This window comes from Streptomyces sp. NPDC024698 (assembly GCF_055559015.1).
Map to the genome: position 1 here is coordinate 1 of NZ_JBVHLK010000034.1, position 45,470 is coordinate 45,470.

The 45,470-nt window shown below is 70.5% G+C and carries 42 protein-coding genes, 1 rRNA gene and 1 pseudogene; 24 read left to right on the forward strand and 20 right to left on the reverse strand.

Going from position 1 to position 45,470, the window contains the following annotated elements; genetic code table 11:
• The 10 genes from rrf to ACZ4AA_RS36375 all read left to right on the forward strand — a co-directional run.
• Positions 1–82, forward strand: a 5S ribosomal RNA gene (rrf, locus tag ACZ4AA_RS36330); the annotation flags it as partial.
• 67 nt (positions 83–149) lie between these two features.
• The gene (locus ACZ4AA_RS36335; RefSeq protein WP_467612312.1) at positions 150–794 is read left to right on the forward strand and encodes an HAD family hydrolase; all 645 of its coding nucleotides are present in this window, start codon (positions 150–152) and stop codon (positions 792–794) included.
• A gap of 134 nt (positions 795–928) precedes the next feature.
• Positions 929–1,660, forward strand: a complete 732-nt coding sequence (locus ACZ4AA_RS36340) for a VC0807 family protein (protein ID WP_467612315.1) — start codon at positions 929–931, stop codon at positions 1,658–1,660.
• 140 nt (positions 1,661–1,800) lie between these two features.
• On the forward strand, positions 1,801–3,030 hold the full coding sequence (locus ACZ4AA_RS36345) for an MFS transporter (RefSeq protein WP_467612318.1): 1,230 nt from the start codon (positions 1,801–1,803) through the stop codon (positions 3,028–3,030).
• The gene (locus ACZ4AA_RS36350) at positions 2,981–4,153 is read left to right on the forward strand and encodes an acetoin utilization protein AcuC (protein WP_467612321.1); all 1,173 of its coding nucleotides are present in this window, start codon (positions 2,981–2,983) and stop codon (positions 4,151–4,153) included. Before ACZ4AA_RS36345 ends, ACZ4AA_RS36350 begins: the two co-directional genes overlap by 50 nt.
• Before the next feature lie 187 nt (positions 4,154–4,340).
• Positions 4,341–5,156: a phosphatase gene (locus ACZ4AA_RS36355; protein ID WP_467612324.1), complete on the forward strand. Its 816-nt coding sequence runs from the start codon at positions 4,341–4,343 to the stop codon at positions 5,154–5,156.
• Between the two features lie 129 nt (positions 5,157–5,285).
• Complete coding sequence (locus ACZ4AA_RS36360) at positions 5,286–5,495, forward strand: helix-turn-helix domain-containing protein (RefSeq protein WP_093781815.1); 210 nt, start codon at positions 5,286–5,288, stop codon at positions 5,493–5,495.
• A 142-nt stretch (positions 5,496–5,637) separates the two neighbouring features.
• Positions 5,638–5,736, forward strand: a complete 99-nt coding sequence (locus tag ACZ4AA_RS36365) for a 30S ribosomal protein bS22 (RefSeq protein WP_003948845.1) — start codon at positions 5,638–5,640, stop codon at positions 5,734–5,736.
• Between the two features lie 367 nt (positions 5,737–6,103).
• A complete protein-coding gene (locus ACZ4AA_RS36370; RefSeq protein WP_467612327.1) occupies positions 6,104–7,165 on the forward strand; it encodes an NAD-dependent epimerase/dehydratase family protein in 1,062 nt (353 codons plus the stop codon).
• A 14-nt stretch (positions 7,166–7,179) separates the two neighbouring features.
• Positions 7,180–8,223 carry a lysophospholipid acyltransferase family protein gene (locus tag ACZ4AA_RS36375; protein WP_467612330.1) on the forward strand — a complete coding sequence of 348 codons (1,044 nt, stop codon included), beginning with the start codon at positions 7,180–7,182 and terminating at the stop codon, positions 8,221–8,223.
• A gap of 105 nt (positions 8,224–8,328) precedes the next feature.
• Here the strand turns inward: ACZ4AA_RS36375 and ACZ4AA_RS36380 are convergent, their stop codons facing one another.
• From ACZ4AA_RS36380 to ACZ4AA_RS36390, 3 genes are all read right to left on the reverse strand, one after another.
• Positions 8,329–9,561: a DUF5667 domain-containing protein gene (locus ACZ4AA_RS36380; protein WP_467612332.1), complete on the reverse strand. Its 1,233-nt coding sequence runs from the start codon at positions 9,559–9,561 to the stop codon at positions 8,329–8,331.
• A 256-nt stretch (positions 9,562–9,817) separates the two neighbouring features.
• Positions 9,818–10,588, reverse strand: coding sequence for an ECF subfamily RNA polymerase sigma factor, BldN family (locus ACZ4AA_RS36385; protein WP_467612335.1), 771 nt, complete (start codon positions 10,586–10,588; stop codon positions 9,818–9,820).
• Between the two features lie 697 nt (positions 10,589–11,285).
• Positions 11,286–12,227 carry an HAD family hydrolase gene (locus ACZ4AA_RS36390; RefSeq protein WP_467612338.1) on the reverse strand — a complete coding sequence of 314 codons (942 nt, stop codon included), beginning with the start codon at positions 12,225–12,227 and terminating at the stop codon, positions 11,286–11,288.
• Between the two features lie 219 nt (positions 12,228–12,446).
• Between ACZ4AA_RS36390 and ACZ4AA_RS36395 the strand changes: the two genes are divergently transcribed.
• From ACZ4AA_RS36395 to ACZ4AA_RS36415, 5 genes are all read left to right on the forward strand, one after another.
• The gene (locus ACZ4AA_RS36395; RefSeq protein WP_467612341.1) at positions 12,447–12,746 is read left to right on the forward strand and encodes a glutaredoxin family protein; all 300 of its coding nucleotides are present in this window, start codon (positions 12,447–12,449) and stop codon (positions 12,744–12,746) included.
• 341 nt (positions 12,747–13,087) lie between these two features.
• A complete protein-coding gene (locus ACZ4AA_RS36400; protein ID WP_467612344.1) occupies positions 13,088–13,846 on the forward strand; it encodes a redox-sensing transcriptional repressor Rex in 759 nt (252 codons plus the stop codon).
• Positions 13,843–15,546, forward strand: coding sequence for a glutamyl-tRNA reductase (locus ACZ4AA_RS36405; protein WP_467612346.1), 1,704 nt, complete (start codon positions 13,843–13,845; stop codon positions 15,544–15,546). Before ACZ4AA_RS36400 ends, ACZ4AA_RS36405 begins: the two co-directional genes overlap by 4 nt.
• Entirely contained in the window at positions 15,543–16,502 is a 960-nt protein-coding gene (gene hemC, locus ACZ4AA_RS36410; protein ID WP_467612349.1) for a hydroxymethylbilane synthase, read from the forward strand. Before ACZ4AA_RS36405 ends, hemC begins: the two co-directional genes overlap by 4 nt.
• Positions 16,499–18,202, forward strand: coding sequence for a bifunctional uroporphyrinogen-III C-methyltransferase/uroporphyrinogen-III synthase (locus ACZ4AA_RS36415; protein WP_467612352.1), 1,704 nt, complete (start codon positions 16,499–16,501; stop codon positions 18,200–18,202). The genes hemC and ACZ4AA_RS36415 overlap by 4 nt, the downstream gene beginning before the upstream one ends.
• Before the next feature lie 67 nt (positions 18,203–18,269).
• On the opposite strand, the gene ACZ4AA_RS36420 is transcribed toward ACZ4AA_RS36415, so the two are convergent.
• Both ACZ4AA_RS36420 and ACZ4AA_RS36425 read right to left on the reverse strand, forming a co-directional pair.
• Positions 18,270–18,467: a DUF397 domain-containing protein gene (locus ACZ4AA_RS36420; RefSeq protein ID WP_467612355.1), complete on the reverse strand. Its 198-nt coding sequence runs from the start codon at positions 18,465–18,467 to the stop codon at positions 18,270–18,272.
• Positions 18,458–19,300: a helix-turn-helix domain-containing protein gene (locus tag ACZ4AA_RS36425; RefSeq protein ID WP_467612358.1), complete on the reverse strand. Its 843-nt coding sequence runs from the start codon at positions 19,298–19,300 to the stop codon at positions 18,458–18,460. The genes ACZ4AA_RS36420 and ACZ4AA_RS36425 overlap by 10 nt, the downstream gene beginning before the upstream one ends.
• Positions 19,301–19,418: 118 nt before the next feature.
• Here ACZ4AA_RS36425 and ACZ4AA_RS36430 point away from each other — a divergent pair, with 118 nt between their 5' ends.
• From ACZ4AA_RS36430 to hemB, 3 genes are all read left to right on the forward strand, one after another.
• Positions 19,419–19,853 (forward strand): ATP-binding protein, encoded by a 435-nt coding sequence (locus tag ACZ4AA_RS36430; protein WP_467612420.1) that lies wholly within the window; start codon positions 19,419–19,421, stop codon positions 19,851–19,853.
• Positions 19,854–20,140: 287 nt separating this feature from the next.
• Entirely contained in the window at positions 20,141–21,187 is a 1,047-nt protein-coding gene (locus tag ACZ4AA_RS36435; protein ID WP_467612361.1) for a helix-turn-helix domain-containing protein, read from the forward strand.
• A gap of 93 nt (positions 21,188–21,280) precedes the next feature.
• Complete coding sequence (gene hemB / locus ACZ4AA_RS36440) at positions 21,281–22,273, forward strand: porphobilinogen synthase (RefSeq protein WP_467612364.1); 993 nt, start codon at positions 21,281–21,283, stop codon at positions 22,271–22,273.
• 167 nt (positions 22,274–22,440) lie between these two features.
• On the opposite strand, the gene ACZ4AA_RS36445 is transcribed toward hemB, so the two are convergent.
• Positions 22,441–23,190 (reverse strand): DUF4232 domain-containing protein, encoded by a 750-nt coding sequence (locus tag ACZ4AA_RS36445; RefSeq protein WP_467612367.1) that lies wholly within the window; start codon positions 23,188–23,190, stop codon positions 22,441–22,443.
• Between the two features lie 210 nt (positions 23,191–23,400).
• On the opposite strand from ACZ4AA_RS36445, the gene ACZ4AA_RS36450 reads away from it, so the two are divergent.
• Both ACZ4AA_RS36450 and ACZ4AA_RS36455 read left to right on the forward strand, forming a co-directional pair.
• On the forward strand, positions 23,401–24,810 hold the full coding sequence (locus ACZ4AA_RS36450) for a helix-turn-helix domain-containing protein (protein WP_467612370.1): 1,410 nt from the start codon (positions 23,401–23,403) through the stop codon (positions 24,808–24,810).
• Between the two features lie 177 nt (positions 24,811–24,987).
• Positions 24,988–26,196, forward strand: coding sequence for an aminotransferase-like domain-containing protein (locus tag ACZ4AA_RS36455; RefSeq protein WP_467612373.1), 1,209 nt, complete (start codon positions 24,988–24,990; stop codon positions 26,194–26,196).
• A gap of 12 nt (positions 26,197–26,208) precedes the next feature.
• On the opposite strand, the gene ACZ4AA_RS36460 is transcribed toward ACZ4AA_RS36455, so the two are convergent.
• Both ACZ4AA_RS36460 and argS read right to left on the reverse strand, forming a co-directional pair.
• A complete protein-coding gene (locus ACZ4AA_RS36460) occupies positions 26,209–27,084 on the reverse strand; it encodes a DUF4253 domain-containing protein (RefSeq protein ID WP_467612376.1) in 876 nt (291 codons plus the stop codon).
• Positions 27,085–27,174: 90 nt separating this feature from the next.
• A complete protein-coding gene (gene argS, locus ACZ4AA_RS36465) occupies positions 27,175–28,944 on the reverse strand; it encodes an arginine--tRNA ligase (RefSeq protein ID WP_467612379.1) in 1,770 nt (589 codons plus the stop codon).
• Between the two features lie 192 nt (positions 28,945–29,136).
• Between argS and lysS the strand changes: the two genes are divergently transcribed.
• Positions 29,137–30,879, forward strand: a complete 1,743-nt coding sequence (gene lysS, locus ACZ4AA_RS36470; RefSeq protein ID WP_467612382.1) for a lysine--tRNA ligase — start codon at positions 29,137–29,139, stop codon at positions 30,877–30,879.
• 110 nt (positions 30,880–30,989) lie between these two features.
• On the opposite strand, the gene ACZ4AA_RS36475 is transcribed toward lysS, so the two are convergent.
• From ACZ4AA_RS36475 to ACZ4AA_RS36485, 3 genes are all read right to left on the reverse strand, one after another.
• Positions 30,990–32,480: a DUF2637 domain-containing protein gene (locus ACZ4AA_RS36475; protein ID WP_467612385.1), complete on the reverse strand. Its 1,491-nt coding sequence runs from the start codon at positions 32,478–32,480 to the stop codon at positions 30,990–30,992.
• Between the two features lie 162 nt (positions 32,481–32,642).
• Entirely contained in the window at positions 32,643–33,548 is a 906-nt protein-coding gene (locus ACZ4AA_RS36480) for a DUF3558 domain-containing protein (protein ID WP_467612389.1), read from the reverse strand.
• 145 nt (positions 33,549–33,693) lie between these two features.
• Positions 33,694–34,536: a DUF3558 domain-containing protein gene (locus ACZ4AA_RS36485; protein ID WP_467612392.1), complete on the reverse strand. Its 843-nt coding sequence runs from the start codon at positions 34,534–34,536 to the stop codon at positions 33,694–33,696.
• 202 nt (positions 34,537–34,738) lie between these two features.
• On the opposite strand from ACZ4AA_RS36485, the gene ACZ4AA_RS36490 reads away from it, so the two are divergent.
• Complete coding sequence (locus ACZ4AA_RS36490) at positions 34,739–35,932, forward strand: RtcB family protein (RefSeq protein ID WP_467612394.1); 1,194 nt, start codon at positions 34,739–34,741, stop codon at positions 35,930–35,932.
• Positions 35,933–35,973: 41 nt separating this feature from the next.
• Here the strand turns inward: ACZ4AA_RS36490 and ACZ4AA_RS36495 are convergent, their stop codons facing one another.
• From ACZ4AA_RS36495 to ACZ4AA_RS36515, 5 genes are all read right to left on the reverse strand, one after another.
• On the reverse strand, positions 35,974–36,144 hold the full coding sequence (locus ACZ4AA_RS36495) for a hypothetical protein (RefSeq protein ID WP_467612426.1): 171 nt from the start codon (positions 36,142–36,144) through the stop codon (positions 35,974–35,976).
• Between the two features lie 68 nt (positions 36,145–36,212).
• Positions 36,213–36,395, reverse strand: a complete 183-nt coding sequence (locus ACZ4AA_RS36500; RefSeq protein ID WP_467612397.1) for a hypothetical protein — start codon at positions 36,393–36,395, stop codon at positions 36,213–36,215.
• Complete coding sequence (locus ACZ4AA_RS36505; RefSeq protein ID WP_467612400.1) at positions 36,392–37,159, reverse strand: SDR family NAD(P)-dependent oxidoreductase; 768 nt, start codon at positions 37,157–37,159, stop codon at positions 36,392–36,394. The genes ACZ4AA_RS36500 and ACZ4AA_RS36505 overlap by 4 nt, the downstream gene beginning before the upstream one ends.
• A gap of 69 nt (positions 37,160–37,228) precedes the next feature.
• On the reverse strand, positions 37,229–37,567 hold the full coding sequence (locus ACZ4AA_RS36510; RefSeq protein WP_467612423.1) for a YnfA family protein: 339 nt from the start codon (positions 37,565–37,567) through the stop codon (positions 37,229–37,231).
• 266 nt (positions 37,568–37,833) lie between these two features.
• Positions 37,834–38,649, reverse strand: a complete 816-nt coding sequence (locus ACZ4AA_RS36515; protein WP_467612403.1) for a DUF6597 domain-containing transcriptional factor — start codon at positions 38,647–38,649, stop codon at positions 37,834–37,836.
• A gap of 103 nt (positions 38,650–38,752) precedes the next feature.
• On the opposite strand from ACZ4AA_RS36515, the gene ACZ4AA_RS36520 reads away from it, so the two are divergent.
• Together ACZ4AA_RS36520 and ACZ4AA_RS36525 are read left to right on the forward strand one after the other, a co-directional pair.
• Positions 38,753–39,844 (forward strand): LLM class flavin-dependent oxidoreductase, encoded by a 1,092-nt coding sequence (locus ACZ4AA_RS36520; RefSeq protein ID WP_467612406.1) that lies wholly within the window; start codon positions 38,753–38,755, stop codon positions 39,842–39,844.
• On the forward strand, positions 39,841–40,509 hold the full coding sequence (locus ACZ4AA_RS36525) for an FMN reductase (RefSeq protein WP_467612409.1): 669 nt from the start codon (positions 39,841–39,843) through the stop codon (positions 40,507–40,509). The genes ACZ4AA_RS36520 and ACZ4AA_RS36525 overlap by 4 nt, the downstream gene beginning before the upstream one ends.
• A gap of 255 nt (positions 40,510–40,764) precedes the next feature.
• On the opposite strand, the gene ACZ4AA_RS36530 is transcribed toward ACZ4AA_RS36525, so the two are convergent.
• From ACZ4AA_RS36530 to ACZ4AA_RS36545, 4 genes and pseudogenes are all read right to left on the reverse strand, one after another.
• Positions 40,765–42,270 (reverse strand): HAMP domain-containing sensor histidine kinase, encoded by a 1,506-nt coding sequence (locus tag ACZ4AA_RS36530; RefSeq protein WP_467612412.1) that lies wholly within the window; start codon positions 42,268–42,270, stop codon positions 40,765–40,767.
• Positions 42,271–42,996 (reverse strand): response regulator transcription factor, encoded by a 726-nt coding sequence (locus ACZ4AA_RS36535; RefSeq protein WP_467612414.1) that lies wholly within the window; start codon positions 42,994–42,996, stop codon positions 42,271–42,273. It lies immediately after the preceding gene.
• Positions 42,997–43,130: 134 nt separating this feature from the next.
• Positions 43,131–45,089 (reverse strand): APC family permease, encoded by a 1,959-nt coding sequence (locus ACZ4AA_RS36540; RefSeq protein WP_467612417.1) that lies wholly within the window; start codon positions 45,087–45,089, stop codon positions 43,131–43,133.
• Positions 45,090–45,370: 281 nt separating this feature from the next.
• Positions 45,371–45,470 (reverse strand): annotated as a pseudogene (locus tag ACZ4AA_RS36545) (IS481 family transposase); the annotation flags it as partial.

Below are 45,470 nucleotides of genomic sequence, written 5' to 3' on the forward strand. Positions count from 1 at the left end.
CATTCCGAACCCGGAAGCTAAGCCTCACAGCGCCGATGGTACTGCAGGGGGGACCCTGTGGGAGAGTAGGACGCCGCCGAACAATTTTTGAGAAAGCCCCCGTGCCGGGGATACCGGTACGGGGGTTTTCTGCGTTTAGGGTCTTTGGTATGCGCTACGACCTGATTATTTTCGACAACGACGGCGTCCTCGTGGACAGTGAGCCGATCTCCAACACCCTGCTGGCCGCCTATCTCACCGAACTGGGACACCCCACCTCGTACGAGGACTCCCTGCGCGACTACATGGGCTCCGCGATGCACCGCATCCATGATCTGGTCCTGGAGCGCACCGGCCGGCGACTGCCGGACGACTTCGACGACGTGTTCCACGCGCGGGTCTTCGCCGCCTTCGAACGGGAGCTGAAGCCGGTTCCCGGTGCCGGCCAGGTGCTGGAGAAGCTGGCCGCGGACGGCGTGCCGTACTGCGTGGCCTCCTCCGGCAGCCATGAGCGGATCCGGGTCGGTCACCGCACGACAGGGCTCGACCGGTGGTTCGACGAGGGGCGGGTCTTCAGCTCGCAGGACGTCGGGCGGGGCAAGCCGGCACCCGATCTGTTCCTCCACGCCGCCGAGCGCATGGGCGTACGACCGGAGCGGTGCGCCGTCGTCGAGGACAGCCCGCTGGGCGTCCAGGCGGCCAACGCGGCCGGGATGGACGTGTACGGGTTCACCGCCATGACACCGGCCGACCGGTTGAGCGGCGCCACCCAACTGTTCGCGGACATGGGGGAGTTGGCTGACCTGCTGGTATGACGGCACCCATCGGCGTGCGCTGACATTTGTCATGCCGAGCACCGGACGATCGTTTCTGTCGGAGTGCGGGGTCCGACCGCCAAGCTGAGTACATCGAAACGGGACGTACACAGCGACGACGGAGGGACCCGATCATGACCATCACCGCCACCGAAATCAGCACCGGAGAAAGCACCCACGCTGCCGGGGCGGCCACGGTCGCCGCCCAGGAGACCGCCGGCCCCCGGCCGAGCTTTCTGCCGCTGATCGTGGACGTGGCCGTGCCCGTCGGGTCGTACTACCTGCTCAAGAACGGGTTCGGGATGAGCACGATGGCCGCCCTCGGCTGGAGCAGTGTCGTGCCGGCCGTGCGGACCGTGTGGAGCCTGGTGAAGGAGCGCAGGGCCAACGCGATGGCCGCGCTGATCCTGATCGTCAACGTGGTCGGGCTCGCGCTCAGCCTGGTCGCCGGTGACCCGCGGCTGATGCTGGCGAAGGACAGTGGGGTCAGCAGCGCGGTCGGGATCGGGGTCCTGGTGTCCGTCAGGCTCGGCCGGCCGATGATGACGCAGGCCATGAAGCCCTTCCTCGTGAAGGGTGACGTGGCGCGGGCCGCGGCCTGGGACCGGCTGGCGGCCGGTTCCGCGGCCTTCCGGAAGGCCGAGCGGACCTTCTCGCTGGTGTGGGGCACGATCCTGCTCGGTGAGTGCGTCGCCCGGATCGTGGGCGCCTACACGCTGCCGATCGACACCATGGTCTGGCTCGGCACCGTCGTCATGATCGCCTCGATGGTCCTCGCCTTCCTCCTCAGCGGCCGCTTCGCCGTCGTCCCGATGGAGAAGATGCTGGAGCGGGAGCTCGCCGCCGGGACCGCGGCGCACAGCTGAACGGCCCCTGGCGGCGGGCCTGTTCGGGTCCGCCCCGAGAGCCTCGGCAGTCCCTCCCCCGTACCTCCCCGAAGAGCTGAGCAAAATTCACCTTCGGCTTGATCTACCCACCGGTAAGCCGGGGCCCTACGCTCGCCGCCATGACAGATGTGCTGCGGCGCGGTAGGGCCTCTTTGGCGTTCAGCTTCTTCGCTCAGGGTGCCGCCTTCGCGCTGCTCGTGACGCGTATCCCGGCCATCCAGGACCGTTACGGGATCTCGGACGCGCTCCTGCCCGCGTTCCTGGCGGCCGTCCCGGTCCTGGCCGGGCTCGGCAGTGTCACCACCGAGCATCTGGTCAAGCGCATACGCCCCAGCCGCATCCTGCGGTGGTCGCAGCCGGTCGTGCTGCTGGCCCTTCTCGGTGTCGGCGCGGGGGACCAGCTCGTCGAGGTGGCCGTCGCCCTCGGCGCATTCGGCCTGGCGGTCGGTGGGCTCGACGCCTCGATGAACATGCTCGGGGTGAGCCTCCAGCGGTCGTACGGGCGCAGCATCATGCTCGGTTTCCACGCCGCGTACAGCCTGGGCGGGATCGTGGGCGCCTCGCTCGCGTGGGCCGGGGCGCACTGGCATCTGTCGCTCTTCGTGTCGTACCTGCCGGTCGTGCTGGTGCTGCTGCCGCTCGCTCTGGTGGGCAGCAGGTGGTACGTCGACGGGGGCGCGGCCACGGACGCCGAGGGGACGGAGGCCGCGCCGGCCGGTGCGGGTGCGGGGCCCCTCGTCTTCAAGCTGCTGCTGCCGCTGTGCCTGGTGATGACGTTCGCCTACATCGGGGACTCGACGGTCTCCAACTGGAGCGCGAAGTACCTCAAGGACGTGCTGGGCAGTTCGGAGCAGATGGCGACCGTTCCGTACAACGTCTACATGGTGATGACGCTGGTGGGGCGGGCCGTCGGGGACTTCGGGGTGCGGCGCTTCGGGGCCGTGGCGGTGGTGCGGCTGGGCGCCGTGCTCGCCGCGCTCGGGTTCGGTGTGGTCGCCCTGGCGCCGGGGGCCGGGGTGGGCATGCTGGGGTTCACGCTCCTCGGCCTCGGGCTGTGTGTGATCGTGCCGCAGACCTTCGCGGCGGCCGGGCGGCTCTTCCCCGGGGCGTCGGACACGGCGATCGCGCGGCTGAACATCTTCAACTACGTCGGGTTCCTGGTCGGGTCCCCCTTGGTGGGCGCGCTCGGTGACGCGTGGAACTACCGGGGAGCGATGCTCGTCCCCATGGTCCTGGTCCTGGCGACCCTCGGGTACGCCCGCTCGTTCGCACCTCAACCGGACCGATACGGTGACGTGCATGAGCGGCCGCGCACAGCTGATGTGGGACCAGGCAGTAACGGGATATGACTTCGGCCCGGACCACCCCATGGATCCGGTCCGGCTCCGGCTGACCCGGGGACTCGTCGACGCCTTCGGGCTCGACCGGGCCGTCGACGTCGTGGCGGCGAAGCGTGCCGGGGACTCGACCCTGCGCCTGGTGCACCGCGAGGACTATGTGGCGGCGGTCAAGGCCGCGTCCGCCGATCCCGGGTCGGCCGACCTTGCCTACGGTCTCGGGACCATGGACGATCCGGCGTTCGCCGGGATGCACGAGGTGTCCGCGCTGATCGCCGGGCAGTCGGTGGGGGCGGCGGAGGCCGTGTGGCGCGGGGACGCGCTGCACGCGGTGAACTTCGCGGGCGGGCTGCATCACGCGATGCCGGGCGCCGCCTCGGGGTTCTGTGTCTACAACGACGCGGCGCTCGCGATCGCCCGGCTGCTGGAGCTGGGCGCCGAGCGGGTCGCGTACGTCGATGTCGACGTGCACCACGGTGACGGCGTCCAGGCGGCCTTCTGGGAGGACCCGCGGGTTCTGACGATCTCGCTGCACGAGCATCCGCGGACGCTGTTCCCGCAGACGGGGTGGCCGGAGGAGACCGGGGCGGACAGCGCGGAGGGCACGGCCGTCAATGTGGCGCTGCCGGCGGGGACCGGGGACGCGGGCTGGCTGCGGGCGTTCCACTCCGTGGTGCCCGAACTGATCGCGGACTTCCGGCCGCAGGTGCTGGTCACCCAGCACGGCGCGGACACCCATGTCGAGGACCCGCTCGCGCACCTCGCCGTCTCCCTCGACGCGCAGCGGGCGGTGCAGGTCGCCTGTCACGACCTGGCGCACACGTACGCCGACGGGCGCTGGGTCGCGCTCGGGGGCGGCGGGTACGCGGTGGTGGAAGTGGTGCCGCGGTCGTGGACGCATCTGGTGGCCGTGGCCGCCGGACGTCCCGTCGAGCCCGAGACGGTGATCCCGGAGAGCTGGCGGCAGGAGGTCTTCGCCCGTACGCGGCAGTTGGCGCCGTCGCGGATGACGGACGGCAGGTGGCCGGTGTCCTGGAAGGACTGGGAGTCGGGGTACGACCCGGCGGACCGGCTCGACCAGGCGATCGTGGCGACGCGCAAGGCCGTGTTCCCGCTGCGGGGGATGCTTCCGTAGGAGGGTGCGCGGGAGCGGACTCCCGCGGCGGGCCCGCCGGTCGGCCCTTCGCGGACGCCCCCCTCTCACCCGTGCCGCGCCGGCGGTGGCGACCCTCACCGGCTTCACGGTGGACTGTTAGCCCAACTGTGCGGCATATTCGCCATTTTGGGCAGCGGGTACGGGTGGATGCGCCAGCATCGCTGACGTGTTGAGCACCGGAGCTTTGCGTGCACATCTGCTGGCCGCCCGGCTGGCCGGGCCCGTGGCCACCTCGCGCGAGCAGAGCCTGCGCAGCTACCGGCTCTTCGCGGCCCGTGACCCCCGGCTGCTGCTCGGACTTGATCCGGAATGGGCTTGGTGCCAGCGGGATCTGATCGAGTTGATGGCCGACAAATGCGGAGTCTCGGCTGATCCGTCGCACACTTCGGGGCATGATGTGATCGACCCGGAGCGGACCCTGGCGGCTCTCGACGCCTTCGCGGAACGGCTCGGCGAAGCCGCCCGCCGCCGTCACCCCGTGCTCCTCGGTACCGGTCACCCGCACCGTCTGATCGATTTCTACGCCGCGCTCGCGGACGCCCTGTCGGCGGCCGGATGTACCGTCCTCACCCCCGCGCAGGGTAGCTCTATCGACATAACGACCCGGTTCGGTCTACGCACGTACAACCTCGACTACGTACAAGGTGTCGCGCTGGTGCGCGAACCGGAGGCGGGAGCCGCCGGTCGTGCGACCGGCGCACACACCCATTCACCCCTCCCGGTTCGGACCGTTCTGGCCGCCGCCGCGGAGCGCGGAGACCCGCTCCCCGAGCTGGTCATCGGGGACCACGGATGGGTCTGCGGGGCAGGTCAGCTGGGGTTCGAGGCCATCGGTCTGGCCGATACGGACGATCCCGCGCTGTTCGTCGGAGAGGCAGAGGGACGGGTGTCCGTCGTCGTTCCGCTTGATGACGCTGTGCGGTCTGATTACTACCGACCGCTTACTCGCTATGTACTCAATCGAGCGTGTCTGTCACAGTAGGCGGCCGATGGCATCCCCTCTTCCCCACTCGCATCACACGCCCCTACATTGGGGAGTGAGTGCGCAACGACGAAGAGTCACCGGAAGGGGAAGCCGGTGGCCGTCGAGTGCGGAAGGTACAGGTGTGGCATGGCGGCAGGCGAGAGGCCTCTGAACGAGGTTCAGTTCCTTACCGTGGCGGAAGTGGCCTCGGTGATGCGAGTGTCGAAGATGACCGTGTACCGCTTGGTGCACAGCGGTCATCTGCCGGCGATCCGGGTGGGCAGGTCCTTCCGGGTGCCGGAGCAAGCGGTTCACGAGTACCTCCGTGAGAGCTATGTGGGGGTGGAGACCGCCTGACGGCGTTCCGGGAGACCGTTCGCGATCTCCCGGAATCACCTCGATTACGACCTCAGCCCTCGGGCGGGTAGGCTGGCCCCTCATAGGTCGTATGGGCCCATGCAGCCCAGCACCGAGTAAAGAGAAGTGAGCGAGGGTAGTCGTGGGCTCTGTTATCAAGAAGCGGCGCAAGCGGATGGCGAAGAAGAAGCACCGCAAGCTGCTCAAGCGCACTCGCGTCCAGCGTCGCAACAAGAAGTAAGCGACGCCGCGGAAACGCGTACTGTGGCCTCCCACCGGCTGGTGGGAGGCCACAGGCGTACCCGGACGGGGAAATCCCACCCCGAGGGCCGGCCGGGGCGCCGAGTGCCCGGACGGGGACTTCCAGCGCGGCGGCGGCCGGGACGCGGAACCCCGAAAGGCCGCTCGACCGTCGAACGACTTCGGCCATGTGCCCCGCACGGATCTGTGGGCCGAATGGCTGGGTCTGGTCGTACGTCCACGCCTGTCGTCACTTCGTGCATCGGGCGGTCATCACAGCGCAACATCGACCCGCTAAGTTGGCCGGACACGGGGAACCCGGCAGTACGAGCGGAGCTACGTCCAGTTCTGGAAGGAAGGCGCTGATCTTGGGGAAGGTCGTGCTCGTGACCGGGGTGGCCCGGCAGCTGGGGGGCCGGTTCGTACGACGGATCCAGCGTGACCCGCAGGTGGACCGGGTGATCGCCGTGGACGCGGTGCCCCCCGAGCATCACATCGGCGGCGCCGACTTCGTCCAGGCCGACATCCGGCAGCCCACCATCGCCCGGGTGCTCGCCGAGTACTCCGTCGACACGGTCGTGCACATGGACGTGACGGGCACGGCGCTGGGCTCCGGCAGCCGGACCACGGTCAAGGAGACCAACGTCATCGGCACCATGCAGCTGCTCGGTGCCTGCCAGAAGTCCCCGACGGTCAAGCGGCTCGTCGTGAAGTCCAGCACGAACGTCTACGGCTCCGCGCCCCGCGACCCCGCCGTCTTCACCGAGACCACCTCGCCCAAGTCGCTGCCCAGCGGCGGCTTCGCCAAGGACACGACCGAGGTCGAGGGCTACGTACGCGGCTTCGCGCGCCGCAGGCCCGACGTCGCCGTGTGCGTGCTGCGGTTCGCCAACATCCTCGGCCCGAGCGCCGATTCGCCCCTCGCCTCGTACTTCTCGCTGCCGGTGCTGCCGACCGTGTTCGGCTACGACCCCCGGCTCCAGTTCGTCCACGAGAGCGATGTCGTCGAGGTCCTGCGGCTCGCCTCGCACGAGCCGCGCCGGGGCACGCTCAACAGCGGCACGTTCAACATCGCGGGCGACGGCGTCCTGCTGCTCTCGCAGTGCGCGCGACGGCTGGGCCGGCCCACGGTCCCGCTCCTGCTGCCGGCCCTCAGCTGGGTCGGTACGGCCGTGCGTACCCTGGGGGTGACGGACTTCTCCCCTGAGCAGCTGCGGCTGCTCACGCACGGCAGGGTGGTGGCCACGGTCCAGATGCGCGAAACCCTGGGCTATCAGCCGAAGTACACGACGGCGGAGACCTTCGCGGACTTCGCCCGGAGCAGGGGTCCTGGACTCCTGCCCCCGGAGGCCCTTGCGGGGGCCGTGGACAAGATCGCCGCGCTGCCCGTTCTGGGCGGCGGCCACCCCCCGACGCAGAGCGCCAACTGAGGAGCGCATCAACGATGGCGGACGCCAAGGTCATTCCGTTCGACGACGACCGCTCGCGCGGGGCTGCGATGCAGCGCCCGTCGAGGCGCCGGGCCGCGGGAAGCCGGCGCAAGGGCGAGCCCGTGGTCGTACGCGAGGTCCAGCCCATGCCCGGACGGACCCTCCCGCAGGATGATGTTCCTGTGACACGGGAGGAACAGCCGCCCGAGCAGGGCGGCACGAGCCTGGAGCAGCGCATCGCGGGAGGCCTGTCCTTCCTGCGCCGCAGGCTCACCGGCGACTACGAGATCGACGAGTTCGGGTACGACCACGAACTGACCGACCAGGTCCTGATGTCGCTGATCCGGCCGGTGTACGAGAAGTACTTCCGCGTCGAGGTCAAGGGCGTCGAGAACATCCCGTCCGAGGGCGGTGCCCTGATCGTCGCCAACCACTCGGGCACCCTGCCGCTGGACGGCCTGATGATGCAGGTCGCCGTCCACGACAACCACCCCGCGAACCGGCATCTGCGCCTGCTCGCCGCCGACCTGGTGTTCATGCTGCCGGTCGTCAACGAGCTGGCCCGCAAGGCCGGTCACACCCTGGCCTGCGCGGAGGACGCCGAGCGGCTGCTGGAGCGCGGTGAACTGGTCGGGGTGATGCCGGAGGGCTTCAAGGGGATCGGCAAGCCGTTCAGCGAGCGCTACAAGCTCCAGCGGTTCGGCCGGGGCGGCTTCGTCTCGACGGCGCTGCGCGCGGGCACTCCGATCATCCCGTGCTCGATCGTCGGGGCGGAGGAGATCTACCCGATGATCGGCAACGCGAAGACCCTCGCGCGGCTGCTGGGATTCCCGTACTTCCCGATCACCCCGACGTTCCCGTGGCTGGGTCCGCTCGGCGCGATCCCGCTGCCGACCAAGTGGACGATCCAGTTCGGCGAGCCGATCCGCACGGACGGCTATCCGCCGGAGGCGGCCGACGACCCGATGCTGATGTTCAATCTGACCGACCAGGTCAGGGAGCAGATCCAGCACACCCTGTACAAGCTGCTGGTGCAGCGCAGGTCCGTTTTCTTCTGATCATGCAGTTACGATTCTGTTGATCATGTCCTGATATGCCTGTACGTCGATGGGGGCGCCCTTCCCGAGGAGGGCGCCCCCATCGACGTACCGCGGTGGGTCCGGTCAGTCGCTGTTCTGCGTGTCGATGCCGAGGCCCGGCAGGAGACCGGGCAGCAGCGGCGGCAGGGTGACGTCGGGTGCGCTCGTCGCGCTGCTCCTGCCGCCGGCGCTGGACGACGGGGAGGAACTGGTGTCGTCCTGCGGCGGGTCGAGCAGGCCGCCGGTGTTGCCGCCGAGCAGGCCCTCGCCGCTGCTGCTCGAACTCGACGGCTTGGGCTTGCCGCTGCCGTGGCTCGCCTCCGCGGAGCCGCTGCCGGCGCTGGGCGACGGGGTGTCCGTGCCCGGCGGGCGGGTGGTCTCCTCGCTCTTGCCCCGGTGACGTCCGGTGCCCTCGGGGGCGGGCGTCCTGGGCAGCAGCGAGCGCAGCGGGTCGACCTCTTCGTCTATGGCTGCGAAGACCGACGAGACCTGGTCACTGACGTCACCGAGCTGCACGGGCAGCCGGTCGCGCAGTGCACCCCAGGCCTCGCGGTGCGACTGGGAGAAGGCGGACAGGGCCTGGATGGGGCCCAGTGAGCCGTCCCGTTCGTAGGCCTCGTGCAGCAGCCGGTGGCCCTCCGAGGCGTCGTGCTGCATGCCGGACAGGGCGCGGCGGACCTCACCCAGGGACTCGTGGTCGAGATGTCCCGAACGGCCCCGCTCCATCAGCCGGCGGGCTTCGTTCAGGCGGTTCGAGGCCTGGTCGAGGTAGAGCTCACCCCGGTCGCTGTCGCCGTGGGCCAGACCCAGCTTGATGTCCTCCATGCCGCGCTTGAGCCCGTAGAGCGAGTCACCGGGCAGGGCGTCGGAGCTCGCGGCGGCAACTCCGCCGAAGGCTCCGGCGGCCACACCGACGGTGAGACCGCCGGCGGCCAGTCCCTTGGACAGCCGGGACCGGGGCCGCAGCTTCCCCAGTCCGGTCGCCCGGTGCGAGCCCTTGGCCCGATGGGACCGCTGATCGGGCAGGGCTCGGCCCGGACCCTCGCCTCCGGCGGCGGTGCCTTCTTGCAGCATGGCCTCCATCGCGGCGACGAGCTGGGCTCGCTGCACGATCTTGACCTCGGGGTCCAGCTCCGGTCGGGGCAGCTCGCCGAGACCGGTGGCGAGGGCCAACAGCAGCCCTTGCTCGGTCTGTTCCGCAGCAGCCCGTGACGGTGCCGACCCATCGGGCTGCTCGGCCGCCGTGCCCTGGTCGATCTCCTCCAGGGCCTGGGCGAAGGCGTTCGCCCGCCGGTGGGCCGATACGTTCGCGATCACTGGCGGCACCTCCTCTCGTCATGACGGTCGACTCCCCAGGGGGTCCTGAGGGTTGCACCCCCTGGCCGTGTGCACACGATCGGGTGATCGGCGCTGGCCAAGGCGTGACCACAGGGAGCCTGTATCCCGCACAACGAGTGTCACGGCACTTCGGTTACGGACGGCGGACACACAGACCGCGAAGTCAACAGACTTTCACAGAAGGTGAGTTGGACGTCGCTGAGCGTGCGCGGGGCCCCTGTGGTCGAAAGCGGGCTCAGCGGACGTCGTCGGGCAGGAGCCGGGCCAGGGTGCGGACGGCCCGGTACTGGAGGGTCTTGATGGCACCCTCGTTCTTGCCCATCACCCGGGCGGTCTCGGCGACCGAGAGCCCCTGGAGGAAGCGGAGCGTGACGCACTCCTGCTGCTGGGGGTTGAGCCGTTTCACGGCGTCGAGCAGTGCCGCGTTCGACAGGGACTCCAGGACGGAGTCCTCGGGAGACCGCTCGACCTCGTTGGCGTCGAGCATCTCGCCGGTGGTCACTTCCAGCCGGAAGCGGCTGGACTTGAAATGGTCGGCGACCAGGTTCCGGGCGATGGTCACGAGCCAGGCGCCGAAGTCGCGGCCCTGCCAGGTGAAGGTGCCGATCCGCCGTAGCGCGCGCAGAAAGGTCTCACTGGTGAGGTCCTCGGCAGTCGCCTTACCTCCCACCCGGTAGTAGATGTAGCGGTACACGGTGTCGCTGTACTGGTCGTAGAGCCGTCCGAAGGCGTCGGCCTCGCCGGCCTGGGCGCGCTCCACGAGATCCATCATTCGGGCGCTGTCGCTGTCCGCGGCCGGACGGCGTGCGGTGGTGGCCGAGCCCGAGCGGCCCCGCCGGCCGACCGTCGCGTTGCCGTCGGCCAGGGCATAGCAAGGACCGACGGGCGTGGGGAGGGCGAAGGCGGGGACGGCGTACGCGGTGGGGACGAAGCCGCGCAGACGGTCCAGGACCGTTGCGCGCAGCGTAGCCAGGCCCGAGGCGTCAACCCCGACGTGTGAGTACACGGGACTCCCAGAGGCAGAGCTTCCATCACGTGCAGTGCGGGACCTTTCACCCGTCGTAGCGACGGAGGGGTACCGGTTTGCGTCTGAGGAGAATAACGCTTCGTACAGGCAGCACTACACCCAGTTGCTAAAATCATCGATTACGACGCTTTTGGCACGGATCGGTGCCTGTTCAAGTATCGTTCGGTGACCGCTTGTTGATCGGTTCGGTTCGTGTTCCGCCTGGGTGCAGAGCGTGTTGTGCCCGCCTGTGCGGAGCGCGACTGAGTGGCCCACGGCGTGGGTAGGACCATGTGATTGCCTGCCGGAGCAGCGCTCCCGCCCCAGGTCCGGACAGGTTTTCGCCCCCTCCGCCCCTACCTGTCATGTACCTGGGGCTCCGCCCCAGACCCCGCTCCTCAATCGCCGGAGGGGCTGAAAATCACGCACGTGAGGGGCTGCACCCAAGCCACCCTCATCCCGCAGCCGGAATCCGGCGCGAGGGGCCGTGCCGGTACACCGCATGCCCTTTCCGCCACCACGAATCACCCGCACCCGGCGACGCGCGTGAGGGGCAGTGCCGGTACATCGATGCCCGTCGCCACCGACGGTCACCTCTCGTCCGACGGCGACGGGCTGATGCACCGGCACGGCCCCGACCCACCACCGGACCGACGCCGCACCCGCAGCCGCACAGGCGGCCGAGCCGGCGATCGAGCTAGCGACGCCGCCGGTGCAGCGCGATCGCCGCCGCCGTGCCGCCGGCCACCGCGCCGACCCCGGCCGCGGCGGGAATCCCGACCTTCGCGGCCTTGCGCGCGGTGCGGTAGTCCCGCAGCCGCCAGTCGAAGTCCCGCGCGTGCCTGCGCAGTTTCGAGTCCGGGTTGATCGCGTACGGGTGTCCGACCAGCGAGAGCATCGGAATGTCGTTGTGCGAGTCGCTGTACGCGGCGCAGCGCGACAGGTCCAGGTCCTCCGCGGACGCCAGCGCCCGCACGGCCTCCGCCTTGGCCGGCCCGTGCAGCGGTTCACCGACCAGCTTGCCGGTGTAGATCCCGTCCACCGACTCCGCGACGGTTCCGAGTGCACCCGTGAGCCCGAGCCGCCGCGCGATCACCGTGGCGATCTCCACCGGCGCCGCCGTGACGAGCCACACCTTCTGGCCGGCGTCCAGGTGCGCCTGGGCGAGCGCGCGGGTCCCGGGCCAGATCCGCTCGGCCATGTACTCGTCGTAGATCTCCTCGCCGATCGACATCAGCTCGGAGACCCGGTGGCCCTTCACGATCGACAGCGCGGAGTCGCGCGCCTCCTGCATGTGCTCGGGGTCCTCGACCCCGGCCAGCCGGAACCACGCCTGCTGCCAGGCGAACTTCGCGAGGTCGCGGGTCTCGAAGAACTTCCGCTTGTACAGCCCGCGTCCGAAGTGGAAGAGGGCGGCACCTTGCATCACGGTGTTGTCGAGATCGAAGAACGCGGCGGCCCGGTCGTCGCCGAGCACCGGGAAGTCGGGTTCCTCCACGGCGTCCGGTGGCGCCTGTTCTTCCAGTTCCTGAAGTTCCTGCGAGGACTTGCGCGCTGCCTCTGCCGAGGCCTCGCCTGCCAACACGCTCCGCGCGGTCGCCGAGCGCCTACGGGGAGTGAGCCATCCGAGAGCGGCCATGTCGTGAGCATAGCCAGTCTGTTCGGTGCTTCCGGAGTCGAGAGGATTCGACGCTGTGAACTCTCCGCGGCCATGCCGTTAAACGACCGGTCCGAAGCGCCTCCGCCGCGGCGAGTCGCCCCTCTGTGAGCGCCCGCCGTCCCGCGGTCCGGCCCCCGCGGCCGCCCGCCGCCGCCTGATGCGTCGAGCCGTGCCCACCGGGGCGCCCGGGGCGGGAGAATGGCGGGCATGAGCCCCATGTTCCGGCGCAGCGACCGCCGTACGCAGAGCAAGGCGCCCGCGGAGCACCTGGTCACGCTGATCAGGAAGCCCGGGTGTCATCTGTGTGATGACGCACAGGAAGTGATCGAGAAGGTGTGCGGCGAGCTCGGGGTCCCCTGGGAGGGGAAGGACATCACCGAGGACGAGGAACTGCACCGCCGGTACTGGGAGCAGATCCCGGTCGTGCTGGTGGACGGTGCCCAGCACACCTTCTGGCGTGTGAACGAGGAACGCCTTCGCAAAGCCCTCGCGGGGTGAGCGGTGCGCGACGGCGCGCGTCGTCCCCGTGATGTACCCCGACTGTGACCTGACCGAGCAGCCCAAGGTGTCCGGAAAGTCGCCTAGGATCGACGGCGATTGGTCTCGGGGGCGGGATTCGTTGAGGAGTGTGTGCGGTTTTGCCCCCTTCAGGTGCGGAACGGAGTCGTCCGCGCGCCGGTTCCCTACGGGCGCGCCGGGCATGCGTGACCCCGGTCACGTTGGCCGGGCAAATCGGACACCGTCTTTGTGCACGCGTTCACAAAGACATAGCCTGCATTCGACGGGGCGGTCCAGGTAGGTGTGACCGCCTTCAGCCCCGCTCTACCCGCAGGAGCACCGTGGCAACTGGCCGAACTCACCGACCGGCGACCCGCAGCCGAGGAATTCCCGAGGCCACCGTCGCCCGGCTTCCGCTGTACCTCCGAGCCCTCACCGCACTGTCGGAGCGCTCGGTACCCACGGTCTCATCCGAGGAACTCGCGGCCGCCGCGGGGGTCAACTCCGCGAAGCTGCGCAAGGACTTCTCCTACCTCGGCTCCTACGGGACCCGAGGTGTGGGCTACGACGTCGAATACCTCGTCTACCAGATCTCCCGCGAACTGGGCCTGACCCAGGACTGGCCGGTCGTGATCGTCGGCATCGGCAACCTCGGTGCGGCACTGGCCAATTACGGAGGGTTCGCCTCGCGTGGATTCCGGGTGGCCGCGCTCATCGACGCCGATCCCGCGATGGCCGGCAAGCCCGTCGCCGGGATCCCGGTGCAGCACACGGACGACCTGGAAAAGATCATCGACGAGAACGGTGTCTCGATCGGTGTCATCGCCACCCCGGCCGGAGCCGCCCAGCCCGTCTGCGACCGCCTGGTCGCGGCCGGAGTCACCTCCATCCTGAACTTCGCGCCGACCGTCCTGACCGTCCCGGACGGCGTCGACGTGCGCAAGGTCGATCTCTCCATCGAGCTTCAGATCCTCGCGTTCCACGAGCAGCGCAAGGCGGGCGAGGAGGCCGAGGCGCAGGCCGGTGCCGCCGCCTCCGCCGAGCGGGAGAACGATGGCAAAGGGCCCGACGGGGATCTTCCCGCCGTGATGCCGGCATGAGTCTCCTCGTCGTCGGGCTGAGCCACCGCAGCGCTCCGGTCAGCGTCCTCGAACGGGCCGCGCTGTCCGCGGACGCGCAGGTCAAGCTGCTTTCGGACACCGTCGCCACCGAGCCCGCCACCGAGGGCGCGGTCCTCGCGACCTGCAACCGCATCGAGCTGTACGCCGACGTGGACAAGTTCCACGCGGGCGTCGCCGAGCTGTCCACGCTCCTCGCCCAGCACAGCGGCGTAGGCCTGGAGGAGCTCACTCCCCATCTGTACGTGCACTACGAGGACCGGGCCGTCCACCACCTCTTCTCGGTGGCCTGCGGCCTGGACTCGATGGTCGTCGGCGAGGGCCAGATCCTCGGCCAGATCAAGGACGCGCTCGCCACCGCGCAGGAACTGCACACCGCGGGCCGCCTCCTTAACGACCTGTTCCAGCAGGCCCTGCGGGTCGGCAAGCGCGCGCACTCCGAGACCGGCATCGACCGGGCGGGACAGTCCCTGGTCACCTTCGGTCTGGAACAGCTGTCCGCCGGGCGGGCCGTCGAGGCCTGGGCCAAGGACAAGAAGGCCCTCGTCATCGGCGCGGGCTCGATGTCCTCGCTGGCCGCCGCGACGCTCGCGCGCGTGGGCGTCGGCGAGATCGTGATCGCCAACCGCACCCCCGACCGCGCCGAGCGCCTCGCCGAGATCCTCACCGGCGGCGACGACACGGACGTGCTGGCCCGCGCGGTACCGATGGACTCGGTGCTGGTCGAGCTGACACGTGCCGACATCGCCGTCTCGTGCACCGGGGCGACCGGGCTCGTCCTGACGGCCGAGACCGTCGCGGCCGCCGTCGAAGGACGGACCGGAACGCCCGCGGCACTGCGCGCGACGACGTCCGGCCCGACCGGCCGGCCCGCTCCCGCCGAGGACGCCTGCCCGCTCGACCTGTCCGCCGTGCAGGGCGCCACCGGCTTCTCCGTCATGGGAGAGGCGGCCGTCGCCGGCATGGACGCCGCCACGCTGGAGCAGCACGCGGCCTGGGTGGACAAGGGCACCGGAACCGTCGAGCGCCGCGACGGCCGACGTACGCCCGGCGAGGACGCCGAGGCCGACGCCGAACTCATCGCCGCGCTGGCCACCGCCGCCGCGACCACCGGACGCATCCCCGAGCGCCGCAGGCCCGAACCCGTCGCCGAGGCTCCCCGCCCCGCGCCGGTGCTCGCGCTGCTCGACCTCGCCATGCCCCGTGACATCGACGCGGCCGTTCACCGGCTGCTCGGCGTGCGGTTCGTCGACCTGGAGACCCTCGCCGAGGCCTCCGCGGACGCGCCGATGGCCGCCGACGTGGACCAGGTGCGCCGGATCGTCTCCGACGAGGTGGCCGCGTTCGGCGCCGCCCAGCGGGCCGCGCACATCACGCCCACCGTGGTGGCCCTGCGCGCCATGGCCGCCGACGTCGTCGCGAACGAGATCGCGCGGCTGGACGGCCGGCTGCCCGACCTCGACGACAAGCAGCGCGGCGAGATCACCCAGACCGTGCGGCGCGTCGTCGACAAGCTGCTGCACGCGCCGACCGTACGGGTCAAGCAGCTCGCCGCCGAGCCCGGCGGTGCCGGGTACGCGGACGCGCTGCGGACCCTGTTCGACCTGGACCCGGAGACGGTCGCCGCCGTCTCGCGGGCCGAGAACAACACCGAGAACGCCAAGAACCGAGGGCGAGCATGAGTGAGCAGGCTTTGAGGCTCGGGACCAGGCGCAGCAAACTCGCCATGGCCCAGTCCGGGCAGGTGGCGGAAGCCGTGAGTCAGGTGACCGGACGGCCCGTCGAGCTCGTTGAGATCACGACGTACGGCGACGTTTCCCGCGAGAACCTCGCGCAGATCGGCGGTACGGGTGTCTTCGTGACCGCGTTGCGCGAGGCCCTGGTGCGCGGGGAGGTCGACTTCGCCGTGCACTCCCTCAAGGATCTGCCGACCGCGCAGCCCGAGAACCTCGCGCTGGCCGCCGTGCCGGTGCGCGAGGACGTCCGTGACGTGCTGGTCGCCCGCGACGGGCTGACCTTCGAGCAGCTGCCGGACGGCGCGCGCGTCGGTACCGGTTCGCCGCGCCGCATGGCCCAGCTGAACGCCTACGCGCGCAACCACGGAATGACGATCGAGACGGTCGCCATCCGGGGCAACGTAGACACCCGGATCGGCTACGTCCACGCCGGGGAGCTCGACGCCGTCGTGCTCGCCGCCGCCGGACTGAACCGGCTCGGCCGGATCGACGAGGTCACCGACTTCCTGTCGGTCGACACCGTTCTGCCCGCCCCCGGCCAGGGGGCCCTGGCGATCGAGTGCGCCGCGGATCACGCGGACCTCGTCGCCGCGCTCGCCGAGCTCGACGACCCGTTCACCCGGGCCGCCGTGACCGCCGAGCGATCCCTGCTCGCCGCCCTGGAGGCCGGCTGTAGCGCTCCCGTGGGTGCGTACGCCGATCTTCTGGCCGACGGGCAGATTGTCAAGGAGCTGCGTCTGCGCGGTGTCGTCGGTACGACCGACGGCTCGACGCTGGTGCAGCTGTCCACCACCGGTCCCGTGCCCGAGACACACGACCAGGCGATGTCGCTCGGCCGTGAACTCGCCGCCGAGATGCTTGCCAAGGGCGCGGCCGGTCTGATGGGGGAGCGAGCACTGTGAGCCCCACCAACTTTCCCGCCGGTCCGGTCCACGGGCACGTCACCTTCCTGGGTGCCGGACCCGGAGATCCAGGGCTGTTGACACTGCGCGCCGTGGAGGCGCTGGCGAACGCGGACGTTCTCGTCGCCGAGCACGATGTGCTCGACGTGGTGCGTGTTCATGCCAGGCAAGGCGTCGCTGTTCTGAACACGGATCCGGACACTTCGCCGGTTCCGTACCAGAGCACAGGCACGCCTCAGCTGACGGTTGTTGACGGTGCGTCGACGACCGTTGGTGACCCCGCGTCGAGGGACGCTGCCAATCTTGTCATGACGGCCGCGCGGGGCGGCAAGCGGGTCGTGCGTGCGGTGTCCGGGGACCCGGGACTTGATACGTACGCGGCCGAGGAAATGCTCGCCTGCGTCGCCGCGGGTGTTCCGTTCGAGGTGGTACCCGGTATCGCGGCCGCCGTCGGTGTGCCCGCCTACGCGGGTGTCCCGCTGCGGGACGCGCAGGGCGCGGACGTACGGTTCGTCGACGCGCGGACCGCGTCGAACCGCTGCTGGACCGAGGTCGGCGCCTCCGACGGCACCGTCGTGGTGTCGGCGACGCTCGACTCCGTGGCGGCCGCCGCGGGCGAGCTGGTGGCCTCCGGCCGCAAGCCCGACACCCCGATGTCGGTGACGATCGCCGGTACGACGACCCGCCAGCGCACCTGGTCGGCCACCCTCGGCACGATCGCGCAGACGCTGAAGCAGGCGAAGGTGCTGCCGTCCCCGGACGGCGGGCGCCCGGTGATAGCCGTGGTCGGCGAGCGTTCCGCAGCCGCCCAGCGCGACCAGTTGTCCTGGTTCGAGTCCAAGCCGCTGTTCGGCTGGAAGGTGCTCGTGCCGCGGACGAAGGAGCAGGCGGCTTCGCTCTCCGACCAGCTGCGGTCGTACGGGGCCGTGCCCTACGAGGTGCCGACGATCGCCGTCGAGCCTCCGCGCACGCCCCAGCAGATGGAGCGCGCGGTCAAGGGCCTGGTCACGGGCCGCTACGAGTGGATCGCGTTCACCTCGGTCAACGCCGTCAAGGCGGTCCGGGAGAAGTTCGAGGAGTACGGCCTCGACGCGCGTGCCTTCGCGGGCATCAAGGTCGCCGCGGTGGGCGAGCAGACCGCGAGCGCGCTCGTCGCCTTCGGTGTGAAGCCGGACCTGGTGCCGAGCGGTGAGCAGTCGGCCGCGGGCCTCCTCGAGGACTGGCCGCCCTACGACCCGGTCTTCGACCCGATCGACCGTGTCTTCCTGCCCCGTGCCGACATCGCCACGGAGACCCTGGTCGCCGGGCTCATCGAGCTGGGCTGGGAGGTCGACGACGTCACGGCGTACCGCACCGTGCGCGCGTCGCCGCCGCCGGCGGACACCCGCGAGGCGATCAAGGGCGGCGGCTTCGACGCCGTGCTCTTCACGTCGTCCTCCACGGTCCGCAACCTGGTCGGCATCGCGGGCAAGCCGCACAACGTGACGGTGATCGCCTGCATCGGCCCGGCCACGGCCAAGACGGCCGAGGAGCACGGGCTGCGGGTCGACGTCATGGCCCCCGAGCCCTCCGTGCACAAGCTGGCGGAGGCCCTGGCCGAGTTCGGCCTGCGCCGCCGTGCCGCCGCGCTGGACGCCGGCGACCCGGTGACCCGGCCGAGCGAGCGCCGCCCCGGCTCGCGCAGGCGCCGGACGACCTGATCCAGGTGAGCAACGCCCCGCCGTCTCCTCCGGGAGACGGCGGGGCGTTTCTTCTTTGTACGCCCGGTCAGACGGACGCCAGGAAGGCGACCCAGGCATCCGGGGGGAGGCTGAGGCGGGGGCCGCGGGGGTTCTTGGAGTCGCGAACGAGGACGCGGACGGGGGCTGCGGAAACCTCGACGCAGTCGGGGCCCTCGTCCGTGCTGTAGCTGCTCCTTATCCACTCCGGTGCGACGCGCGCTTCGCTGCCTGGCTTCAGGGGCATGTCTCTCCAAGCACTCTCTCGATGAAGGCTGTTGACTCTCGCGGGTCGAGAGCTTGTGCCCGGATGGTCCCATAGCGCATGTCGAGCAGCTGGACTTCCTTCGGGTCGGTGATCACGCGGCTGATGTGCTGCACTTCGACGTGTCCGACGGTGCCGCCGTCCCTGAGTCTGAGCAGCCTGAAAGAACCAGCCAGGCCGGAATTCACCTCGCGGCTCAGCGGGGGCACCTGGAGGTCGACGTTCGGGAACTCGGCGACTTCCAGAAGGCTTTCGAGCTGGCGTCGCATGACAGCGCTGCCCCCGATGGGCCTTCGAAGCGTCGACTCGCACTGGACGAAACTGAAGAACGGCCGGGCCACCGTGCCGTCGACGATCCGCTGACGGGACACCCGTGCCGCCAGCCGTTGTTCGAGCTCGTCCTTACTGAACGGTGGTCGGCGCGCGCCGAAGACAGAAGCGGCGTACTCCACGGTCTGCAACAAACCATGAATCACGGAGTTGTTGTAGGCGCCGAGCTCGATCGCGTCGGCCTCCAGTTTCTTCAGGTCCCGCACCTTCTTCGGGTACCGGACCTCCGCCAGGTCCTCCTTCAGGGCCGCGAGTCGGCCGCCCGCCGAGAGGATCTCGTCGGCGCGGTCCAGGTACTCGGGCCGGGGGATACGCCGCCCCCGTTCGACGGAGGAGACCAGCTCCTCCCCGTACCCGACGGCCGCGCCGAACTCGGCCTGGGTGAGGCCGGCCGACTCCCGCCACAGCTTGAGCTGGCGCTGCACGGTCCTCATCACGGCCCCGGCCTCTTCGTCGTCCTCCAGCCCCGCGTCCCACCCGCTCACGTTCGTTGTCCCTCCGCTCCCGGTCACCCCGCACAGCCCGGACAGAACCGGACGCCACCCGGACAGACATCGTCCGCACGGGCTGCCACCCTTCACAGATTACGTACGCAATAACACGCTGAGTGACGTGAATCAGCGAACTGTGCACGCTCCGCTCCACCACTTCTCGGTGCCGCTCTCCGCCACCCGGCGCGGTGCCCGTCTCGCCCGGCTGCTCGCGGCCGAGCAACTGCGCGACTGGGAGCTGCCGTTGGATCCGGCCAGGCTCGTCGTCGCCGAACTCGCCGCGAACGCGGTCCTGCACGGCAGGGTCCCCGGCCGGAGTTTCCGTCTCACCCTGTCCGTCCGTGCTCCCCGGACGCTGTGCGTGGAGGTCGCCGACGCCCGGGGTGAACGGTGGCCGGCGCGGGTGCGGGCCGCTGCCGCCGGGCAGGCCGAGTCCGGCTACGGGCTGCTGCTCGTGGAGGAGTTCGCGGACCGCTGGGGTGTGCGATCAGGGCCGGTGCCGTGCAAGACGGTGTGGGCGGAACTCGATCTCGGGGCGTGCCGGTGATGCCCGTACCGAAGCCCGGAAGCGTGTCCTTCGGTGGCGTGTGGGCCGGGGCGGCGGGCGATAGAAGACCCAAGAATCCGGGGAGAGAACCCACCCACCGACCAAACCCGCCCACGTCACACGGGCGGCTGAACTCGGCCGATGCGGCTGGCGCGTTGGCGGTTCGGGCGTGCACGCTCCCCGCAGGCAATATCCACAACTCCACATCCCACACATGCTTCGGCCCCCGCCGGGACTGCAATCCCAGTGCGAGGGCCTGACCAAACGAGAAGGCAACACCCTTCCCCATGGCTGTGTCCAAGCTTATCGATGCCCTGCGCCCGAGTCAGGGAGTACGGCGCAACGCCACGCACTCCGGTGTCACGCACGTACGTGAGTACCAGCCCGACCGGTACACGATCGTCGGCAACCACCTCGCCCAGCACCGAGGGCTCTCGGCGACCGCGATCGGGATCGCCGTGCACATCCTGTCGCTGCCCGAGGGCGCGCGGGTCGACATCCGCAGCCTCGCCGAGCGGTTCCCCGAGGGACGGGCCCGGATCGCCTGTGCGCTGAGGGAGTTGGAGGCGCATGGCTATGTGGAACGGGTGCGGGAACGGCTCCCCTCCGGGCGGATGGTCACGCGGACGTTCGCGTACCACGCGCCCGCACTCACCCGGGCCCGGCGGGAGGCGGAGCCGGAAACGACCGCCGTCCCGGCCCTGGCAACCCCGCTGACGACGGCTCCGCAGCCCCCGGACCTCGTACCCCCGGACCTCCCCGCCTCCGGTGGTCCGCCCTCCGGTGCCGTGCTCCGGTCGGTCATGGAGCCCGACGCCGCACACGTCGGCGCACCGGCCATCGACACCGAGTCTGCCAAGTCCCCCGTTTCGGCAGCCCCCGATCCGCGACCGCCCCTCGGCGAGCACCGGTGCACGGCAGAGGCCTTGCTCACCGGGCTGCGCCGGACCGACATCCGGCTGACCCTGTCCGGGCGGGAGGTGCGGCGGCTGGCTCCCCTGGTCGTCGCCTGGTTCGAGAACGGTCTCGGCAGAGCGTCGGTGATCCACGCCCTGACCGACGGCCTTCCCCTCCACGTACGGCACCCGGCGGGATTCCTCCGCAACCGCCTGCTGGACCTGCTGCCACCGGCGATGCCTCCCCTGCCGGGGGCAAGTGAGGACGATCCGCTCCTGAGCCGGCCGTTGCCCCGTCCCTCCGCCATGGCCGACTGCGAAGGCGGCTGCAACAGGGCCTTCCGGGCCCCGTTCCACGGAGCCTGGTGCCGGGACTGCCGCGAGGCCCGGCCAGGGAAGGCCCCCGTGGCTCCGGCGTCCGCGGTAGTGCCCGCCTGAGTCTCCCGACCGGATGCGGGGCCATCCGGGGCCCTTCGGGCTCCGACGTCGAGTCGGTAAAGGGGCCTCCGTGACGGGCGTAGCGTAGATGGCATGACGAAGTACGGATCCTTCCCCGGTACGCGTCCCCGGCGGCTGCGCACCACCCCCGTCATGCGCCGGATGGTCGCCGAGACCCGGCTGCACCCCGCTGACTTCATCCTTCCCGCGTTCGTGCGCGAGGGTGTGAGCGAGCCGGTGCCGATCGGGTCGATGCCCGGGGTCGTGCAGCACACGCGGGACAGCCTGAAGAAGGCCGCCCTGGAGGCGGTGGAGGCCGGGATCTCCGGGATCATGCTCTTCGGAGTGCCCGAGGACGAGAAGAAGGACGCCGTCGGAACCCCCGGCACCGATCCGGACGGGATCCTCCAGGTCGCCCTGCGCGACGTGCGCGCCGAGGTCGGCGACGAACTCCTCGTGATGTCCGACCTGTGTCTGGACGAGACCACCGATCACGGGCACTGCGGTGTGCTCGACGACCAGGGCCGGGTCGACAACGACGCGACCCTGGAGCGGTACGCCGAGATGGCCCAGGTGCAGGCCGACGCGGGCGCCCATGTCGTGGGCCCCAGCGGCATGATGGACGGTCAGATCGGTGTCATCCGTGACGCCCTCGACCAGATCGGCCGCGAGGACGTGGCGATCCTCGCCTACACCGTCAAGTACGCCTCCGCCTTCTACGGCCCGTTCCGTGAGGCCGTCGGCTCGTCCCTGCGGGGCGACCGCAAGACGTACCAGCAGGACCCGGCCAACGCACGCGAGTCGCTGCGGGAGCTGGCGCTGGACCTGGAGGAGGGCGCCGACATGGTGATGGTGAAGCCCGCCGGTCCCTACCTCGACATCCTCGCCCGCGTCGCCGACGTCTCCGAGGTGCCGGTCGTCGCCTACCAGATCTCCGGCGAGTACTCGATGGTCGAGGCCGCCGCCGAGAAGGGCTGGATCGACCGCGACCGGGCGATCCTGGAGTCCCTGACCGGCATCAAGCGCGCCGGCGCCCAGAACATCCTCACGTACTGGGCCACCGAGGCGGCCCGCAGCCTGCGCTAAGGGCTGTCCCGTAATCCCCGGTGGATCAGCGCACGGCGTCAGATGCGGTGCATCGCAAGGCGGAGGGTCGTCCTCATACTGGGCGTATTCGGGCGATCCGACAACGCGGCGAGGTGCCGTAGCTGTCGTCGTGTGCCCGCCGGGGATTACGGGACAGCCCTTAGGCCCTAGTACGACAGCGCCGCGTCCAAGGTCTGCTGCCAGTACGTCACCGTGAGCTTGTCGTCGACGTACACGCCCTTCGCGGGAAGCGCGGTGGTCACGCCGCGGCTCTTGCCGTAGCCGACCTCCAGGGTCTTGGCCGTGTAGCCGTTGCCCCCGCTGCCGTCGGCCGAGGACAGCAGCACGCCCGCGTAGCCGGACTCGCCGGGAGTGAGGGTGACGACCGCCTGCGGGTGGGTCTCCTCCGCGACCGGCGGGACGGACTGGGCCTCGCCGAAGCGGGCGATCGGATAGCCCGTCAGGTCGCAGTTGCGCGAACCCGTGTTGGTGACGGTGAGCAGCAGGTGGTTCAGCGGCCGGGAGACGGCCGTCGCGCTCGTACGGGTGTTGGTGCCGTCGCACGCCACGTTCCGGGTGCCGGAGCCAGTGCCGGTGCCGGTCTTGCCGGTTGAACCGCCCGCCGTGCCCTTGCCGTTCTTGCCTGTGGAGCCGGTGCCCGTGCCGCCGGTGGTGGTGCCGGTGTTCTTCGAACCGTTCGTCGAGCCCGTGGTGGTGCCGGTGCCCGCGGGCTTCGCCGTCGTGCCCGGGCCGGCCGCCGGGCTGCCCGGTCGCGCCGAGGAGCGGGCCGTGGCGGACGCGCCCTCGTCACGGACGCCGTCTCCGTTGCCGCACGCCGTGAGCGAGAGCGCGGTGAGCGTGATCGCGGAGGCGGCGAGGAGACGGGTGCGAGTGGTGCGGGTGCTGCGTGCGGACATGGGTGATCCCCCTGTGGTGTCGCTGGTGGGTCGGCCGCTCGACCGGTCGCCGGGAGCGGCGTGCTTGGATGGCCACAGCTTGTGCGGTGATCCGTCCCGGCCGCCACGCCCAACGGGGAACACGGGACGCTGGAACGCCGAAATGCCGTCTGACCTGGGGAAACAAACTTCCCCTGGAATGCGGTCCGGGACACGGGGGATGGAGGAACGGTGGCGGGGGACGAGTTCGCGGGACTGCTCCGGGAGCTGAAGGAACGATCCGGTCTCAGCTACGGGGTACTCGCCAGACGGCTGCACGTGAGTACGTCCACACTGCACCGGTACGTCAACGGGGATGCCGTACCGGCGGACTACGCGCCCGTGGAGCGGCTGGCACGCGCGTGCCGGGCCACCCCGCAGGAGCTGGTGGAACTGCACCGGCGGTGGGTCCTCGCGGACGCGCTGCGCGGGAGGAAGGGTGCGGGCGGGGCCGCGCCGGGTTCGGGCGGTGCTCCGCCGGGTGCGAGCGCTGAGACTGTCGAGACCAGTGAGGCCAGCGAGACCAGTGAGATCGCTGAGGTCAGTGGGATCCGTAAGGCCGATGGGATCAGTAAAGCCCGTGAGGTCGATGAGACCGGTAAGTCCGGTGAGGCCGACGCCGGTGAGTCCGGCGAGCCCGGGGATTCCGGGGAGGTCGTGCCGGCCGGGCGGAGCCGGTTGCGGGGGCGGCGGGTCATGGCGCTCGCCGCGATCGCTGTCGTCGTCGTGACCGCCGCCGTCTCCGGCGCGCTGGGTGTACGGATCGGGTCCGGCGGCGGTGACGAGGACACCGGGGGCAAGGCGGTGGCCCTGGGCGTACCGAGCACCACCGGTCTGCGGAAGACCGGAGCGGCCAACGGCGCGCGGCACGGCCCGCCTTCGCCGTCCGCCTCGCGCAAGGGCGGCCCCAAGGCGTCCGTCTCGTCCATCGGCGGGCCCGTCGACCCGGCGGGGAACGGCGGCGACGCGACGGCCGGACAGCCGGCGGCCGCCGACGGAGCGGGCGCGCCCACCGTCGTCACCGACGCGTACAAGTTCGAGAATCCGTGCAGCCAGCACTACCTGGTGAACCGGCCCGCGCCCCAAGTGCCCCCGCCGCCGGGCGAGTCGGACGCGCGCGGCTGGGTCGCCGCGCTCGGCGCGGTCCCGGGCGGGGAGCAGATGATCGCGCTCACCGTGCAGGGCACGGGGAAGGCGACCGTCGTCCTGAAGGAGCTGCACGTGCGGGTCCTGGACAAGAGCGCACCGCTCGCCTGGAACGACTTCGCCGCGGGTGTGGGCTGCGGCGGCGACGTGGAGACGAAATCGTTCACCGTCGACCTCGACGCGGGGCGGCCGGCTGTCGGGGTCAAGGGCGGCCAGCGGAACTTCCCTTACAAGGTCAGCGAGTCCGACCCCGAGGTCTTCTACATCATCGCGGGCGCTCAGGCGCACGACGTGAGCTGGTACCTGGAACTCGACTGGTCCAGCGGGGCCAAGAGCGGAACCATGCGTGTCGACGACCACGGAAAGCCGTTCCGGACGAGCGGGAACGTGGGGCGCCCCTCCTACAATCACCCGCTGGGCAGCAGCGAATGGCAGACGGCCCCTCCTGGCGACTGACCGGAACCGCCGACCGGACAGGGGGCGGAATGTGGGCAAACTCCGCGGACGGTAAGGGGAGTTGGGTCCGTCCACATTCCGGAATCGGCGGGTGTAGAGGCCATGTACCGGCCTAGGGTGCGGTCAGGGACAGCTCTGGAAGGACGGGCTCGCCCGCAAGGACAAGGAGCCGTCATCGTGACCGTCGCCGAACCCGCCACCGCGACCGCACCCGTGCCCCCGCTCGCCGCGAGGGCCGCCGCGATCGGCGGTTCGCCGGTACGCGACATCCTCGCGGTCACCGCACGCCCCGAGGTCATCAACTTCGCGGGCGGTCTGCCCGCCCCGGAACTGTTCGACGTGGACGGCATCGCGGCCGCCTACCGGGACGTCCTCGCCGAGGAACCCCGACGGGCCCTCCAGTACGCGACGACCGAGGGCGAACCGACCCTGCGGTCCGCCCTGGCCGACCGCATGAGCGCGCGCGGACTGCCGACCGGGCCCGACGACGTCCTCGTCACCACCGGCTCGCAGCAGGCCCTGTCGCTGCTCGCCACCGCCCTGCTCGAACCCGGTGACACCGTCCTGGTCGAAAGCCCCTGCTATCTGGCGGCACTTCAGGCGTTCGCCTTCGCCGGAGCGCGCGTGCTGGCCGTGCCCGGCGACGACGACGGCATCGACCCCGACGCCCTCGCCGCACTGGTGCTCCGGGAGCGCCCGAAGCTGCTCTACACCGTGCCCACCTTCCAGAACCCGACCGGTCGCACCCTGCCGGCCGGAAGGCGGGCCGCCGTCGCCCGCGCCGCCGCCGCGCACGGCCTGTGGATCATCGAGGACGACCCGTACGGAGAACTGCGCTTCGAGGGCGAGCGGGTCCCCTGGATCGCCTCCCACGACGGCGCCGGGGACCGCACGGTCCTCCTCGGCTCCTTCTCCAAGGTCATGGCACCGGGCCTGCGGCTGGGCTGGCTGCGGGCACCCGCCGCACTGCGGCGGGCGTGTGCCGTCGCCAAGCAGGCCGCCGATCTGCACACCCCGACCGTCAACCAGCTCGCCGCCGCCCGTTATCTGGCCGACCGCGACCTGGACTCCCACGTGGCCCGGGTCGCGGCCGTCTACCGCGAACGCCGGGACGCCATGCTCGCGGGCATCGGCGCCGCCCTCCCGGACGGATCCACCTGGACCCGCCCGGAAGGCGGCATGTTCCTCTGGGCCCGCCTCCCCGAGTCGTACGACACCACGGCCCTGCTCCGCCAGGTGGTCGACCAGGGTGTCGCCTACGTCCCCGGCGCCCCCTTCTACGCGGGCACACCGGACACGTCGACCCTGCGCCTGTGCTTCGTCACCCAGACCCCGCAGGAGATCACCGAGGGGCTGCGCCGGCTGGCGACGGGGTTGCGGAAGTAGCGGAGACGGGGCTCAGTCCCACCAGAAGGACCAGACCCGCTCGTTGAGCACCTCCTGCGCGGCGTACTCCCGCAGGGTCGGGTGATCGCCCTGGGCGATGTTGTCCGGGCAGAACGCGAAGTGCTCCGCCGCGACCGCCTCGGCCTCGGCAGCCGTGGTCGGCGGGGCCGCCACGGAGAGCACCAGCCGGTCGGAGGTCAGGGCCACCACACGTATCCCGAAGCGGTCCTCCCAGGAGCGGAGCACCGTGCACAGACGCGCGACGTCGTTCTCGTGGTTCAGGGGCCCCGACCAGCCGAGGGCCGCCGGGATGTCGGCGCTGCGGCGCGCCGGGACCAGGGCGAGCCGGGGCCGCTTCAGCCAGGAGCCGGGCTGTGCCAGGGCGTCGGCGATCTCGGCGGCGCGGGCGGTCGGATCCGCGTCGGGCGGGGAGGCGGCGGCCAGGCCGGGCCAGAGCGGCCCGTACGGCGCGAACATCTCGTCGAGGGTCGGCCCTTCGCCGAAGATCTCGTCGACCTCCTCCTTGCCGGGGTAGTCCTCGTACGCGTCGCCTCCGGACGCCTCCTCCTCCCAGAACTCCGCCAGCACCTCCTCGGCGTCGTGGTCCCCTGCGTACGACATCTCGCCGGGTGCCAACGCCCATTCCTCCAGGCCGTTCTGCGAGTCGTCCAGGTCCAACAGCACCGGCAGCAGCCCCGACGCGCGGGCGGCGGACACAGCCGCCCAGTCCCCGGGAGCCGCCCGGTCCTCGGCATGCCACAGCAAGGGCTCGTGCCACGGGCCGTCGATGGTCGCGTCGATCAGTCTCCCGACCGGGAGGCCGAGCCCGAGCACGCGCCCGCTCGGGTCTGCCGTCAGCCGCGGCAGCGGATTGGGAAGGGTCGCCATGCCGGTGACTGTAGGACCCGGCACTGACAACGCGCCGCGGGCCCGGCCCTCACGAGGAGGACCGGGCCCGCGGCAGGCGTGTCGGAGCCGTCAGAGCCGCTCGGGCGTCCTGATGCCCAGCAGGGTCATGCCCTGGTGGAGGGTGCGGGCCGTCAGGTCGCAGAGGAACAGGCGGTTCTCCGCGACCTCCTGCGCCGGGGCCGGCTTGATGACCGGGCACTGGTCGTAGAACGTCGTGTAGAGCGAGGCCAGTTGGTACAGGTACGCCGCCAGCTTGTGCGGGGCGTACTCGGCCGCGACCTCCTCCAGCGTCTCCCCGAACCGGTCCAGGTGCAGGCCCAACGCCCGCTCCGCCGGGGCCAGTTCGAGCTCCGGGTGGGCAACCGGCGTACGGTCACCCGCCTTTCCGAAGATCGACCGGATACGGGCGTACGCGTACTGGAGGTACACGGACGTGTCGCCGTTCAGCGAGACCATCTGGTCCAGGTCGAACTTGTAGTCCCGCACCGCAGACGTGGACAGGTCCGCGTACTTCACGGCGCCGATGCCGACGAACCGGCCGTTCTCCTCGATCTCCGGCTCGCTCAGGCCCACCTTCTCGGCCTTCTCGCGCACGACGGCCGTCGCCCGGTCGATCGCCTCGTCCAGCAGGTCGACCAGCCGGACCGTCTCGCCCTCACGCGTCTTGAACGGCTTGCCGTCCTTGCCCAGCACCGTGCCGAAGGCGAGCTGGTGGGCCTTGACGTCGTCGTTCAGCCAGCCGGCCCTGCGCGCGGTCTCGAAGACCATCTTGAAGTGCAGGGACTGCCGCGCGTCCACGACGTAGATCAGGCTGTCGGCCTTCAGGTTGAAGACACGGTCGCGGATCGCCGACAGGTCGGTGGCCGCGTAGCCGTAGCCGCCGTCCGACTTCTTCACGATCAGCGGGACCGGGTTGCCGTCCGGGCCCTTCACGTCGTCGAAGAACACGCACAGCGCGCCGTCCGAGCGGACCGCCACGCCCGACTCCTCCAGGAGCCGGCACGTCTCGTCCAGCATGTCGTTGTAACCGGACTCGCCGACCACGTCCGGGTCCCGGATGTCCATGTCCAGCTTCTCGAAGACCGAGTAGAAGTAGATCTTCGACTCGTCCACGAACTTCTGCCACATGGCCAGCGTCTCGGGCTCACCCGCCTGGAGGTCCACCACCCGGCGCCGCGCCCGCGTCTTGAACTCCTCGTCGGAGTCGAAGACGGTCCGTGCCGCCTTGTAGAGCCGGTTCAGGTTCGACATGGCCTCCTCGCCGGAAACCTCGCCGCCCTTGTGGTCCAGCTCGTGCGGGTGCTCGATCAGATACTGGATGAGCATGCCGAACTGCGTGCCCCAGTCGCCGATGTGGTGCCTGCGCACGACGGACTCGCCGGTGAACTCCAGGATCTGCACCACCGCGTCACCGATCACCGCGGACCGCAGATGACCGACGTGCATCTCCTTGGCCACGTTCGGCTGCGCGTAGTCGATCACCGTCGTGCCCGGGTTCGCCGCGAGGGGCACCCCGAGGCGCTCACCGTCCGCGTACCGCTCCGCCAGGTTCGACACGATCGCCCCGTCGGTGATCGTGATGTTCAGGAAACCGGGCCCGGAGACCTCGATGTCCTTGATCACGTCACCCGACTCGACCCGGGCCACGACCTCGGTCGCCAGCTCCCGCGGGTTCGCCTTCGCCTTCTTGGCGAGGGCCAGGATCCCGTTGGCCTGGAAATCGGCCCGGTCGCTTCGGCGCAGCAGCGGGTCAGCGGAACCGGCCTCGGGCAGAGCTGCCGAGAGGGCGTCCGCGAGGCGCTGATGGACGGAAGCGGTGAGGGACGTGACCGAGGCCATGGAGTGGCTGCCGTTTCTGCTCGGGTTCCGGAGACTCCGAAGCCGGAGACTCCGCATTCGGAGACTGCGCGTACGGAGACTGTGAGTACAAGGAAAGCCAGTATCCCACGCGGTGAAAAGCCGTTTTCGCTCTTCGGGGCCGAGCTGGGAGAATGGGCGCGTCAGCCGTACTCGTGTATGAGGAAGAAGGACGTGCCGATCGTGGCTCAGAGCACCGAGACCACCGACTGGGTCTCCCGTTTCGCGGATGAGGTCATCGAGGAGTCGGAGCGCCGAGCCCCGGGCAAACCTGTCGTCGTCGCGTCCGGTCTCTCCCCGTCCGGTCCGATCCACCTCGGCAACCTCCGCGAGGTCATGACCCCGCACCTGGTCGCCGACGAGATCCGCCGCCGCGGACACACCGTGCGCCACCTGATCTCCTGGGACGACTACGACCGCTACCGCAAGGTGCCCAACGGCGTGGCGGGCATCGACGACTCCTGGGCCGAGCACATCGGCAAGCCCCTGACCTCCGTCCCGGCCCCCGCCGGCTCCGCGTACCCGAACTGGGCCGAGCACTTCAAGGCCGCCATGACCGAGGCCCTGGCCGAGCTCGGCGTCGAGTACGACGGCATCAGCCAGACCGAGCAGTACACCGCGGGCACCTACCGCGAGCAGGTCCTGTTCGCGATGAAGCACCGCGGCGACATCGACGCGATCCTCGACCAGTACCGCACCAAGAAGGCCCCCGCCAAGAAGCAGCAGGGCCAGAAGCCGGTCGACGAGGCCGAGATCGAGGCCGCCGAGGGCTCGGGCGCCGCCGCCGAGGACGACGGCAGCTCCACGTCCGGGTACTACCCGTACAAGCCCTACTGCGGGAACTGCGAGAAGGACCTGACCACCGTCACGTCCTACGACGACACGACGACCGAACTGTCGTACACCTGCTCCGCCTGCGGCTTCGCCGAGACCGTCCTGCTCAGCGAGTTCAACCGCGGCAAGCTCGTCTGGAAGGTCGACTGGCCCATGCGCTGGGCCTACGAAGGCGTGATCTTCGAGCCCAGCGGCGTCGACCACTCCTCCCCGGGCTCCTCCTTCCAGGTCGGCGGCCAGATCGTCGGGATCTTCGGCGGCGAGCAGCCCATCGGCCCGATGTACGCCTTCGTCGGCATCTCCGGCATGGCCAAGATGTCCAGCAGCAAGGGCGGGGTCCCGACCGCGTCCGACGCGCTCCAGATCATGGAACCGCAGCTGCTGCGCTGGCTGTACGCCCGCCGCCGCCCCAACCAGTCGTTCAAGATCGCCTTCGACCAGGAGATCCAGCGGCTCTACGACGAGTGGGACAAGCTCGCCGGCAAGGTCGCCGACGGATCGGTCCTCCCGGCCGACGCCGCCGCGTACAGCCGCGCCGTCGGCACCGCCGCCGGACAGCTGCCCCCGACCCCCCGCCCGATGGCGTACCGCACCCTGGCCTCCGTCGCCGACATCACCGCCGGCGCCGAGGACCAGACCCTGCGCATCCTGAGCGAACTCGACCCCGAGAACCCGCTCACGTCCCTGGACGAGGTCAGGCCCCGCCTCGACAAGGCCGAGACCTGGATCAACACCCAGGTCCCCGCCGAGGAGCGCACCGTCGTGCGTGAGGAAGCCGACGCCGAACTCCTGAAGTCCCTCGACGACCAGGGCCGCGAGTCGCTGCGCCTGCTCCTCGAAGGACTGGAGACGAACTGGTCCCTGGACGGCCTCACCCACCTCGTCTACGGCGTTCCCAAGGTCCAGGCGGGCTTCCCCGCCGACGCCACCGCCAAGGAACTCCCCGCCGAGATCAAGGTCGCCCAGCGCACCTTCTTCGCCCTGCTCTACCACCTGCTCGTCGGCCGCGACACCGGGCCGCGCCTGCCCACCCTGCTGCTCGCCGTGGGCCAGGACCGGGTGCGCAAGCTGCTCAGCGCGTAGTCAGGAACGCACGGCGGTACGAGGAAGGGGCTCCCGGTGATCACCGGGAGCCCCTTCCTCGTACCGCCCTGCCGCGTCCACACCGGCACGCTCGCGCGCCGACGTGCCCGCTACGCGATGTGGTCCTCCTCCAGCTCCGTGTTGAAACGGTTCTGGAAGCGGTCGGTCAGGTTCTTGAGCGCGCTCGGGCTGAGCGTCGTCCCGTACGTGGCCTCTATGTTGTCGCCGAGGGTCCGCGGTGTGGGGAAGCTGCCGTCTATCGACTGACGGAACACCTGGTAGTACGCCTCGTCCTGGGCCTTCTGGTCCAGGACCGGCGACTGCTCCTCCCGCGGGGACGGGATGGGCAGCTGCTCGGGGCCGCCGCCCTCACCGAGCTGGCGCGTACGGCCGGGACCCGCCGGGATGGGGAAGGTGCCCGTCTCCTCCGGGCCGGGCTCGTAGGCCTGCGCCTCCTGCTCGGCGAACCACTGCTGGTACTGCGCCTCCTGCCCGAACGACGGGTCGTAGCCGCCGTCGTACGGGATCTCCTGGGGGTCGATCGGGGTGGCGAACCACGGGTTCAGACTCGGGTCGGCCGCCTGGCCCGGGTACTGGCCCTGGCCCTGAACTTGACCCTGACCCTGAACTTGGCCCTGGCCCGGGTACTGGCCCTGTCCTTGGTACTGGTTCTGCCCCTGACCCTGACCCTGATACGCGCCCTGGGCCTGGGCTTGGCCTTGTCCCTGGCCCTGGCCCGGGCCTTGCCCCTGGGCCTGGCTCTGACCTTGGCTCTGCTGGGCGTACGCGGCCTGCTGCTGCCGCTCGCCGCCCCCGTTCGCCTCCAGCTCCAACGGCTCGGGAGCCGCAGGGGCGGCCGGGACCGACGCCTGAACCGGCGCGGGCGCGGGCGCCGGCGGCAGCAGCGCGGGCTCGATGCCGGCCGCGGCGAGGCCCGCGGGGGCCGTCTCCGCGAGGGGGACGCCGTAGCGGGCCAGGCGCAGCGGCATCAACGACTCCACGGGGGCCTTGCGGCGCCAGGAGCGGCCGAAGCGGGAGTGCAGACGGGCCTGGTAGACGAGCCGGTCCTGTTCGAGCTTGATGACCTGCTCGTAGGAGCGCAGCTCCCACAGCTTCATCCGGCGCCACAGCAGGAAGGTGGGGATCGGGGAGAGCAGCCAGCGGGTGAGGCGCACGCCCTCCATGTGCTTGTCGGCCGTGATGTCGGCGATGCGGCCGACCGCGTGCCGGGCCGCCTCGACCGAGACCACGAACAGCACCGGGATGACCGCGTGCATGCCCACGCCCAGCGGGTCCGGCCAGGCCGCCGCGCCGTTGAAGGCGATCGTCGCCACCGTGAGCAGCCACGCCGTCTGGCGCAGCATCGGGAACGGGATGCGGATCCAGGTCAGCAGCAGGTCCAGGGCCAGCAGCACGCCGATGCCCGCGTCGATGCCGATCGGGAAGACGTAACTGAAATTCCCGAACCCCTTCTTGAGCGCCAGCTCACGGACGGCCGCGTACGAACCGGCGAAGCCGATTCCGGCGATGACGAGCGCACCGGCGACGACCACGCCGATGAGAATCTTGTGCATCCGTGTCAGCTGTATGGGCGCGGCCACCTGTACTCCCGTCCCTTGCGTGTTGTTGCGCGCAACAGAGTGGCACATGTGTGTGGCGTACGGATGCGCGGTATGGACGGAGCCCGGTTCCGACGAGAACCGGGCCCCCTCCACGGGCCTTCCGGAAGGCCGGGGCGAACCCCGGATCCGGTTGCGGCCGGGTCAGCTCTTCTTCGTCGCGGACCCGGACGGCGAGGCACTCTTCGAGGCCGTCTTCGACGTGCCCCCGGCGGCGCTCTTCGACGACGAGGCCGACGGCGATGCGGTGGAGGACGGGGCCTTCGACGAGGCGGCCGGGTCAGGGGAGCCCGCGCCCGCCGTGCCGCCGTCCCCGTTCGCGGCGGACACCGCGGCCACCGTCTCCTTCGCGGCCTTCTCGGCCGCCTTCAGCAGCGTGTCCGCGTCCGGGGTCTTCTCACCCGCGAGTCCGGCGCCGTTGTAGTCGAGCGTCACGACCACGTTCTCGACGCGCGCCACGATCGTCTGCTGCTTGAAGGAGCCTTCCTTCTTCTTCAGCCCGTACCGCACGGCCGTCGCCTCGGCGCCCGTACCGGCGACCGGCGCCGACTTGCTGCCGAGCGCGCCGTCCACCGTCTGCGCGGCCGAGACCTGCTTCTGGAAGTACGCGTGGGCCTGCTCGGCGGCCGAGCCGCGGGCGTCCGAGTCGAAACGCAGCAGCGCCACGTTCAGCCAGCGGAACTGAGAGCCCTTCACCCCGTTGTTGTCGAGGCTGCTCCAGTTGCAGTTGCCGCGCTGCTTGGGTTCGTCCAGCTTGCCGGACTTGCCCGCCTTGGCCCCCTTCGGGACCAGTTCGTCCAGCGTCTTCTTCGTCAGCACCGAGCAAGCCTTGGGCAGCGTCGCGTACTTGGCGGGCTGGACGGCGGGGGTCGAGGGGCTCACGGACACCGTCGCACCCGGTCCCGCGCTCTCGTTCTTCTGCGCGTCGTCACCGGATCCGGAGTCCGAGGAACAGCCCGCGACGACGAGCATCACCGGGACGGCGGCCGCGCTGACAAGGATGCGGGAGAGTCGCTGTACTCGGCCTGCTCGCTGTACTGGTCGGTGCATGGTTCCTTCACTCGTGGCTCGTGGTACGGCCGCACATGGCACGTGCGACCGGTCGGGTCCGAGGGGCCACGGTACGCGGTGGGGCGCCAGGGCGGTTCCCGTTCGGGGGGTTTGCGCCGGGGTGCCCCCAGCGGCCGCGGGACCGCTAGCCGTTGAGCCGGGAGTCCAGCTTCTGGGCCAGCTTCAGGGCCCTGTCCTGCAATTCCTTGCTGTCCGGGGCGCTCGCGGAAGCCGTCGGCTGCTCGGAGTATTCGATCGTCACGATCACGTTGGACGTGCGGAACACCACAGTCACCGTGCGCTGCTGAGCCGTCGACGAACCGGTGTTCAGCTTGTCGTCGAGGTACGCCTCGTCACCGAGATCGTCCAGGACGCGCGACCGGAGATCGGCCGGAGTCTGCGAGGTGGAGGCGCTGGGGGCCGAAGGGGCCCCGGAGGCATCGCCGTTGTCCCCGCCGGCGTCGGCGTTGTCGTCGGCCGGACCGCTCGCGCTGCCGCTCGGACTCGCGGTCGCGTCACCGGAGGCGGAGGAGGCGGGCTGCGGGAGGTCGGCCGCCGTCTGCTTGGCGGCGTAGAGCTCCTCGGCCTTGTTCTCGTCGCTCACCGTGTTGTCGTACGAGACCACGCGCTCGAAGTCGACGAAGAGGTGATCGGTGGCGGCGGCGGACGCCACCTTCCAGTCGCAGCCGTCACGCCGGTCCGTGTCGTAGGTGAGCGTGGCCTCGCCCGCGTACGCCTTCTCCTGCTGCGCCTCGTCGTCGCTCTCCTGGATGCCGGGCAGCAATGTGTCGAGCGTGTCGTGGTCGGCCGCTCCGCACGCCTCCGGGAGGGTGCGGTACTTGCCCGGCTGGGCCACCGGGGCCGTCGTGCCCGTGTCACCGCCCTTGGAGTCCGGAGCCGGACCGCCCGCGCCCCCGGCGCCCGTGCAGCCCGCCAGCATCGCCGCGAGGAGCACGGCGGCGCCAGATACGTACGCCTTCCGCTGCACGGTCAGGCTCCTCTCGACGGTTCCCGACGGCGCTTCGGCCCGGGTGTCCTGTGGTTATTCGGTTGCCGCGTGGGGGCGGCCCCTGGAGACAATGTGTATCGCACGCACAGCCGTGGACGCCGGTCCGTTGTCCTATACGTCGACCTAGGCGCCGGTTTTGCGATTTAAGACTTCTGTTGGTTTTGTGGGGGAAGAGGACGATATGTCGTACGTAGAGATGCCGGGGGCGCGGGTTCCCATCCGTATGTGGGCCGACCCTGCCTCGGTCGAGGACGTCGCGCTCCGCCAGCTCCAGAACGTGGCGACCCTTCCCTGGATCAAGGGGCTCGCCGTCATGCCGGACGTCCACTACGGCAAGGGCGCGACGGTCGGCTCGGTCATCGCGATGCGGGACGCGGTGTGCCCGGCGGCGGTGGGCGTCGACATCGGCTGCGGAATGTCCGCGGTCAGGACCTCCCTCACCGCCAACGACCTGCCGGGCGACCTCTCGCGGCTGCGCTCGCAGATCGAGCAGGCGATCCCGGTGGGCCGCGGGATGCACGACTCCCCGGTCACCCCGGACCGCTTCCACGGCCTGGCCACCGCCGGGTGGGACGACTTCTGGGGGCGGTTCGACGGGGTGGCGGACGCGGTGAAGTTCCGGCAGGACCGGGCTGTGAAGCAGATGGCGACACTAGGCGGGGGCAACCACTATATCGAACTATTGTTCGATTCTGAGGGGGTTGTGTGGCTTACGCTGCACTCCGGTTCCCGGAACATCGGCAAGGAGCTGGCCGAGCATCACATCGGTGTCGCGCAGAAGCTCCCGCACAACCAGGGCCTGGTGGACCGGGACCTCGCCGTCTTCGTCGCGGACACGCCCCAGATGGCGGCGTACCGCAATGACCTGTTCTGGGCCCAGGAGTACGCGAAGAACAACCGCACGCTGATGATGGCGCTCCTCAAGGACGTGATCCGCAAGGAGTTCAAGAAGGCGAAGCCGGTGTTCGAGCCCGAGATCTCCTGCCACCACAACTACGTAGCGGAGGAGCGGTACGAGGGCATGGACCTGCTCGTCACGCGGAAGGGTGCCATTCGCGCGGGCTCCGGCGAGTACGGGATCATCCCGGGCTCCATGGGGACCAGCTCGTACATCGTGAAGGGTCTCGGCAACGAGAAGGCCTTCAACTCGGCGTCGCACGGCGCGGGTCGGCGCATGAGCCGGAATGCCGCGAAGCGCCGGTTCACGACGAAGGACCTGGAGGAGCAGACGCGGGGTGTGGAGTGCCGCAAGGACTCCGGCGTCGTGGACGAGATCCCGGGTGCCTACAAGCCGATCGAGCAGGTCATCGAGCAGCAGCGCGACCTCGTGGAGGTCGTGGCGAAGCTGAAGCAGTTTGTCTGTGTGAAGGGTTGATGCGGGTGAGGCCCCGATTCGGGGCCTCACCGTTCGGTCGCTCAGGTGCCGGCCGGTAGAGGGGTCTTGCCGGTCCGCAGGCGCCAGAGGCGGACGTAGCAGACGACGAAGGGGAGACCCTTGGCCGTGAAGCCCACCGAGCCGTCCGCGTCGATCATTTCCCGGAGATAGTCGCGTTGCGAGAAGGGGACGCGCGGAGGCGTGATGGTCATCGAGTTTGGTTCACCCGTGTGAGCTGGGTGGGGGCCGCTGAGGCGGGGTGTTGTCCTCGGGTGGTGCGTCACTTCGTCGACAGGACCGCGTAGATCATGACGAAGGCCACGATGTGGATGCCGAAGAGGAAGTACGCGAGGTAGTACCAGACGTAGCGTTCGCGTTTCTTCTCCAGGGCCAGGCGGGCCTGTTCGTCCGGCGGGGGCGGGAGTCGGGGCGGTTGTTCGGTGGGCGGCCGGTCCGGTGTCACTGTTCGCGGTGGATCTTCGTGTTCGACGCCTGGGCGCGGGGGCGGACCACCAGGAGGTCGATGTTCACGTGGCTGGGGCGGGTGACCGCCCAGGTGATCGTCTCGGCGACGTCGTCGGCGGTCAGGGGCTGGGCCACGCCCGCGTAGACCTTGGCGGCCCTCTCCGTGTCGCCGCCGAAGCGGGTGAGGGCGAACTCCTCCGTCTTGACCATGCCGGGGGCCACCTCGATCACGCGGACCGGCGTGCCGACGATCTCCAGGCGCAGCGTCTCCGCGAGCACGTGTTCGGCGTGCTTGGCGGCCACGTAGCCGCCGCCGCCCTCGTAGGTGCCGTGGCCCGCGGTGGAGGACAGGACGACGACCGTGCCGTCGCCGCTGGAGGTGAGCGCGGGGAGGAGTGCCTGGGTGATGTTCAGGGTGCCGATGACGTTCGTCTCGTACATCTGGCGCCACTGGGCCGGGTCGCCGGTCGCGACGGGGTCGGCGCCGAGTGCGCCGCCGGCGTTGTTGACCAGCACGCCGATCGTCTTGAACGCCGTCGCGAACTCGTCGACCGCGGTGCGGTCCGTGATGTCCAGGGCGTACGCGGTGGCCTGGCCGCCGGCCGCGGTGATCTCCTCCGCGAGGGCCTCGATGCGGTCCTTGCGGCGGGCCGTGAGGACGACGCGGTAGCCCTCGGCCGCGAGCTGCCGGGCCGTCGCGGCGCCGATTCCGCTGCTTGCACCGGTGATGACGGCGATACGGGACGCGGCGGCGGGGGTCATACGGCTGCTCCTTGGCGGGGTCGGCGGGTGCTGCGATGTCTGTGGTGCCTCCGGCCAGGATAGGCGGGGTCAGTGGCCGCCCCGGGGCGCGTACATGATCACGGCGGCTCCGGCCAGGCAGATCAGGGCGCCGGTGATGTCCCAGCGGTCGGGGCGGTAGCCGTCGGCGATCACGCCCCAGGCGAGGGAGCCGGCCACGAAGACTCCGCCGTACGCGGCGAGGACGCGGCCGAACTCGGCGTCCGGCTGGAGGGTGGCCACGAAGCCGTACACGCCCAGTGCCATGACTCCGGCGCCGATCCACAGGGCGCCGCGGTGTTCGCGTACGCCCTGCCAGACGAGCCAGGCGCCGCCGATCTCCAGGAGCGCGGCGAGGACGAAGAGGGCGGCGGAGCGGGCGATGAGCATGGGGTCACTCTGGCAGAGCGGCGACTCCCGCCTTTCGGGCGTGGGAGGGAGGGATGCAGCCCCTCGGCGTTCGAGCAGCGGGGGCGGCGGCGGAGCCCCAGGGGGTACCTGGGGGAGGCGCGGCGGGGTGACGGTGGAGTCGGTGAGGTTCACGGCGGTGGCGTGGGTGCCGCCGCCGTCGGCCCGGAAGCGGACGGTGGTGACGGCTGCGGCTCCGATCACGTCGGCGCAGGCTCCGGATCGCGTCGGCGAGTCGCTGGAGCCGGTCAGGCGGGGCTGTGGCCGGCCGCGTACGCCGTCGGCGGGACTCCGACCGTCGCGGTGAAGTCCCGGACCAGGTGGGCCTGGTCGGCGTAGCCGAGGTCGGCGGCCAGGGCGGCCCAGTTCACCGGCTCAGGGCCCTCGGCGTGTTCCAGGGCCTCGTGGATGCGGTAGCGCAGGACGACCCACTTCGGGCCGACGCCCACGTACGCGGAGAACAGGCGCTGGAGCGCGCGGACCGTCATGCCCTCGGTCTCGGCGAGCGCGGCGGCGCCTCGGATCGTGCGGTCGGTGCGGACGCGGTCGACCAGGGCTGCCGCGAGGGCCGCCCGTGGGTCCGGGCGCGGGTCGAGGTCCAGGAGGAAGGCGTCGAGGGCGGCGACGCGGGCCCGCTCGTCGTCCGGGTCGAGGACGGCCGCGAGGGCGTTCGCGGAGGAGGGGAAGACGTCGGGGAGGGGGAGCCGTTGTCCGGTGAGGGCCGAGAGCGGGCGGTCCGGGGCGAAGGGGCGGAAGCCGCCGGGGCGGAACTGGATCCCGCAGACCCTGCCCCTTCCTTCGAGTTTCTGGGTGAACAGGCCGAGTCCGATGCCGGCGACCTCGGCGAAGGGGTCCTGTCCCGGGTGGCGCTGGAAGACGATGTTGACCGAGGGGTGCGGGACCACGTGCGAGGCGTAGGGCCGGCTGAGGTCCCAGTCGATCAGCCAGTAGTGCTCCAGATAGGGGCGCAGCGGTTCGGCCGGTTCGTGGCGGCGGAAGCGGACCTGGGCGAAGAGTTCGGCGGCGTCGACGATGCCTCGTGTGTCACGGCGTGGGGCGGCCATGACGGGATCGTAGGGCGGGGCACCGACAGGGGCGGAATACCTGGGGCGGGGTGGTGGTTCGAGGGTATAGTTGAAGCGTCAACAACTTGGAGGGTGAGCGACCATGCAGTTCGGGATCTTCAGCGTCGGCGATGTGACACCGGACCCGACCACGGGCCGGGAGCCGAGCGAGCGCGGGCGCATCAAGGCCATGGTCGCCATCGCGCTGAAGGCCGAGGAGGTCGGCCTCGACGTCTTCGCGACCGGCGAGCACCACAACCCGCCGTTCGTGCCGTCGTCCCCGACCACGCTGCTCGGCTACATCGCGGCGCGCACCGAGAAGCTGGTCCTGTCCACGTCCACGACCCTGATCACCACCAACGACCCGGTGAAGATCGCCGAGGACTACGCGATGCTCCAGCATCTCGCGGACGGCCGGGTCGACCTGATGATGGGCCGCGGCAACACCGGTCCCGTCTATCCCTGGTTCGGGCAGGACATCCGGCAGGGCATCAACCTCGCCGTCGAGAACTACGCGCTGCTGCGCCGCCTGTGGCGCGAGGACGTGGTGACCTGGGAGGGCAAGTTCCGTACGCCGCTCCAGTCGTTCACGTCGACCCCGCGCCCGCTGGACGGTGTCGCGCCGTTCGTCTGGCACGGCTCGATCCGCTCGCCCGAGATCGCCGAGCAGGCCGCGTACTACGGCGACGGCTTCTTCCACAACAACATCTTCTGGCCCGCCGACCACACCAAGAAGATGATCGAGCTCTACCGCGAGCGGTACGCGCACTACGGGCACGGCACGGCCGAGCAGGCGATCGTCGGCCTCGGCGGCCAGGTGTTCATGCGGCCCAACTCCCAGGACGCCGTACGGGAGTTCCGGCCGTACTTCGACAACGCGCCCGTCTACGGGCACGGGCCCTCGCTGGAGGAGTTCACCGAGCAGACGCCGCTGACCGTCGGCTCGCCGCAGCAGGTCATCGAGAAGACGCTGGCGTTCCGCGAGTACGCCGGTGACTACCAGCGCCAGCTGTTCCTCATGGACCACGCCGGGCTGCCGCTCAAGACGGTCCTGGAGCAGCTCGACCTGCTGGGCGAGCAGGTCGTGCCGGTGCTGCGCGAGGAGTTCGCCAAGAACCGTCCGGCCGGGGTGCCGGACGCGCCGACCCATGCGGCGCGGGTGGCCGCGGCCCAGGAAGAGGTGAGTCACGCATGAAGCTCGTCGTCGTCTCGGCGGGGCTGAGTGTTCCGTCGTCCACGCGGCTGCTGGGTGACCGGCTGGCGGCCGCGACCGTCGGCCGGGTGTCCGGGGCGGTGGATCTGCGGGTCGTCGAGCTGCGCGACCTCGCTGTCGAGATCGCGCACAACTTCACCAGCGGGTTTCCCGGCCGGGGGTTGTCCGCCGCGATCGACGACGTGACCTCGGCGGACGGTCTGATCGTCGTGACCCCGGTCTTCTCCGCCTCCTACAGCGGGCTGTTCAAGTCGTTCTTCGACGTGCTCGACAAGGATGCGCTGGCGGGGAAGCCCGTGCTGATCGCGGCGACCGGGGGGACGGGGCGGCACTCGCTCGTCCTGGAGCACGCGTTGCGGCCGTTGTTCGCCTATCTGCGGGCCGTGGTCGTGCCCACCGGGGTGTATGCCGCTTCGGAGGACTGGGGGGCGGAGGGGCTTGCCGAGCGGATCGGGCGGGCGGCGGGGGAGTTGGCCGGGTTGATGCCGGCGTTGGCGGTGGCCTCGCCCGACGCGGGTCCGGCGTCTGCCGCTCCGGCTGCGGCCGGGGTCGAGGCGGTGGTGCCCGCTCAGGGTGTCGCGCCCGGCCGGGCGGACGGTTTCCAGGTGGTCCCGTTCGAGGAACAGCTGGCGGCGCTGCGGGCGTAGCGAGTGGTTTTCGCCCCCTCCGCCCCTACCCGACCCGTACCCGGGGGCTCCGCCCCCGGACCCCCGCTCCTCAAACGCCGGAGGGGCTGAAACTTCCCCGGAACCCGAAGGGCGGGCCACCCCTGGGGCTCCGCCCCAGACCCCGCTCCTCAAACGCCGGAGGGGCTGAAACTTCCCCGGCCGGGGCTGAACCTCTCCGTCTGCTACCCGCCCCCGACCCACCCACGGACCGGGGGCCGGACGCCGAGTGGAGGTTCAGGGCAGGCCGTGTGCGGCTTCCACCGTGAAGCCGATCACCGTGCCGCCGCCCTTGCGGGGGTGGGCGAACGGGTCGCCTCCGTGGGCCGTCGCGACCTCGCGGACGATCGACAGGCCGAGGCCGGAGCCGGGGAGGCTGCGGGCGTCGGCGGCCCGGTAGAAGCGGTCGAAGACCCGCATGAGGTCGTCCTCGCCGATGCCGGGCCCCCGGTCGAGCACCTCGACCCGGACCAGCCCCGGCCGGCTCCCGTGACCGGCCGCGGCCCCGAGGTGGATGACAGAGCTCGCGGGGGTGCCCGGCTCGCCGGGATGGGCCGCGCCCGCGTGCCCGGCGGGCCCCGTCACCACGACCTCGATCGGCGTCGTTCCGCCCCGGTCGAACTTGGCGGCGTTCTCCACGAGGTTGGAGACCGCGCGCTGGAGAGCGCTCGGGCGGCCGTCGACCGTGGTGTCGCCGGTGACCTGGACGGTGATCTCCCGGGCGGTGCGGCGGCGCGCGACGGTCGCGACGTCCTCGGCGAGTTCGGCGAGGTCGAGCCGGCGCACGGGCTCGGTGTCCGACTGCCCGGCGGCGAGGGCCACGAGTTCGTTGACCAGGTCGGTCAGCTCCCGTGACTCCAGGGCCAGGTCGGCGACGAGTTCCTCGCGGGCGTCGGGCGGCAGTTCGTCGATCCGGCGGAGCATGGAGATGTTCGTGCGCAGGGAGGTCAGCGGCGTACGCAGCTCGTGTCCCGCGTCCTGGACCAGCCGGCGCTGGTCCTCCTCGGACTGGGCGAGGCGGCCGAGCATCCGGTCGAAGGAGCGGCCGAGCCGGGCCACCTCGTCGTGGCCGGTCACCGGCACCTGGATGCCCAGACGCCCGGTGCGCGCGACGTCCTCGGCGGCCCCGGCGAGCCGGACGAGGCGCCGGGTGATGCGCCGGGCCAGCCACCAGCCGAACAGCCCCGCGGCGATCACGACGGCGCCGACGAGCACCACGGTCCGCTGCTGGAGCGTGCGGAGCAGGTCCTCGGTGTCGCTGAACTGCTGGGCGACCTGGACGGCACCGCGCCCGCCGCCCAGCGAGACCGTCGCCAGCCGGTAGCGGTCGCCGGCGACGTCGACGTCCTTGTGCTGTTCGAGCTTGCCCGCCTTGCCGTCGTCGGCGATCGCCCGGTCGTGGCCGTCCACGGGCAGCGGCGGAACGCCGTGGTCGGCGATCACGCCGTCGGGTCCGAGTACCTGTACGTCGGTGCGGCTGGGCCGGATGATGTCGTCGAGGGGCCCGTCGTGGTCGGGGTCGGAGGAGGCGAAGTCGCCCGGCTCCAGCGGGTGCTCACGCACCTGGTCGCGCAGATCCTGCACCACCTCGGCGAACACGGTCTGCTGGTCGACGCGCACCAGCCGGGCGGCGGCGTCGTAGCTCAGGAATCCGACGAGGACCGTGACGGCGGCGGCGACGGCCGCGAAGGACACGGTGAAGGTGGTCCGCAGGGACGACACCTGCCGCAGCCGTCGTCGCACTCAGTCCTCCCTCAGGACGTACCCCACGCCCCGTACGGTGTGGATCAGCGCCGGGGCGCCGGGCTCGTCGAGCTTGCGCCGCAGGTAGCCCACGTAGACGGCGAGGTTCTTGGAGCCGGGGCCGAAGTCGTAGCCCCAGATCCGGTCGTAGATCGTGGAGTGGTCCAGGACGATGCCCGCGTTGCGGACGAGCAGTTCGAGGAGCTCGAACTCGGTCCTGGTCAGTTCCAGCTCGCGCTGTCCGCGCCAGGCCCGGCGGGCCTGGATGTCCATGCGCAGTCCGGCCGCGGAGATCTGGGTGCCGGAGGTCTGGGGTGCGCGGGGCGCGGGCGGCGTCGTGTCCTCGTCGAGGGAGCCGTTCCCGGTGCGGCGCAGCAGGGCGCGCAGCCGGGCGAAGACCTCCTCGACGTCGAACGGCTTGACGACGTAGTCGTCGGCGCCGGCGTCGAGGCCGGCGATGCGGTCGGCGGTCTCGACGAGCGCGGTGAGCATCAGGATCGGGGTCCGGTCGCCCTCGGCGCGCAGCACGCGGCAGACCTGGAGGCCGTCGATGCCGGGCATCATGACGTCGAGGACGAGGACGTCCGGTGGGGTGCGGTGGGCCTGGGCCAGCGCTTCCACCCCGTCGGCCACGGCGGTGACCGCGTAGCCCTCCAGTGTCAGTGCCCTTTCCAGGGCATGGCGGATGGCGCGGTCGTCCTCGGCGAGCAGTACGTTCTGGGGCACGCGACCAGTCTGCCAAGCCGCCGGTCGTGTGCGAGCTGGTGAGCGGGTCCGTGACGGGCCTTCTTACCGGCCTCTCACCCCTGTCCGGTGTGTCGGACGTGCCCGGAAAGGTCCCTGTCCTGTCGTGGGCGGGGTCAGCCGACGTGCACGCGCGGGCGTCGTGCGCGGTCGGGTTCGGCCTCGCGCAGGACCTCCCTGGTGACGGGGGCGACCTCGCCCTGGCCGAAGAGGAAGAAGCGCAGGAAGTTGGTGAAGGGGTTGCCCTCGGTCCACTCGAAGTAGATGTGCGGGATACGGCCCGTGGTGTCGCGGACGTACAGCAGCAGGGCGGCGAGGGCGTTGGGGATGGAGGCGGACTCCAGCGTGAGGACGCGGTAACGGCCGTGCAGCACCTCTCCGCGTACGTTCATCACCGACTCGAACTCCGAGGGGTCGCGCACGGTGACCTCCAGGAAGACGACGTCCTCCTGGGCCGGGAGGTCGTGGTCGACGCGGATCTGCTCGATCTTCTCGCGGTACTCGGCGATGTCGCGTTTGTCGGGCTCGTTGGCGACGAACCGGATCCGCCGGCTCGCGATGTCGCGGACGAACCGTTCGGCCATGTCGTCCATGGTCATGCTGGTCACCCGCAGCTCGAAGGCGCGGGCGAGCCGGGAGAGCAAGGAGACGAGGATGATGCCGGCGATGAAGCAGGCGCCGATCTTCACGCCGTCGGGGCGCTCGATGACGTTGACGACGGTCGTGTAGAGGAAGACCGCCGAGATGACGGCGAAGCCGATGGTCCAGTGCTTCTGGCCGGCCTTGCGGGCGGCGATGGTGACGGCGATGGCGGCGGAGCTGATCAGGACGAGGACACCGGTCGCGTACGCGCCGCCCTGCGCGTCGACGTCGGCGTCGAAGATCCAGGTGACGAGGAAGGCGATCAGGGTGAAGACGATCACCATGGGGCGGACGGCGCGGGCCCAGTGGGGGGCCATGCCGTAGCGGGGGAGGTAGCGCGGCATGAGGTTGAGCAGGCCGGCCATGGCGGAGGCGCCGGCGAACCACAGGATGCAGATGGTGGAGACGTCGTAGACGGTGCCGAAGGCGTTGCCGAGGTATTCGTGGGCCAGGTAGGCGAGGGCGCGTCCGTTGGCCTGGCCGCCGGGCTGGAACTCCTTCTCGGGGATCAGCACGGTGGTGATGAAGCTGGTGACGATGAGGAAGACGCTCATGATCACGGCGGCGGTGGTGAGCAGCTTCTTGGCGCCGCGGATGCGTCCGGTGGGCTTCTCCTCGGTGTCGCCCGAGTGGCCTTCGACGTGCGGCATGACCGCGACCCCGGTCTCGAAGCCGGACAGGCCGAGGGCGAGTTTCGGGAAGACGAGCAGGGACACGCCGATCATGGCGACGACGTTGCCGTGTTCGGCGGTGAGCGCGGTGGACCAGTCGGTGACCAGGTGTTCGTGGGTGGCGACCTCCCAGATTCCCGCCACGGCGACCACGACGTTGAGTCCGAGGTAGATGCCGACGAGGACGACCGCGACGCCGATCGCCTCCAGGAAGCCCTTGAGGAAGACGGCGCCGAGCAGGGCCACAAGGAAGAGGGTGATCACCATCTGTTTGTCGTGCAGGGCGCTGTTCAGATGGGGGTTCTCCACCAGGTGGGTGGAGGCGTCGGCCGCCGAGAGGGTGATGGTGATCAGGAAGTCGGTGGCGGCGAAGCCGAGGAGGGTCAGGACGAACAGCTTGCCCTTCCAGAAGGAGAGCAGGCGTTCCAGCATCGCGATGGAGCCCTCGCCGTGGGGGCTCTCCTCGGCGACGCGGCGGTAGACGGGCAGCGCGCCGGCGAGGGTGACGATGACGAGCACGACGGTCGCCACGGGGGACAGCAGTCCGGCGGCGAGGGCGGCGATGCCGGGCTGGTAGCCGAGGGTGGAGAAGTAGTCGACGCCGGTCAGGCACATGACGCGCCACCAGCGCTGTCCCTTGTGCACGGGCGCGGGCTCGGCCGGCTTCGGCAACTGGCGGCCCTTGCTCTTGCCGATGTCGGACAGGCCTTCCAGCATCCACGCCCGCAGGCGGCTCGGCGGGGCGGGCTCGGTGCTGGCCATCGGTGACTCTCCTGACGTGCGTCTCATCGAACTTTCCGGCCATCGAGGAGACGGCGCCCATCAGCGTATGCAGAGAGTGATCCATGGGCCCAAGCGTCGAGGGGCCTCAGGCGTCAAGCTTGCGTTAAGACCGACGTGTCCCGCATCACGAGGGCGACGGGAGGGGCGGGGTTCGTCACCCGTTCGGAGCCGGGCCGGCTAGGTCGTGTCCGCAAAGTCTCGCCTGCCCGGCGACGCCTGGCCCGCCCCCCGGGCGGACGACGGGACTTCGCGGACACGACCTAGCTGTATTGACCCGCAGCGTTGTTCACACGGCTGATGGGTGGCTGGCCTCCGAGGGCGGTGTGGCAGCGATGGTAGTTGTAGCCGTGGAGGAAGTCG

What these genes read in the sequence shown, in the direction of transcription:
- ACZ4AA_RS36335 (WP_467612312.1), top strand. Translation starts at nt 150, where the DNA reads ATGCGCTACGACCTGATTATTTTCGACAACGACGGCGTCCTCGTGGAC.
- ACZ4AA_RS36340 (WP_467612315.1), top strand. Translation starts at nt 929, where the DNA reads ATGACCATCACCGCCACCGAAATCAGCACCGGAGAAAGCACCCACGCT.
- ACZ4AA_RS36345 (WP_467612318.1), top strand. Translation starts at nt 1,801, where the DNA reads ATGACAGATGTGCTGCGGCGCGGTAGGGCCTCTTTGGCGTTCAGCTTC.
- ACZ4AA_RS36350 (WP_467612321.1), top strand. Translation starts at nt 2,981, where the DNA reads ATGAGCGGCCGCGCACAGCTGATGTGGGACCAGGCAGTAACGGGATAT.
- ACZ4AA_RS36360 (WP_093781815.1), top strand. Translation starts at nt 5,286, where the DNA reads ATGGCGGCAGGCGAGAGGCCTCTGAACGAGGTTCAGTTCCTTACCGTG.
- ACZ4AA_RS36375 (WP_467612330.1), top strand. Translation starts at nt 7,180, where the DNA reads ATGGCGGACGCCAAGGTCATTCCGTTCGACGACGACCGCTCGCGCGGG.
- ACZ4AA_RS36390 (WP_467612338.1), bottom strand. Translation starts at nt 12,227, where the DNA reads ATGGCCGCTCTCGGATGGCTCACTCCCCGTAGGCGCTCGGCGACCGCG.
- ACZ4AA_RS36395 (WP_467612341.1), top strand. Translation starts at nt 12,447, where the DNA reads ATGGCGGGCATGAGCCCCATGTTCCGGCGCAGCGACCGCCGTACGCAG.
- ACZ4AA_RS36405 (WP_467612346.1), top strand. Translation starts at nt 13,843, where the DNA reads ATGAGTCTCCTCGTCGTCGGGCTGAGCCACCGCAGCGCTCCGGTCAGC.
- hemC (WP_467612349.1), top strand. Translation starts at nt 15,543, where the DNA reads ATGAGTGAGCAGGCTTTGAGGCTCGGGACCAGGCGCAGCAAACTCGCC.
- ACZ4AA_RS36420 (WP_467612355.1), bottom strand. Translation starts at nt 18,467, where the DNA reads ATGCCCCTGAAGCCAGGCAGCGAAGCGCGCGTCGCACCGGAGTGGATA.
- ACZ4AA_RS36435 (WP_467612361.1), top strand. Translation starts at nt 20,141, where the DNA reads ATGGCTGTGTCCAAGCTTATCGATGCCCTGCGCCCGAGTCAGGGAGTA.
- hemB (WP_467612364.1), top strand. Translation starts at nt 21,281, where the DNA reads ATGACGAAGTACGGATCCTTCCCCGGTACGCGTCCCCGGCGGCTGCGC.
- ACZ4AA_RS36445 (WP_467612367.1), bottom strand. Translation starts at nt 23,190, where the DNA reads ATGTCCGCACGCAGCACCCGCACCACTCGCACCCGTCTCCTCGCCGCC.
- ACZ4AA_RS36460 (WP_467612376.1), bottom strand. Translation starts at nt 27,084, where the DNA reads ATGGCGACCCTTCCCAATCCGCTGCCGCGGCTGACGGCAGACCCGAGC.
- argS (WP_467612379.1), bottom strand. Translation starts at nt 28,944, where the DNA reads ATGGCCTCGGTCACGTCCCTCACCGCTTCCGTCCATCAGCGCCTCGCG.
- ACZ4AA_RS36480 (WP_467612389.1), bottom strand. Translation starts at nt 33,548, where the DNA reads ATGCACCGACCAGTACAGCGAGCAGGCCGAGTACAGCGACTCTCCCGC.
- ACZ4AA_RS36490 (WP_467612394.1), top strand. Translation starts at nt 34,739, where the DNA reads ATGTCGTACGTAGAGATGCCGGGGGCGCGGGTTCCCATCCGTATGTGG.
- ACZ4AA_RS36495 (WP_467612426.1), bottom strand. Translation starts at nt 36,144, where the DNA reads ATGACCATCACGCCTCCGCGCGTCCCCTTCTCGCAACGCGACTATCTC.
- ACZ4AA_RS36505 (WP_467612400.1), bottom strand. Translation starts at nt 37,159, where the DNA reads ATGACCCCCGCCGCCGCGTCCCGTATCGCCGTCATCACCGGTGCAAGC.
- ACZ4AA_RS36510 (WP_467612423.1), bottom strand. Translation starts at nt 37,567, where the DNA reads ATGCTCATCGCCCGCTCCGCCGCCCTCTTCGTCCTCGCCGCGCTCCTG.
- ACZ4AA_RS36515 (WP_467612403.1), bottom strand. Translation starts at nt 38,649, where the DNA reads ATGGCCGCCCCACGCCGTGACACACGAGGCATCGTCGACGCCGCCGAA.
- ACZ4AA_RS36520 (WP_467612406.1), top strand. Translation starts at nt 38,753, where the DNA reads ATGCAGTTCGGGATCTTCAGCGTCGGCGATGTGACACCGGACCCGACC.
- ACZ4AA_RS36525 (WP_467612409.1), top strand. Translation starts at nt 39,841, where the DNA reads ATGAAGCTCGTCGTCGTCTCGGCGGGGCTGAGTGTTCCGTCGTCCACG.
- ACZ4AA_RS36540 (WP_467612417.1), bottom strand. Translation starts at nt 45,089, where the DNA reads ATGGCCAGCACCGAGCCCGCCCCGCCGAGCCGCCTGCGGGCGTGGATG.